53 protein-coding genes and 3 tRNA genes (2 of these 56 running past the window's edge) are annotated in these 57,671 nt (G+C 37.8%); 35 read left to right on the top strand and 21 right to left on the bottom strand.

The window, feature by feature from the left end; genetic code table 11:
• From ACTJKC_RS22815 to ACTJKC_RS22760, 12 genes are all read left to right on the top strand, one after another.
• Nucleotides 1-806, top strand: partial view of an ABC transporter permease gene (locus ACTJKC_RS22815; protein WP_440795619.1) — the end only. It extends 1,594 nt beyond the left edge of the window; 806 of the gene's 2,400 nt are visible here — the last part of the coding sequence; its start codon lies off the left edge, out of view; the stop codon is at nt 804-806.
• Between the two features lie 76 nt (nt 807-882).
• A complete protein-coding gene (locus tag ACTJKC_RS22810; RefSeq protein ID WP_440795617.1) occupies nt 883-1,563 on the top strand; it encodes an ABC transporter ATP-binding protein in 681 nt (226 codons plus the stop codon).
• Nucleotides 1,564-1,764: 201 nt separating this feature from the next.
• Nucleotides 1,765-2,928, top strand: a complete 1,164-nt coding sequence (locus tag ACTJKC_RS22805; RefSeq protein WP_440795615.1) for a hypothetical protein — start codon at nt 1,765-1,767, stop codon at nt 2,926-2,928.
• 149 nt (nt 2,929-3,077) lie between these two features.
• Nucleotides 3,078-3,875, top strand: coding sequence for an ABC transporter substrate-binding protein (locus tag ACTJKC_RS22800; RefSeq protein WP_440795613.1), 798 nt, complete (start codon nt 3,078-3,080; stop codon nt 3,873-3,875).
• A gap of 61 nt (nt 3,876-3,936) precedes the next feature.
• Nucleotides 3,937-4,239: a hypothetical protein gene (locus ACTJKC_RS22795; RefSeq protein ID WP_440795611.1), complete on the top strand. Its 303-nt coding sequence runs from the start codon at nt 3,937-3,939 to the stop codon at nt 4,237-4,239.
• 159 nt (nt 4,240-4,398) lie between these two features.
• A tRNA-Leu gene (locus ACTJKC_RS22790) sits at nt 4,399-4,480 on the top strand.
• Between the two features lie 511 nt (nt 4,481-4,991).
• A tRNA-Leu gene (locus ACTJKC_RS22785) sits at nt 4,992-5,073 on the top strand.
• A 136-nt stretch (nt 5,074-5,209) separates the two neighbouring features.
• Complete coding sequence (tig, locus tag ACTJKC_RS22780; RefSeq protein ID WP_344849785.1) at nt 5,210-6,565, top strand: trigger factor; 1,356 nt, start codon at nt 5,210-5,212, stop codon at nt 6,563-6,565.
• 52 nt (nt 6,566-6,617) lie between these two features.
• Entirely contained in the window at nt 6,618-6,974 is a 357-nt protein-coding gene (locus ACTJKC_RS22775; RefSeq protein WP_344849787.1) for a four helix bundle protein, read from the top strand.
• A gap of 157 nt (nt 6,975-7,131) precedes the next feature.
• A complete protein-coding gene (gene clpP / locus ACTJKC_RS22770; protein WP_138822840.1) occupies nt 7,132-7,839 on the top strand; it encodes an ATP-dependent Clp endopeptidase proteolytic subunit ClpP in 708 nt (235 codons plus the stop codon).
• Complete coding sequence (clpX, locus tag ACTJKC_RS22765) at nt 7,823-9,061, top strand: ATP-dependent Clp protease ATP-binding subunit ClpX (RefSeq protein WP_344849788.1); 1,239 nt, start codon at nt 7,823-7,825, stop codon at nt 9,059-9,061. The genes clpP and clpX overlap by 17 nt, the downstream gene beginning before the upstream one ends.
• A 93-nt stretch (nt 9,062-9,154) precedes the next feature.
• Nucleotides 9,155-10,018 carry an AMP nucleosidase gene (locus ACTJKC_RS22760; RefSeq protein WP_344849789.1) on the top strand — a complete coding sequence of 288 codons (864 nt, stop codon included), beginning with the start codon at nt 9,155-9,157 and terminating at the stop codon, nt 10,016-10,018.
• Between the two features lie 505 nt (nt 10,019-10,523).
• On the opposite strand, the gene ACTJKC_RS22755 is transcribed toward ACTJKC_RS22760, so the two are convergent.
• The gene (locus tag ACTJKC_RS22755; protein WP_010601359.1) at nt 10,524-11,384 is read right to left on the bottom strand and encodes a sigma-70 family RNA polymerase sigma factor; all 861 of its coding nucleotides are present in this window, start codon (nt 11,382-11,384) and stop codon (nt 10,524-10,526) included.
• Between the two features lie 454 nt (nt 11,385-11,838).
• Here ACTJKC_RS22755 and ACTJKC_RS22750 point away from each other — a divergent pair, with 454 nt between their 5' ends.
• The 3 genes from ACTJKC_RS22750 to ACTJKC_RS22740 are packed head-to-tail and all read left to right on the top strand — an operon-like array spanning nt 11,839 to nt 13,164.
• Entirely contained in the window at nt 11,839-12,429 is a 591-nt protein-coding gene (locus tag ACTJKC_RS22750) for a hypothetical protein (RefSeq protein ID WP_440795607.1), read from the top strand.
• A 1-nt stretch (nt 12,430) separates the two neighbouring features.
• Nucleotides 12,431-12,922 carry a DUF2975 domain-containing protein gene (locus ACTJKC_RS22745; protein WP_440795605.1) on the top strand — a complete coding sequence of 164 codons (492 nt, stop codon included), beginning with the start codon at nt 12,431-12,433 and terminating at the stop codon, nt 12,920-12,922.
• 35 nt (nt 12,923-12,957) lie between these two features.
• On the top strand, nt 12,958-13,164 hold the full coding sequence (locus ACTJKC_RS22740) for a helix-turn-helix domain-containing protein (protein WP_440795603.1): 207 nt from the start codon (nt 12,958-12,960) through the stop codon (nt 13,162-13,164).
• A gap of 422 nt (nt 13,165-13,586) precedes the next feature.
• On the opposite strand, the gene sucC is transcribed toward ACTJKC_RS22740, so the two are convergent.
• The 6 genes from sucC to ACTJKC_RS22710 all read right to left on the bottom strand — a co-directional run bounded on the left by sucC (nt 13,587) and on the right by ACTJKC_RS22710 (nt 19,376).
• Nucleotides 13,587-14,786: an ADP-forming succinate--CoA ligase subunit beta gene (gene sucC, locus ACTJKC_RS22735; RefSeq protein WP_113951366.1), complete on the bottom strand. Its 1,200-nt coding sequence runs from the start codon at nt 14,784-14,786 to the stop codon at nt 13,587-13,589.
• A 427-nt stretch (nt 14,787-15,213) separates the two neighbouring features.
• On the bottom strand, nt 15,214-15,522 hold the full coding sequence (locus tag ACTJKC_RS22730; protein ID WP_440795600.1) for a hypothetical protein: 309 nt from the start codon (nt 15,520-15,522) through the stop codon (nt 15,214-15,216).
• Nucleotides 15,523-15,626: 104 nt separating this feature from the next.
• Complete coding sequence (locus ACTJKC_RS22725) at nt 15,627-16,394, bottom strand: ferritin-like domain-containing protein (protein ID WP_440795598.1); 768 nt, start codon at nt 16,392-16,394, stop codon at nt 15,627-15,629.
• Nucleotides 16,395-16,532: 138 nt separating this feature from the next.
• The gene (locus tag ACTJKC_RS22720) at nt 16,533-18,092 is read right to left on the bottom strand and encodes a DUF4153 domain-containing protein (RefSeq protein WP_440795596.1); all 1,560 of its coding nucleotides are present in this window, start codon (nt 18,090-18,092) and stop codon (nt 16,533-16,535) included.
• A gap of 349 nt (nt 18,093-18,441) precedes the next feature.
• Nucleotides 18,442-18,738 carry a winged helix-turn-helix domain-containing protein gene (locus ACTJKC_RS22715; RefSeq protein WP_057932898.1) on the bottom strand — a complete coding sequence of 99 codons (297 nt, stop codon included), beginning with the start codon at nt 18,736-18,738 and terminating at the stop codon, nt 18,442-18,444.
• A gap of 2 nt (nt 18,739-18,740) precedes the next feature.
• Nucleotides 18,741-19,376, bottom strand: coding sequence for a hypothetical protein (locus ACTJKC_RS22710; protein ID WP_440795594.1), 636 nt, complete (start codon nt 19,374-19,376; stop codon nt 18,741-18,743).
• Nucleotides 19,377-19,567: 191 nt separating this feature from the next.
• Between ACTJKC_RS22710 and ACTJKC_RS22705 the strand changes: the two genes are divergently transcribed.
• The 7 genes from ACTJKC_RS22705 (at nt 19,568) to ACTJKC_RS22675 (ending at nt 26,050) form a co-directional block, all read left to right on the top strand.
• Nucleotides 19,568-20,218: an ABC transporter ATP-binding protein gene (locus ACTJKC_RS22705; RefSeq protein ID WP_344849801.1), complete on the top strand. Its 651-nt coding sequence runs from the start codon at nt 19,568-19,570 to the stop codon at nt 20,216-20,218.
• A gap of 110 nt (nt 20,219-20,328) precedes the next feature.
• Nucleotides 20,329-20,808: a hypothetical protein gene (locus ACTJKC_RS22700; RefSeq protein ID WP_440795592.1), complete on the top strand. Its 480-nt coding sequence runs from the start codon at nt 20,329-20,331 to the stop codon at nt 20,806-20,808.
• Nucleotide 20,809: 1 nt separating this feature from the next.
• Complete coding sequence (locus ACTJKC_RS22695) at nt 20,810-21,418, top strand: HAD family hydrolase (RefSeq protein WP_440795590.1); 609 nt, start codon at nt 20,810-20,812, stop codon at nt 21,416-21,418.
• 3 nt (nt 21,419-21,421) lie between these two features.
• Entirely contained in the window at nt 21,422-22,912 is a 1,491-nt protein-coding gene (locus ACTJKC_RS22690; RefSeq protein WP_440795588.1) for a S41 family peptidase, read from the top strand.
• A 149-nt stretch (nt 22,913-23,061) separates the two neighbouring features.
• Entirely contained in the window at nt 23,062-23,328 is a 267-nt protein-coding gene (locus ACTJKC_RS22685) for a hypothetical protein (RefSeq protein WP_344849806.1), read from the top strand.
• 50 nt (nt 23,329-23,378) lie between these two features.
• Nucleotides 23,379-24,473 carry a DNA-processing protein DprA gene (gene dprA, locus ACTJKC_RS22680; RefSeq protein WP_440795586.1) on the top strand — a complete coding sequence of 365 codons (1,095 nt, stop codon included), beginning with the start codon at nt 23,379-23,381 and terminating at the stop codon, nt 24,471-24,473.
• Nucleotides 24,474-24,688: 215 nt separating this feature from the next.
• A complete protein-coding gene (locus tag ACTJKC_RS22675; RefSeq protein ID WP_440795585.1) occupies nt 24,689-26,050 on the top strand; it encodes a pyridoxal-phosphate dependent enzyme in 1,362 nt (453 codons plus the stop codon).
• A gap of 489 nt (nt 26,051-26,539) precedes the next feature.
• Here the strand turns inward: ACTJKC_RS22675 and murA are convergent, their stop codons facing one another.
• From murA to ACTJKC_RS22645, 6 genes are all read right to left on the bottom strand, one after another.
• The gene (gene murA / locus ACTJKC_RS22670; RefSeq protein WP_440795583.1) at nt 26,540-27,865 is read right to left on the bottom strand and encodes a UDP-N-acetylglucosamine 1-carboxyvinyltransferase; all 1,326 of its coding nucleotides are present in this window, start codon (nt 27,863-27,865) and stop codon (nt 26,540-26,542) included.
• A gap of 101 nt (nt 27,866-27,966) precedes the next feature.
• Nucleotides 27,967-28,656 carry a DUF4290 domain-containing protein gene (locus tag ACTJKC_RS22665; protein WP_025142933.1) on the bottom strand — a complete coding sequence of 230 codons (690 nt, stop codon included), beginning with the start codon at nt 28,654-28,656 and terminating at the stop codon, nt 27,967-27,969.
• Between the two features lie 339 nt (nt 28,657-28,995).
• Complete coding sequence (locus tag ACTJKC_RS22660) at nt 28,996-29,493, bottom strand: SixA phosphatase family protein (protein ID WP_440795581.1); 498 nt, start codon at nt 29,491-29,493, stop codon at nt 28,996-28,998.
• Nucleotides 29,486-30,517: a glycosyltransferase family 9 protein gene (locus ACTJKC_RS22655; RefSeq protein ID WP_440795579.1), complete on the bottom strand. Its 1,032-nt coding sequence runs from the start codon at nt 30,515-30,517 to the stop codon at nt 29,486-29,488. The genes ACTJKC_RS22660 and ACTJKC_RS22655 overlap by 8 nt, the downstream gene beginning before the upstream one ends.
• Nucleotides 30,518-30,633: 116 nt before the next feature.
• Nucleotides 30,634-31,236, bottom strand: a complete 603-nt coding sequence (locus tag ACTJKC_RS22650) for a DUF4254 domain-containing protein (RefSeq protein WP_440795577.1) — start codon at nt 31,234-31,236, stop codon at nt 30,634-30,636.
• A gap of 85 nt (nt 31,237-31,321) precedes the next feature.
• Nucleotides 31,322-33,001: a helix-hairpin-helix domain-containing protein gene (locus ACTJKC_RS22645; protein WP_440795575.1), complete on the bottom strand. Its 1,680-nt coding sequence runs from the start codon at nt 32,999-33,001 to the stop codon at nt 31,322-31,324.
• Nucleotides 33,002-33,090: 89 nt separating this feature from the next.
• On the opposite strand from ACTJKC_RS22645, the gene ACTJKC_RS22640 reads away from it, so the two are divergent.
• Nucleotides 33,091-33,720 (top strand): hypothetical protein, encoded by a 630-nt coding sequence (locus ACTJKC_RS22640; RefSeq protein ID WP_440795573.1) that lies wholly within the window; start codon nt 33,091-33,093, stop codon nt 33,718-33,720.
• Between the two features lie 200 nt (nt 33,721-33,920).
• On the opposite strand, the gene sppA is transcribed toward ACTJKC_RS22640, so the two are convergent.
• Complete coding sequence (gene sppA / locus ACTJKC_RS22635; protein ID WP_440795571.1) at nt 33,921-35,687, bottom strand: signal peptide peptidase SppA; 1,767 nt, start codon at nt 35,685-35,687, stop codon at nt 33,921-33,923.
• 40 nt (nt 35,688-35,727) lie between these two features.
• On the opposite strand from sppA, the gene folK reads away from it, so the two are divergent.
• Together folK and ACTJKC_RS22625 are read left to right on the top strand one after the other, a co-directional pair.
• On the top strand, nt 35,728-36,240 hold the full coding sequence (folK, locus tag ACTJKC_RS22630) for a 2-amino-4-hydroxy-6-hydroxymethyldihydropteridine diphosphokinase (protein WP_440795569.1): 513 nt from the start codon (nt 35,728-35,730) through the stop codon (nt 36,238-36,240).
• Nucleotides 36,237-36,602, top strand: a complete 366-nt coding sequence (locus tag ACTJKC_RS22625; protein WP_440795567.1) for an Hpt domain-containing protein — start codon at nt 36,237-36,239, stop codon at nt 36,600-36,602. Before folK ends, ACTJKC_RS22625 begins: the two co-directional genes overlap by 4 nt.
• 45 nt (nt 36,603-36,647) lie before the next feature.
• Here the strand turns inward: ACTJKC_RS22625 and pssA are convergent, their stop codons facing one another.
• Entirely contained in the window at nt 36,648-37,340 is a 693-nt protein-coding gene (gene pssA / locus ACTJKC_RS22620; protein WP_440795565.1) for a CDP-diacylglycerol--serine O-phosphatidyltransferase, read from the bottom strand.
• Nucleotides 37,341-37,473: 133 nt separating this feature from the next.
• Complete coding sequence (gene rho / locus ACTJKC_RS22615; RefSeq protein ID WP_440795563.1) at nt 37,474-39,228, bottom strand: transcription termination factor Rho; 1,755 nt, start codon at nt 39,226-39,228, stop codon at nt 37,474-37,476.
• Nucleotides 39,229-39,653: 425 nt separating this feature from the next.
• On the opposite strand from rho, the gene pyrF reads away from it, so the two are divergent.
• The 4 genes from pyrF (at nt 39,654) to ACTJKC_RS22595 (ending at nt 42,536) form a co-directional block, all read left to right on the top strand.
• Nucleotides 39,654-40,484, top strand: coding sequence for an orotidine-5'-phosphate decarboxylase (pyrF, locus tag ACTJKC_RS22610; protein WP_440795561.1), 831 nt, complete (start codon nt 39,654-39,656; stop codon nt 40,482-40,484).
• Nucleotides 40,485-40,646: 162 nt separating this feature from the next.
• Nucleotides 40,647-41,930, top strand: coding sequence for a DUF2851 family protein (locus ACTJKC_RS22605; RefSeq protein WP_440795559.1), 1,284 nt, complete (start codon nt 40,647-40,649; stop codon nt 41,928-41,930).
• A gap of 55 nt (nt 41,931-41,985) precedes the next feature.
• Nucleotides 41,986-42,201: a hypothetical protein gene (locus ACTJKC_RS22600; protein WP_440795557.1), complete on the top strand. Its 216-nt coding sequence runs from the start codon at nt 41,986-41,988 to the stop codon at nt 42,199-42,201.
• Between the two features lie 116 nt (nt 42,202-42,317).
• Nucleotides 42,318-42,536, top strand: coding sequence for a PspC family transcriptional regulator (locus ACTJKC_RS22595; protein WP_086545426.1), 219 nt, complete (start codon nt 42,318-42,320; stop codon nt 42,534-42,536).
• 91 nt (nt 42,537-42,627) lie between these two features.
• Here the strand turns inward: ACTJKC_RS22595 and ACTJKC_RS22590 are convergent, their stop codons facing one another.
• On the bottom strand, nt 42,628-43,284 hold the full coding sequence (locus tag ACTJKC_RS22590; RefSeq protein WP_344849825.1) for an ankyrin repeat domain-containing protein: 657 nt from the start codon (nt 43,282-43,284) through the stop codon (nt 42,628-42,630).
• 760 nt (nt 43,285-44,044) lie between these two features.
• On the opposite strand from ACTJKC_RS22590, the gene ACTJKC_RS22585 reads away from it, so the two are divergent.
• On the top strand, nt 44,045-46,639 hold the full coding sequence (locus tag ACTJKC_RS22585) for a DNA translocase FtsK 4TM domain-containing protein (RefSeq protein WP_440795554.1): 2,595 nt from the start codon (nt 44,045-44,047) through the stop codon (nt 46,637-46,639).
• Nucleotides 46,640-46,699: 60 nt separating this feature from the next.
• A complete protein-coding gene (locus tag ACTJKC_RS22580; protein WP_025142915.1) occupies nt 46,700-47,350 on the top strand; it encodes a LolA family protein in 651 nt (216 codons plus the stop codon).
• A 285-nt stretch (nt 47,351-47,635) separates the two neighbouring features.
• Here ACTJKC_RS22580 and ACTJKC_RS22575 read toward each other — a convergent pair whose 3' ends face one another.
• On the bottom strand, nt 47,636-48,139 hold the full coding sequence (locus ACTJKC_RS22575; RefSeq protein WP_440795552.1) for a hypothetical protein: 504 nt from the start codon (nt 48,137-48,139) through the stop codon (nt 47,636-47,638).
• 56 nt (nt 48,140-48,195) lie between these two features.
• Between ACTJKC_RS22575 and ACTJKC_RS22570 the strand changes: the two genes are divergently transcribed.
• From ACTJKC_RS22570 to ACTJKC_RS22555, 4 genes are all read left to right on the top strand, one after another.
• Entirely contained in the window at nt 48,196-48,468 is a 273-nt protein-coding gene (locus ACTJKC_RS22570; protein ID WP_440795550.1) for a hypothetical protein, read from the top strand.
• Between the two features lie 49 nt (nt 48,469-48,517).
• Nucleotides 48,518-49,282: an MBL fold metallo-hydrolase gene (locus tag ACTJKC_RS22565; RefSeq protein WP_440795548.1), complete on the top strand. Its 765-nt coding sequence runs from the start codon at nt 48,518-48,520 to the stop codon at nt 49,280-49,282.
• Between the two features lie 42 nt (nt 49,283-49,324).
• Nucleotides 49,325-49,408 (top strand) — tRNA-Leu (locus ACTJKC_RS22560).
• Between the two features lie 370 nt (nt 49,409-49,778).
• A complete protein-coding gene (locus tag ACTJKC_RS22555) occupies nt 49,779-50,150 on the top strand; it encodes a DUF1016 N-terminal domain-containing protein (RefSeq protein WP_440795547.1) in 372 nt (123 codons plus the stop codon).
• 88 nt (nt 50,151-50,238) lie between these two features.
• Here the strand turns inward: ACTJKC_RS22555 and ACTJKC_RS22550 are convergent, their stop codons facing one another.
• The 3 genes from ACTJKC_RS22550 to ACTJKC_RS22540 all read right to left on the bottom strand — a co-directional run.
• Nucleotides 50,239-51,117, bottom strand: coding sequence for a glycerophosphodiester phosphodiesterase family protein (locus ACTJKC_RS22550; RefSeq protein WP_440795545.1), 879 nt, complete (start codon nt 51,115-51,117; stop codon nt 50,239-50,241).
• 336 nt (nt 51,118-51,453) lie between these two features.
• Nucleotides 51,454-54,549 carry a carboxypeptidase regulatory-like domain-containing protein gene (locus ACTJKC_RS22545; RefSeq protein WP_440795543.1) on the bottom strand — a complete coding sequence of 1,032 codons (3,096 nt, stop codon included), beginning with the start codon at nt 54,547-54,549 and terminating at the stop codon, nt 51,454-51,456.
• Between the two features lie 88 nt (nt 54,550-54,637).
• A protein-coding gene (locus tag ACTJKC_RS22540) for a carboxypeptidase regulatory-like domain-containing protein (protein ID WP_440795541.1) crosses the window boundary here: on the bottom strand, nt 54,638-57,671 show its 3' portion. 212 nt of this gene lie beyond the right edge of the window; only the last 3,034 of its 3,246 coding nucleotides appear in the window; the start codon falls outside the window, past its right edge — the gene reads right to left on this strand; the stop codon is at nt 54,638-54,640.

Raw genomic sequence — 57,671 nt, 5'->3', positions numbered from 1 at the left:
CCAAAACCGGCGACGAAAACTATTTTAAAACATTTGGTTTAGCAATTATTGCCGGAAAAGGTTTAACTAAAAGCGATACCGTTAAAAATTTTGTGGTAAACGAAACCCTGTTGAAAAAACTGAATGTAATTAATTATAACGAAGCGCTTGGTAAAACCATTAGGGTACATGGTAAAACCGGGACTATTGTTGGAGTGGTTAAAGATTTTAACAACAGAAGCCTGCATGAGCCAATTTCGCCTATTATTTTAAACAGCAATAAAGAATCCTATAACACTATTGCAATAAAACTGGATAGTAAAAGTATTTTGCCCGCTATGCAGGCCATCGAAAAAACCTGGAACAATGTGTTGCCGGAATATGTGTATGGCGCTAATTTTATGGATGATAAAATCAGCGAATATTACCAGACGGAAAAAATAATGGGTGCTCTTTTTAAAGTATTTGCAGGCGTAATTATCTTTATTTCCTTTATTGGCTTATTTGGGCTGATTTCTTTTGTAGCCACACAACGTACCCGCGAAGTAGCCATTAGAAAAGTACTGGGCGCATCAACCGTAGAACTGGTTAAAATGCTCAACGGCTCATTCCTGATGATGGTTTTTATTGCCAATTTAGTTGCATGGCCTTTGGCTTATTTATTTGTTTCCAAATGGCTGGCTACCTTTACCTACCGGATAGAGGTGAATGTATGGCCTTTTATTCTCGCAATGATTATCTCTATGACGATAACCCTGATTACCGTAAGCATCCGCTCGTACAAAGCTGCGGTTGCCAATACCATTGATGCTTTAAAATACGAATAACACCTGCGGACAGCGTTTGGCGTTCAGCGTTGATTTTCTGCTAACCGCCAAACGCTATTCGCCCAACGCTAAAAATATGATACAATTAACCAACATCGAAAAATACTACGCAAACAAAGGCGTTAAAAATTATGTGCTCCGCCTGGTCACCACAACCATTAAACAAGGGGAATTTGTTTCCATTATGGGGCCATCGGGTGCCGGAAAATCTACACTGCTCAATATTATCGGCATGCTCGAAGAACCCACTTACGGTACTTATGAGTTTCTGGGAGAAAATGTAACCTCGCTAAACGAACGTAAACGCATCGAACTTTACCGCAACCACATCGGCTTTGTGTTTCAGGCTTATCATTTGATCGATGAAATGACGGTTTATGAAAATATCGAAGCACCCTTATTATATAAAAAAGTAGGTAGCTCCGAAAGGGCGAGCAGAATTGCCGATCTGTTAGATCGTTTTAACATTGTGGCCAAAAAAGATTTATTCCCAAATCAACTTTCAGGCGGACAACAACAATTGGTGGGGATTGCCAGGGCATTGGCTGCACAACCATCAATAATCCTCGCCGATGAGCCAACAGGTAATCTGCAATCGGCACAGGCAGAAGAAATTATGGCCTTATTTAAAAAATTGAATCAGGAAGATGGCATTACCATTATCCAGGTTACCCATTCAGAAAAAAATGCACAATATGGCAACCGGATTTTACACATTGCCGATGGCGTGGTAAAAGAAGATGTGGCTATTGCTTAAATCTCAGGCAAAGAAAACATTGTTTAGTGGAAGATTAGGACTCATCCAATATAAAATCTGTGTTTATCTGTGTGCATCTGTGGTTTAAAAACAAACTAAATAAATATTCGGGTTGTAGCATAAAGCGCATCCCGAATAAAAACATTTTTTAATACCTAATGCTATAGTTAATTGTTAAATTCGTTTTATAAAACCATTTTAATGAAACAGATTCTGATTACCGCCCTTACTTGCCTTTCAATAACAACATTTGCACAAAAAAAGCTCCCGATTGTTAGAGCAAATGCCAAAACAGCCAAAATTTACGAAGAAGATGGTCTTACTAAAGGCTGGAATATCAATCTGAAGGCAAAACCCGATATTTTTACAACTTCAAAACTAATAAAAGCCAAAACGGTTAAATTTAAAACTGATATCGATTCAATCACCCTAAAAATCAAACCAGGTGAAAAAAAGGATTTCATTGTGCTGTTAAATGGAAAGGATAGTTGTTATACACAAATTGCAAGTCCTGATATTAAAAATTTTAGCAAAATAAAACCCGAAATCCACGACAGTATTCCACTGTTTATCAATAGCGAAAGTACCATCTATGTCAAATCTATTTTCAACCAGATAGACACGCTTAATTTAAATTTCGATAGCGGAACTACAGAACTGGTGTTTACCAGCGAAGTATTAAAAAGTAAAGTAAAATCTAAACCTCAGTTATACAATACTACTTATAACCTCAAATTAGGCAGCATTGATTATAAAACTAAGCTTTATCCGGCCGAGCTCACCGGTGCGGGTACCGATGGAAGGTTTGGCTGGGATTTGTTCGATGGAAAAATTGTCGAACTCAATTACGATCAAAACCTGATGGTTGTTCATTCCGTTATGCCTAAAAATGTGGCAAAGGATAAAAGCTTTACGAAATTAAACATTAAATATTTTGCGGAACTTCTTCTGGTAGAAAGCACTATTGAGCAGAGTGGAACAAAAAACACCGATTGGTTCCTTTTTGATACCGGCTACCATCGCACAGCCATGCTCGATAACGATCTGCTAAAAACAGGTAAATTTCCAATGGATAAAATGGAAGTGATAAAAAAAGTAATGATGCATGGTGCTACAGGAAACGAGATACCTGTAATTACTTCAAACCTGCAAGTACTTAAATTAGGCAAATACAACCTGAAAAATGTACCTGTACAACTCATAACGGGCAACAAACCATTAAGGGGCGCCAATATCCACATTTTAGGCAACGAAGTTTTAAAGCGGTTTAATACCTTTCTCGATTTCCAGAATAATGCAGTTTACCTTAAACCGAATCATTTTTATAACGATGCTTATGTAGAACAGAAAAAGAATGGTGCGTAGATCTTATTTATAATAGCGTCGTCATCTCGACCGAAAACGTCCTGAATGTTCGGAAGAGAGATCTATCTCGAGACAGATATCTCGGCTACGTTGCACTCCGCTCGAAGGACGACGTCTGTAGTTTCATCCCTAAACCTTACCTTTGCTTCATGCAAAAAACGTTTACCGATCAGATGGGAAGAGAAATCACCATCAATTTCCCTCCTAAACGAATTATTTCAATTGTGCCCTCACAAACAGAGCTTTTGTTCGATTTAGGCTTAGATCAGGAAATTATCGGATTAACCAAATTTTGCATCCATCCGATAGATAAGTTTGCAACGCGCACCAAAGTAGGAGGGACGAAAAAGCTCAATATCGATTTAATTAAAGATTTAAAGCCAGATCTCATTATCGGCAACAAAGAAGAAAATACTCAGGGTGATATAGAAGAACTTGCAGAATATTTTCCTGTTTGGATGAGCGATATTTTTACCCTTGACGATGCCACGAAAGCCATTGGCGCAATAGGGGCGCTGGTAGATCGTGAACCTGAAGCCAGTTACCTGAACCACCTGATTTCTGCCGGATTTAATGACCTGAAAACACTTGCATTACAGCACCATATTGATAAAAAGGTAGCTTACCTCATCTGGCGCAAACCCTATATGGCCGCCGGAAAAAATACCTTTATTGATGATATTTTGCTTACAAACGGCATGGTGAATGTAATTAAAGAAGATCGTTATCCTGTTGTAACATTAGAACAACTAAAAACTTCCAGCTGTGAGCTGATTTTACTCTCATCAGAGCCGTATCCTTTCAGAGAAAAACACATTGAAGAGATTCAATCAGCAATACCAGGAGTCAAAATTATATTGGTTGATGGTGAAATGTTCAGCTGGTATGGTAGCAGGCTGGTTAAAGCCGTTCAGTATTTTTTCGAATTCCAAAAACAACTTTATTAAGCATACCGTTTTAATTGTTGTAAATTGTAGCATAAAATTAAATCAACCCGTTTAAACTATCATGAAAAAAATATTAATATTATCCCTGTTTGTTGCTGTGATTTCTGGTTGTAGCCCTTTAAAAGATGCAAATCATACTGGTTCTGTTACCGCAAGCGGAACTATTCAAAAACTTGAAATGACAACCTTTCAATATGGTACACACCTGTTAAAAGCCGATAATAAAACTTATGCTTTAAAAAGTGGCTCTATAAATCTTGATACCTGTTTAGATAGAAAAGTTAAGATTAAAGGAAGAAAAGTTAAAGGCTACCCAATAGATGGTGGTCCGGAGCTGGTTGATGTAACATTGGTTGAGTTTTAGAGATGGGAAATATGTAAAATGGAAAATGTAAGATGGATGATGTGCGGCAGGTCAAGTTCATTCATCGATAAATAGTCAAATTTATGCTTAAACAAAACACCTTAAAAATTTGATTATTCAATTTAGTTTCTATCTTTGCAGTCCTTAAAACATCCTAATGCGGAAGTGGCGTAATTGGTAGCCGCACCAGACTTAGGATCTGGCGCTTCACGGCGTGGGGGTTCGAGTCCCTTCTTCCGCACAACACGATAAACCGTTCCGATTTAAAATCAGAACGGTTTTTTTATGCCCGAATTGCATGGTTTGTGTCCCCATGGTTTGTGTCTCCACAAACCATCTAAAAAAATCTAAACCGTCCCATAGGGACGACTGATAGGTAGCCAAATTGAAAAATTGGCGTTTTCGTTCCGTAGGAACGTTTCGTGTTTTATATAAGTATAGCATTTACCGGCCCTGCCACCTAAACCCGATGGAAGCGGTACCTCCCAATTTTAAATCGAGATAAAGCGTACAGCGGGAATGTATCATCCTAAGCGCTACTGAACCTGCTTTCCAAAAAATAAAGTCTGTCCCCATGGTTTGTGTCTCCACAAACCATCGCAAAAGCTCCAGAAAATCTTTTTTGGTAATTTTTTCTCCTTAAAAACTAAATAGTTATCGTTTTTTGATCAAAATAATCAATAAAATATTGCCGAGGCCTTTTGATTATTCAATCTTGTTTCTATCTTTGCAGTCCTTACAACATCCTAACTGCGGAAGTGGCGTAATTGGTAGCCGCACCAGACTTAGGATCTGGCGCTTCACGGCGTGGGGGTTCGAGTCCCTTCTTCCGCACAACAAGATAAAGGCCGTTTCGATTTAAACATCGAAACGGTTTTGTTTTTAAAAACATTGATTAATAAAAATTGATGTGGAATTAGAGCTTGGAAAAGGTCTCACATCTCACATCTTAATACTCAATCTCATAAAAATGAATATTACACAGGAAAAAACCGGCAACTTAAATGCTGTTGTAAAAATCAAGATCGCACCTGCTGATTACACTGCTAAAGTAGATAAAGCAATTAAAGATCAGGCCAAAAAAGCACAATTACCTGGTTTCCGTAAAGGAATGGTTCCTGCGGCTCACATTAAAAAAATGTACGGCAAAAGTATTTTGGTAGAAGAGGTGAATAATTTGTTAAACGATACCCTATCTAACTACATTGCTGAGCAAAAATTAGAAATATTAGGTCAGCCACTTCCTAAAATGGATGATGAGCGCGAATTTAAATGGGATAATACAGATGATTTCGAATTTGATTACGAGCTAGGTTTAGCACCTGCTTTTGATGTAAACGTTTCATCTAAAGATAAATTTACTGAGTACGTAGTTAAAGCTGATCAGGAAACTCTAGAAAGCCGCATCAAAAATATCCGTCGCAGCTATGGTAAAATGACAAATCCTGAGGTTTCGGCTGAAGATGATGTTTTATATACCGAATTAACCCAGGTAGATACTGATGGAACTGCGGTAGAAGGTGGCATTACCAGTACTGCTACAATCCGCTTGGATCAGGTTAAAGATAAGAAAATCCTTAAATCGTTAATCGGTTTAAAGAAAGATGATGAAGTGACCATCGATATTCAAAAAGCGCTTGAAGATGCTGCAGTAATTTCAAAAGCTTTAAATATTTCGGAGGAAGAAGCTGCTGAATTAAAGGCAAATTTCAAACTTCACGTTAAAAACGTTAACCGTTTAGAAGAATCAGACTTAAACCAGGAGTTTTTTGATAAATTATTTGGCGAAGGTGTAGTTACTGACGAAGCTGGTTTCAGAGCAAAAATTACCGAAGAAGTAGAAAGTATGTTTAAACAAGATGCTGAGCGTAAATTATCGAACGATATTTATGAAGCATTATTAGTTAAACACAACTTCGAATTACCTGACGAATTTTTACGCCGCTGGTTAAAAGCAACCAACGAAAAATTAACCGACGAAGAACTGGCAGAAGGTTATGATGATTTCGCTAAAAACCTGAAATGGACTTTAATCGAAAATAAAATCATTAAAGATAACAGCATCGAAATCAAATATGAAGATGTAGTTCAGGCAGCTAAGGCAAAATTAGATGCGCAGTTCAGAATGTACAGTCCTAGTCCGCTTCCTGAAGATCAGTTAGCTCAATATGCTGTTCAGTTTTTACAGGATAAAGAAAATGCAAACCGTGTTTTCGAAGAAGTAAAAGCATTAAAAACTTTCGAGCAAATCAAATCTGTTGTTACTTTGGAGCAAAAAGATATTGATTACGACAAGTTTGTGGCGCTGGTAGAGAAGAAAGCATAGGGCATAGCGCCAGATGATTTTAATATCATAATAAAAAATCTTATTTTGCTATATGGCAAAATTTAGATTTCAAGACTTGCTAATTTGGCAGAGAGCTATAACGGTAGGTAATAAATTAATTGATATTTCTGAAAAATTAGAAGAAATAAAAAAGTTTAGATTCGCAGAGCAGCTTCGAGGAGCTGCTCTTAGCGTATCTAATAATATTGCAGAAGGATCTGGCTCCAATTCTACGCCCGATTTTCGACGGTTCTTAAACTTTGCACATCGGTCTATTTTCGAAAATGCTAATATTCTTTTAGTATTAAATTTAAGATTACTAGTTTCTGACAAGGATTTGGCAGATTTGTTAGAAGATTTAGATATTTTAGCAAGGATGATTTCCAGCTTTTCTAAAAGTTTGAAATAGTGAGTGTGCTATATTGTCATAGATTCTGATATGGTATGCTCTTTGTCTAAACCAATATAATTGAAATATTATTTATATTTTGGTTTTTTATTATTCACGAAACTATGGGGAACTGGAGCTCAAAACTCTATGCCCTCTGCTAAAAAACTCATAACTCATGAACATAGATTCACAAGAATTCAGAAAATTTGCCGTTAAACATCAGGGGATTGGCGGTTTACACGTAGATAAATTTATTGCTCAGGCTAATTTGAACCCTAAGAGCATGACACCATATATCATCGAAGAACGCCAGTTGAACGTAGCTCAGATGGACGTTTTTTCAAGGTTGATGATGGACCGTATCATCTTTTTAGGTGACGCCATTTATGATCAGAATGCCAATATTATCCAGGCGCAGTTGTTGTTTTTACAGTCAGCAGATGCAGATCGTGACATTCAGATCTACATTAACTCGCCAGGTGGTTCGGTTTATGCAGGTTTAGGTATTTATGATACCATGCAGTATATCCAGCCAGATGTAGCAACGATCTGTACTGGTATGGCCGCTTCAATGGGTGCTGTTTTATTGGTTGCAGGTGCTAAAGGAAAACGTGCTGCTTTACCTCACTCAAGGGTAATGATCCACCAGCCATCAGGAGGTGCACAAGGTGTGGCATCTGATATGGAGATCAACTTGAGAGAGATGTTGAAATTGAAAAAGGAATTATACGATATTATTTCAGAGCACTCTGGCCAGACTTACGACTGGGTAGAGAAAGCTTCAGACCGCGATTACTGGATGACTGCCGATGAGGCAAAAGGATTTGGTATGGTTGACGAAGTATTATCGAGAAACGCAAAGAAAGATGGCGAAACAAAATAAAGAATCCCGTTGCTCATTCTGCCATTCTGGCAAGCATGAAACTTTAATGTTGATTGAAGGTATGGATGCATTTATCTGCGATAAATGCGTTACCCAGGCCAACCAGTTACTTGCGCAGGAATTAGGAACCAAAGGGACAAAAAATATTCAGGAGGCGATAAACTTATTAAAGCCTCTTGAAATTAAACAACACCTTGATCAGTATGTAATTGGTCAGGATGATGCTAAAAAGGTACTTTCCGTTGCCGTTTACAACCACTATAAACGTTTAAACCAAAAGGTTGATAAAGACGAGATCGAGATTGAAAAATCGAACATCATGTTGGTGGGTGAAACTGGTACAGGTAAAACACTTTTGGCGAAAACCATTGCTAAAATTTTACATGTGCCTTTCTGTATCTGCGATGCAACTGTATTAACAGAGGCAGGTTACGTAGGGGAGGATGTGGAGAGTATCTTAACGCGTTTGCTACAGGCGGCAGATTATGACGTAACAGCAGCAGAACGTGGTATTGTGTACATTGATGAGGTGGATAAGGTTGCGCGTAAAAGCGATAACCCGTCTATTACCCGTGATGTATCAGGAGAAGGTGTGCAACAGGCATTGTTAAAGATTTTAGAAGGTACTGTGGTTAACGTTCCACCTCAGGGCGGACGTAAGCACCCGGATCAGAAAATGATCCCGGTAAATACCAATAACATTTTGTTTATATGTGGTGGTGCATTTGATGGTATCGAACGCAAAATTGCCAACCGTTTACGTACGCAGGCTGTAGGTTACAGGGTAAAGAAAGATGAGACCGTATTGGATCTTAAAAATCTTTATAAGTATATTACCCCTCAGGATTTAAAATCTTTTGGATTAATTCCCGAATTAATTGGTCGTATTCCGGTTCTTTCGCATTTAAACCCATTGGATAAGGAATCTTTAAGAAACATTTTAACCGCTCCTAAAAACTCATTGATCAAGCAATACGTTAAGCTTTTTGCTTATGAAGATGTAAAGCTTGTTTTTGATGAAGACGTTTTGGATTTTATTGTAGATAAAGCAATGGAATATAAATTGGGGGCACGTGGTTTAAGATCGATCTGTGAAGCGATTATGCTCGATGCGATGTTTGATACGCCAACGCAGACGGATGTCAGGGAGTTGCATATCAATCTCGATTACGCGATAGAGAAATTTGAAAAGGCCGACTTTAAAAAGTTGCAGGCCGCCTAAAAAATCAAATCCTTCCCGTAATTCGGGAGGGATTTTTTGTAATATAGTATTGTTAACGCTGTGCGCCATGCGCCAGGCTCTAAACTAAATGATATGAACGAAGAAAAAGACGTAAAAAAAGACGAGGAAATTGTAGAAAAATCAAAAAAAATAAAAGAGGTAGAATCTCCTGTTAAATCTGGATTGAAATCCAAAGATGAAATTGTTAAAAACTGGTTGCCGCGTTATACCGGCCGGCCATTAGATCAATTTGGTGATTATATCCTGTTGACCAATTTCAGTAAGTATGTATCTATGTTTTCAGAGTGGAACGATAATGCACCAATTATGGGTTTAGATAAACCTATGCAGAGTGTTACTGCAAACGGGATCACCATCATCAACTTCGGTATGGGAAGTCCGCTGGCGGCTACTATGATGGATTTATTAACAGCGATAAAACCTAAAGCGGTGCTGTTTTTGGGTAAATGCGGTGGTTTAAAAAAGAAAAACCAGTTAGGCGATTTAATCCTGCCAATTGCGGCCATCAGGGGGGAAGGTACATCAAACGATTATCTTCCTGCAGAAGTGCCGGCATTGCCGGCGTTTGCTTTGCAGAAAGCGATTTCTACAACAATTCGTGACCATGGCAGGGATTACTGGACCGGAACCTGTTACACCACCAACCGCAGGGTTTGGGAACACGATAAAGAATTTAAAAAATATTTAAAAACTTTACGTGCAATGGCTGTTGATATGGAAACCGCAACGATTTTTACTACCGCATTTGCAAATAAAATTCCGGCAGGGGCATTGCTTCTGGTTTCTGATCAACCCATGATCCCTGAAGGTGTTAAAACTGCGGAAAGCGACAGCACTGTAACCGAAAGATATGTAGAAACACATTTACGTATTGGTATCGATTCGTTAAAACAATTGATCAATAACGGATTAACCGTGAAACACTTGTTGTTTTAATTTAGGTATATTATTTTAGAGTTCCGTCCCTCAAACATGTTCAAGGTCTATTAATAATTTGTTTTAGTAAATTAGAAGCTAAAATAAATTATTAATAAAGGGGTTTTAAGTAGCTAAGTCGTCATTGCTAGGCACGAAGCAATCTTAAAACTATTGCTATAAACAAGCACATTAAGATCGCTTCATTCAATGAAAAATTGGTTTCGCAATGACTGTTGCCGTAAGATTCGATATTGTTAATAATCATCTTGCTTCTAAACGTCCATTAGAAGTCCTATGTAGAGTTTTATCTTTCTGCCCTTTTTTAAGGCTTTTGCTTGTAAGTTGAGTACTAAGAGTTTCGTCATTTCGAGCGGAGTGCAACGCAGTCGAGAAATCTATCGAGGCAGATCTCTCCACTCCGCGATGCTCCGGTCGAGATGACGATCTTATTATTATATACCACTAGTAAACAAAAAAAGACCAGCGTTAGCCGATCTTTTAATATTTTTATAAATCTATTCCCTTATCCTAAATAAGATTTTAAGATTTTACTTCTTGAAGTATGACGTAAGCGTTGTAGCGCTTTATCTTTAATCTGACGAACACGCTCGCGTGTTAAGTTAAATTTCTCACCAATTTCCTCTAAAGAAAGTGGGTGGTTAGAACCTAATCCAAAGAATAAAACAATAATTTCTCTTTCTCTCTCTGTTAAGGTAGATAAAGAACGTTTAATTTCTTCTGATAACGATTCGTTGATTAATGAACTGTCTGTGTTTGGTTCGTGGTTTTCCAATACATCCAGTAATGTATTTTCTTCACCCTGAACAAAAGGAGCATCCATGGATACGTGACGGCCAGAGTTACTCAGTGTGTCTGAAATTTTGTCCACTGTAGTTTCTAAAATGTCAGCCAGTTCTTCCGGAGAAGGTTCACGCTCGTACTCTTGCTCTAATTTAGAGAAAGCTTTACTGATTTTGCTTAACGAACCTACCTGGTTTAATGGTAAACGCACAATACGGCTTTGCTCAGCAATTGCCTGCAAAATTGATTGACGGATCCACCAAACAGCATAAGAAATGAATTTGAAACCTTTGGTCTCGTCAAAACGTTTCGCCGCTTTAATTAAACCCAAGTTACCTTCGTTAATTAAGTCTCCTAAAGTTAAACCTTGATTTTGATATTGTTTTGCAACAGATACAACGAAACGTAAGTTGGTTTTAGTCAATCGCTCTAATGCAGCCTGATCGCCCTCACGAATCTTCCTTGCTAAAATTACTTCCTCTTCTGCTGTTATTAAATCTACTTTACCAATTTCGTGCAGATATTTATCCAGGGATTGACTTTCACGGTTGGTAATAGATTGCGTTATCTTGAGTTGTCTCATTTATACGAATTGTGTGCTCTTTAATTATTGAGTGTGCAAAGTTACGAAATTGTATGGCATTCTGAAAGGATAAAATGCTGAAAATGTTGCCGTTTGCACAATTTTTTTACAGTTTTACTTACAACAAAAATCATTCCAAATAAAATCCTGTCGCTATTTGCCAGCTTTTAAGGGTTATAGTTGATATTCAATTATTATTTATTGTAAATCAATAAATATATTTTGATTTGTAATAATTTATTTTCTATGTTTGTTCTATAAATAATTAAATAAATATGACGTTTCTCAAATTTCTATTTTTTAAGCTAAAAAATAATTCACCTAATCTCAGGAAGGTTTTGGAGTTAAGAATTTCTTTCAGATTTTGTTGTTTGCAGTGCTCATTCAATTTGAATTGTATGTTGAAATTATTTCTATCCCTATAAACAAAGAAAGCAGTTAAACCATTTAAAAAATGAGTAATACAGTGAAAATTTTGAAAGGATGCGCATACAGCCTTATTTTTTACGCCGTTGTGTCAGCAATATCGCATATTGTTTATGCCGTGATCGATTATAATAAGGGTACTTTGAGTTTTAATGTTTCCCGTACGCTGCCTGATGTAACCCGTAAAGTAAACGGTTTCACATTTACTGGACGAGAAATAGGCGTAATTAACATGAAACCCAGTCTATCACAGGCAATCGTGTTAGAAAATGGAGCCTTTAGTGATGGCGGTGCAAGTATGGTTTTTTATTTATTACTGGGTACGGCGATTATGCTGGTATTAAAGTTTAAAACTATCAATATTTATGCGATAGATGAATGGCTTATTTATCAGCTATTGGTTGCTGTAATGTTCCTGTTTTTTGCTGTCACCATCGGTGAGAAGTACATCATGGATAATTATGTAGAGACATTAACAAATGGTGCCTTTAAGTATCATGATGATTTAAACGGTTTTTCCAGTCTGTTCGGAATGGGGTTGATTATACTCACCAATACAGCTTATCGGTTTATTGTGTACACCCGAAAGCTCAAACAAGAAAATGATTTAACGATATAATATGAAAACGCAAAATCAAATCAGGCTGATTAAACTTGGTTACGTAGCTACGCTCGTAGCTGTATTGCTATTTTCGCTTAAAGATATGTCCCGTGGTTTTGAAGATGGTTATGCTGACGGGGGCAATGGAGGGATATTTGGTTTCGTACATGGCACGCTTATCTTAACAATTACTTTCTTCAGTGCGAGGGTACTAATATACCTGTACCGCTTTATCGATTCGGTTCAGGTAGGTAATGTTTTTAGTGAAGAAAATACAAACCGTTTAAAGCGGATGGGTTGGTATTGTACTGCTATTCCGTTTCTGCTGTTTATTTTTAATGCAATGGATTATGTTCATTCGTCAAAAAATAATGAAGGTTTAATATTTAAAATCGCTCAAAATGTAGACTTCCAGATCTGGTTGCTGATTTTTGGCTTAACGCTTTTAACAATAGCTTTTGTATTTAAAAAGGGAATTGAGCTTAAACAAGAAAATGATTTAACCATCTAGGTTAACTGAAAACATTCCTAACTTTACCGATCCAAATGCCTATAATAATTAACTTAGATGTAATGCTTGCCCGACGTAAAATGTCGCTAACCGAATTGAGTGAGCGGGTAGGGATTACGATGTCTAATTTATCGATACTAAAAACCGGTAAGGCAAAGGCCATCCGTTTAGAAACACTCGAGGCCATCTGCGCGGTTCTGGATTGCCAGCCGGGAGATATACTGGAATTTCGGGGAGAGTAATAAGATGAACCTGCGAGGTTTGATCTGCCTAAGCACCGCAAACCCTGGTTAAATAAACCTGATAGAACGAAAATACTTTTTAATTGCAGCAACTCTAAATTTTATTGTCATGCTGAGGTACGAAGCATCTGCAACCGATGAAACAGATGTTTAGTGCCTCAGCATAACGGCTGTTGTTTAAAAAGATTATAGTGATAGCAGGGCTTGCGGAACCGAAATGTGCAGAAACTTGCTTTTCAAAAGATAGCCACCTGATGCGCCTTAGTACATTTAAGTCGTATTACCATTAAATTGCTGGTATAGATAGTATTAAGGAACACTCCGTCCTGCGGACACCCTATGAAAGAGGGGGAATAAAAAAGCCTTCCAGTTTTCACTGAAAGGCTTCAAATATAATATCGCTTAAACTTTAGTCTTTAAAATTATGCTTGTTCTGCCAAAACTTTGGTTACTAAATCTGCTGCTTCTTTTAAAGCAATTGCAGAGTACACCTGTAAGCCAGACTCATCGATTAATTTTTTAGCTTCTTCGGCATTTGTACCTTGTAAACGGCAGATGATTGGCACCGGAATGTTACCGATTTCCTTATAAGCATCAATTACACCTTGGGCAACACGGTCGCAACGCACAATACCACCAAAAATATTAATTAAGATAGCTTTAACGTTAGGATCTTTTAGGATGATGTTGAAAGCTGCTTTAACGGTTTGAGCATTTGCAGTTCCGCCAACGTCTAAGAAGTTTGCAGGCTCGCCACCGGCAAGTTTGATGATATCCATGGTAGCCATTGCTAAACCGGCACCGTTAACCATACAACCTACGTTACCATCAAGGTTAACGAAGTTTAAGTTAGATGCACTTGCTTCAACTTCCATTGGATCTTCTTCAGTTACATCACGCATTGCGGCATAATCAGGGTGGCGGAATAAACCGTTTTCATCCAGGTTAACTTTAGCATCAACTGCAATTACTTTATCATCAGATGTTTTTAAAACCGGGTTGATTTCGAACATTGAAGAATCGGTTGCTTCGTAAGCTTTATACAATGCCGAAACGAATTTCACCATTTCTTTAAAAGCGTTACCGCTAACACCAAGGTTGAAAGCAATTTTACGTGCCTGGAAACCCTGTAAGCCAACTTTAGGATCAATTTCTTCTTTGAAGATCAGGTGTGGTGTATGCTCAGCAACTTCTTCGATGTCCATACCACCTTCGGTACTGTACATGATGATGTTGCGGCCTTTTGCACGGTCTAACAATACCGAAATATAAAATTCTTTAGTTTCAGAAGCACCCGGATAATAAACATCCTGAGCCACTAAAATTTTATTCACTTTTTTGCCTTCAGGACCGGTTTGAGGTGTAACCAATTGCATGCCAATAATATCGGTTGCACGTTGTTTAACTTCATCAAGGTTTTTGGCTAGTTTAACACCACCACCTTTACCGCGACCACCAGCGTGGATTTGCGCTTTAATTACAACCCAGTCAGAATTGTAATCTACTTTCAGTTGTTTAGCAGCCTCAACAGCTTGCTCAGGAGTATCGGCAACAATTCCTTCTTGAACGTTAACACCGAAACTTTTTAATATCTGTTTACCCTGGTATTCGTGAATATTCATCTGTTTATATTTTTATCTTTATCTGTCAGATGGAGCCTCATATAATCAAAATAATTATTTTAATCATATCGGGTTCATTTGCTACAAAATTTGCCCAAAGCTACAATTTCAAACCCTTTAAACAAATAGTAAATGCCGATTTTTTCAGAAAATGAACGTTTTATGTTAATCGGGAAATTAGTGCCTGTAATGGGCACTGCTTTGTGATGTCATGCTTGATTTCGCAGATATTTTTTATTTGAAAGTGAGGGACCGGTTCTTCGTGGCGGCTGGTAGTCCTGCTTTACGCTACAAGTCCTCACTACGCTCCGGGCTTACCGCTGCAATCAGGCTTAAAAACAATGTTTGTTACTGTCAGGTGCAAAAAAATATTTCCTCTACGCTAATCATCTTAAATCTGCGGCAACAGAATGGTTAATAGTGTCTGTTAACTACCTGCCAAGGGCGTTCCGAAGATTCCCACAGCAAGCTCTGCCCAAATTAAAAACAGCGCTAATAAAATAACAACCAGAATTACTGTTCTTAACGTACCTGTTTTTAAATTTCTGATTACCAGTTCGATGGCCAAACCTGTACTGAGCAATAGTGCGCCCGCAGTCGCAAAATCGGTTAATGTCCATTTTACCTCGTTGCTAAACTGCATAGCTATTAATGGAATAGCCAATAATGCGGCTGTTATTGTTAAAACAGCGATAATTCTTAGTTTACCAGAATTTAATGTTTCCTGAATTTTCATGATTTTATGTAATTTACTGATTAAAAATTAATTTTTAATTCTCCCGATACATTTTTGCATCAGGAGAAATCCAGCCGGAGCTGGAGTGGTGGAGCGGTTAATTATTAAAGAACTTCATTCATATTCATTGCTGGCTTAAAAACTTCTTCACGATCATATAGTACAACTTTACCCGTTACTTTTTTGAGTTTAAACCATATTTTAGTCATGTATCTGCTAAAACTTAATTTGCCTGCCTTGAATAACTTTTTGTGTGCAAACCAGATAATCAGATTGGTACAGATAAAAAAGCAGGAGTAGGCATGGTAAGAAACCCACTTTGAAAAGGCACTTTTTTGATTAAAAATAATGTACAGGCGTTCTTTTTGAAAAGTAATGTGCGAGGCTTCATCAATTAAAATATCCGTACAGATTTGTTTTAATAAAGCACAATTTGTTGCATCTTTTAATGCCTGATAGAATACCTGTGCAGCACTTTCAACTGTAATTACGGCAATTGTCCAAAGCTCCATGTTGGTATTAAAGTATCTTATTTTCCGGAATAAGCTGTCGCCCCAATCTTTTTTAATTCGCTTTTCACCAATTAAATCGAGGTATTTACCTAAGTTGTTACCATGTTTTTGCTCTTCTTTAATAAAAAGTTTAACAGCATCCAGGTATTCTTCATCATTTATAGCTTTTGCATATTTTTTTGAGGCGTTAATCAAATGTGTTCCTTCTGATGTTTCACCAAGCTGCCAGGCCTGCAGCGATTTTAGGATATTTTGTTTTTCCGGCGCCGAAATTTCAGGTTTAAGTGTCCAGTCAATCCTGTTAATTTTGCTGTTATTCGAGAATTGATTCACCCAATATGCCGAGGTTTGTATTTTCATGATATTGCAGATTAGCTTATACTTCAGTTGGTGTACAGGTTGAAAATTTTGTGAACAGCACGGTTCAAAACAAACCAGGCTAATGCAATTAATGCCGACGCCATTGCCATTACTTTATATCTTTTATCCATTTTGCTTTTATTTATTCAGTCCAAAATATTCTGCTGTATTCCAGTCCTGTAAATTCCACGATAACCAGCTCGATCCTTCGTAACGCGTTTTGAAATAGTCAATTCTGTTATCCAGTTTTCTCATTAATGCTTCTTCTGGCCTGTCTACCTTAGCAACTTCCGAGTCGTTATTGGTAGAAGGATGGATTTTTGCCCTGTTTTTATCCAGAAAAGGAAGAGTTTTTTCTGATAAGGATGTTAGATAATAAGGATCGATGGAAACAGCATCAACATGGTTTAAATTATATTTCACAATTAAAACATCCCAGTTGATGAGGCTAAAAGTTAACAATAATGCAAACCAGATATTTCCATTTACCTTGAAGAGATAGAAAATGGTTTTCTGTCTGGCTACCTTGAAATAAACCGTTGCCAGGCCAATGATACAAAGAAGGGCGAATACCAGTACACCGATTCTTTTATGGGTGAGGCCATGAAATTCGATGTAATAACCATCACGGATAAATACAGATATAATCAGGATGAAATTCTGAACCATCCAGGTATAGGCCAACAGCCTTAACGTTTTACTTTTATGGTAAAAGTTTAAGTTGCCCCTAAAATAATAGAGAATTACGGCCATGGCCATTACAATACTGAAAATTAAGGAATTTGTGCCCTGATGCAGTTCTCCGGAGAAATTGCCGGTAGGTTCGTAGCCAAACCAAAGTGTAGTAATATCAATGATATTTAGCAATAACAATAGCAGGTTAAGTGCAGCAAACAAAATAATACCAACAATGTATTCCGTTTTTAATGCCATTTTTCTTGTTAACAGGTTGCCTGTAAATGTTTCTATAATATTGTACCATAATGATTTATGTCCTAAACCTCGTCTAGTGCGCACCAATCGCTCCCCGCATTTCAATTCTGCTTTCTCCAGGCTTTTATTAAAAAATGCCAGCAATAAACCACTGGTTAAAATCAGGCCAAAAAAGAAGTGCATAATACGTCCGATACTTAAATCCTTGAAAAAGAAATGGAGCATATTTTCAAAGAAATTACCAATGCTGGTGAGCAGCGCCTCTGCATAATGAGCAAAAACATTGCTGGCTGCGGCATATAAGCAGGCAAAAATGGTTACAATGATTACCGGGATAAAAATGTATTTGATTAAGGTGAAAATAGGCTTCAGTTTAAAATTACCGATGCTGATTTTACTTAAGTTTTGAATCGCATTAAACGGAACAGTTACCATTTGTAAAATGGCCGCAAGAAAAGCGGTGAAAATTGTTCTGATTTGTTGATTATGACTAAAACCAATAAACAGCAACAGACTGATGTAGTAAGCTGCCACTGATAAATCGGAATTGTTGATTACCACCAGCACTGCGGCCAGTAAATGCGCTAAGCCATAAATTTTAAGTTTGGTGCTTTTTACCACATCTGGATTGATAAAAGTAACGATCAGCAGGTAGATGCTGTAAATGAGTAAGTTAAGGGCTAACCGCTCTTCCCAAAAAAGGAGCGTAAATAGCAAACCGCCAGATAGGGCAGAGAGGAGTAAAAGGTTCGATTTATTTTTCATTTTACAGTATGATTGTGGTTATAATTAAAAAATACATTATGGCAATAGGAATATTGATAAGCTGAAGACATATGGTAGATACGGAGGATGCTCTGTTTAATTTATAAATAAAACACGAAACAATCAGGGCAAGCATTACCAGTAAATTGACTAATACGGCAATAGAAATGTAAATCATGCCAAAACCAATTAAAGATCCGGTTCTGAAAAAGCAAAAACTGAGAAAAAGGATGGTTCCTCCAATAAAAGATACCAGTGTGGTTTTCTTTCCGGTTTTTATAAGTAAATCTTCTAATGATATCATTTTAAAAGTGCTTTGTATTTCAAAGTAATTAGTTAAAAAAATAGCTTATAATTTCTTTATCATTTTTTCTAGTGCATCCAGGTGCGCCTTAAAGGCTTGTTTGCCTAAAGCCGTGATAGAGTAGGTGGTACTGGTTTTTCTGCCGATAAAACCTTTGTGCACTTTAATAAATTCGGCCTGCTCTAAGGTGTTCAGGTGCGAAGCAAGGTTGCCGTCTGTTAACTCAAGCATTTGTTTCAGGTCGTTAAAACCAATTTCGTCGTTTACTACCAGTATCGACATTACGCCGAGCCTGATCCGGCTATCGAATATTTTATTTAAATCTGCTATCGGGTTTTTCATCCTTACTGACCTCTCTCATATTTAAAATACATTAAAAGACCATAAACGATGTGCAAAACACCAAAGCCAAATGCCCAGAAAATTAAGCCATAACCTATATAAAACATGCAGATTAAACCTAATATTACTTCGCAAAAGCCTAAATAACGGATATCACTATAAGTATATTTACTGGCATTGATCAGCGCTAAACCATAAAAAATAAGGCAACTTGGGGCAATAATGCTATAGGTATTCGGGTGGTTAATCAATAAAGCAATAATAAATAAGCCTCCTGCTGCTAAAGGAACAAATAAGTTGAATAAAAGTGATTTCGAAGTTTTATCCCAGATCGGCAGGTTATTTTTCTGACTTTTCCTGTAAGTAAACAAAATTCCGCCAGCCAAGGCGATAATCAACACGAAAATGCCCAGTTTAATCAGGTTAAATTCCAGGTCCATTTCTCCATCTACACCATACCCGTAGCCACGTTTGTTTATAAACTTATTAATTTCATCATTGGCAAAATAGGCACCGATTAATGCAATCACCCCCGCAAAAACACCAGACAAGCCACTTAAAGAGATAAATCTCGAAGACCTGTCCATCATTTGTCTGATATCTTTTAAGGCATTTAATTGTTCTTCCTGATTGCTCATTTTAAAAGTGCTTTGTTTTTCAAAGTTAAATAGAAAATTGATATCTGCAAATCTTTTTTTAATAAATATGATTACACAGATATTGGATTACGCAGATTTTATTAATGCTTTGCCCTTTATGCTTTAGTATTTGTATTTTGCCTTTAAGTCTTTGGTCTTTGCCCTTTAAGCTTTTTTACTAAATTTGAACCATGCTAAAAGCCACTGGAATAAGAAAATCGTACGGAAATCTGCAAATATTAAAAGGTGTAAATTTTGAAGTACAAAAAGGGGAGATTGTCAGTATAATTGGTCCATCTGGTGCCGGAAAAAGTACCTTGCTGCATATTTTAGGCACACTGGATAAACCTGATGATGGCGCGGTTGAGTTAAAAGGAACTGTAATCAATAAACTAAGCGGCGACCTTTTGAGTGCTTTCAGGAACCAGAATATTGGTTTTGTATTTCAGTTTCATCATTTATTGCCTGAATTTAGCGCCATCGAGAACATTTGCATTCCGGCATTTATTGCCAAAACGAATAAAAAGCAAGCCGAAACCAGGGCGTTAGAGCTTTTGGATCTTTTTGGGTTGAAAGACAGGGCACAGCATAAACCCAATCAGTTATCAGGCGGTGAGCAGCAGCGTGTTGCCATTGCACGGGCGCTGATCAATAATCCATCTATTATACTGGCCGATGAGCCTTCAGGAAATTTAGACTCCGAAAATGCTGCGGGATTGCATCAATTATTCGTAACCCTTCGCGATAATTTCAATCAGACCTTTGTAATTGTTACCCATAACGAACACCTTGCCAAAACCAGCGACAGGGTAGTAAGCATGAAGGATGGACTAATCGTATAAAAGCTAGGATTAAATGATGTATGATTTTTTGGAAATAAAAACAGACATTCAATCATTCAATTATTCACTAATTTATTCATTCACTAATTTATTCATTCAATAATTAAATCTTGAAAATACTCATTACCGGCGGAAACAATGCTAAAGCCTTAAAGCTGATGAAAGCATTCCCAAGCCATTTTGTTCTACTGGCCGATTACGGCGATGTGCCGGGTATCATTACCGAAAAATATGCCTTTTCATCTTTAGGTATCCTGAATAAAGACAGTATCGCCCATATTTTACTCAATTTCTGCATTACCGAAGCCATAGATTGCATCATTCCTCTGCATGATTATGAAATTGAGCCTCTGGCAAAATCAGCTGTACTTTTTGGAGAATATGGCATTCAGGTTTTGCTTCCTGATGCGGATAACATTACAGATTATATAGATAAAGATGACGCTGTTTTTCAGTATTTTGCTGTATTTATCCATGGCGACTGCATTTTCTCCAGTGAAGAAAATTCAGCGCTTAAAAAAGTTTCTCCTACATTTAATGGTGTATTTGGCTATAACAATGCTGATGACCTAAAACTTTTTACAATTTAATATGGACGCATATCAATACGTTGAAGATAAACAGCTTGTCATTTTTGAGTTAGACAATGTGCTTTTTCCAGAAAAAGACTATTTGTTGCAGGTTTATTACCTGTTTGCACAGTTTATAGAATATACGGAACAAAAAAATGCCCAGCCCATCATCAGCTTTATGCAGGCTGAATATGAAAATAACGGAACAGAAGGTCTTTTTGAAAAAACAGCTAAGCAATTCGGGATTGATGAGAAATATAAATACAATTTCGATCTCCTGCACTTAAATGCGCGTTTGCCATTAAAGTTACTGCTTTATAAAAACATACTTGAGTTTATGCAGGAACTTGTTGTAAACCGGAAACAGATTTTTATTGTAACGGCCGGTAATCCGGAACAACAACTCAATAAAATTAAGCAAACAGAGTGGAACGGATTGGAGCAACACCTCACCGTTTACTTTACCGAAGAACTTGGACAGTCAAAAGCAGAAATTTTTCAGAACATACTAAACAACAACAATTTATCGCCTGATCAGGCGTTAGTTGTTGGTGCAAATAATTTTGATGAGCAACAATCTAAATTAATTAATTTGCCGTATATTGTGTCACTAGAAATTTACAAATAAAATATGCTAAAAAGATTGACTTCGCAAAACGCATTTTTATACGCTTTGCTTGTTGTGGTTGGGTTTACGGTATCCTGTAAGAAATCTTCAAACAATCCTGATGCAAATGGAGTGTCGCAGGGTGCTTCGGGAACCAGGGATGAATTAACCAAAGATTCGATTTACCTGTATGCACAGCAAACTTACTTTTGGAACGTGGGGATGCCGAGCTACTCTTCTTTTAACCCAAGACAATATACGTCAAATAATGCTGTTTTAAATGCCATTAAAGCTTTGCCGAGTACAGGTGGAAAAGATAAATATTCTTTTATAGATGATGGCAGTGTTGCCAGTCAGCTTGGTGGGATAGGTGGCGATTATGGTTTCTCTGCCAATTTTGAAGGCAACACCGACACACTTCGCGTTAAATACGTATATGCTGGTTCTCCTGCAGCTGCAGCAGGTTTAACAAGGGGAGATAAAATTAAAAGAGTAAATGGAAGAGCAGTGTCAAGAGCCTCATCAGCAGAATTAGACTATCTGAACAATGCCATTTTCGGAGATAATGCCGCTGTTACTTTAACAATAGAGAAAAATAAAGTTTCAAGCGATGTTACTGTTACCCGGGGCACTTACAATATAAATCCTGTTTTATATACCAATACTTACACAGTTGGTGCGAAAAAGATAGGTTATATTGTATTTAACAGTTTTACCACGAATGCAGTTCCTGCTTTGGATGCTGCTTTTGCAAAATTTACAACAGATGGTGTAACCGAACTTGTTGTAGATTTAAGGTATAACGGCGGAGGTTCAGTAGCTACTTCTGAAACGTTTACAAATTTAATTGCACCTCCTTCGCAAAACGGAAAAGTGATGTACACTACCTACTGGACCAAAACCATGCAGGATGGAGCAGCAACCATTTTGCAAAACCAGAAATTTTATGCCAAAGGCAACGATGGTGTAACCAGACTATATTCTTATGCCGATTATTCATATAAACCAACATTGGCAGCCGGAAATCAGGAAAGTTTTGCTAAAAGAGGTACGTTAAATGGTTTAACAAGAGTTTATTTTCTGGTTACCGGTGGTACAGCTTCAGCAAGCGAATTATTAATCAATAACTTAAAGCCTGTTATAGATGTGAAACTAATTGGTAAAACCACCTATGGCAAACCTGTTGGTTTTTTCTCTATAAGAATTGATAAAAATGACCTTTATATTCCACAATTCCAGACTAAAAATCAATTAGATCAAGGCGATTATTTTTCAGGTATGACTGTTGATAAAGATGTAGCAGATGATTTATCTAAAGATTTCGGAGATCCATCTGAAAAAATGCTCGCACAGGCTTTATATTATTCTGCAAATAATAATTTTACCGCACTTGCAAGAGATAATAACTTAAGCAGCACTTCAGGAGCTACAAGAGGTCAGATAGATGCCGCAAACGAAAAGCTCGACCATGAGTTTAAAGGAATGGTTGAAACCAGGGCATTGAAATTTAAGTAGTTAACCTATTTTATAACATAAAAGGCCGGTTTTGTAGTTCAAAACCGGCCTTTTTTAATGTATTAATTTACAATAAATGAATAAATAAGAGTTGCATTTTTTCTAAAAAATTGATAAGCTTGTTTAACATTAATCGTTAAAGAGACACCATGCCAATAGAAATTGTAGAAAAGGAACACATCAGTTATTTAAACATCATCAATGCAAAAGAAGACCACACCGTTGAACTAAAATCAAAACTTGATGAAGCGCAGCGACTTGGTAACGAATTTAAATCTAAAGCTGTTATCACATTCAATACCACCATAGGTCCAAAACGCGTTGATACCACCGTTTGGTCTGTTACTGAAAAATATATACAACTCAAAAATAATATCCATATTCCACTGAAAAGTTTAATTGACATCGATTTTTAGGCTTGCTTTAAGGAAATAAATCATCCCGCATTTATTTAACCTTATAAAATATGAGCATGCTGCACAAAATTGCCTTAACTTTTATTAAATCAATTGGCCCTGTAACGGCCAAAAACCTTCTGGCCTACTGCGGAAGTGCAGAAAATATATTTTCGGCATCAAAAAAACAGCTATTGCAGATTCCTGGTGTAGGCGAGAAGACTATCGAAGCCATTCGTGGAACCGATGCTTTAACAAGGGCTCAGCAGGAGTTGGATTTTGTAGAAAAACACGGAATAGACGTATTGTTTTTCTCTGATGAAAAATACCCCAGGCGTTTAAAAAACTGTCACGATTCGCCTATTCTCCTCTATGCCAAAGGAACCGCCGATTTAAATCATAAACGTATCATCAGTATTGTTGGGACCAGAAATGCAACCGCTTACGGAAAGAACCTCTGTAAAGAACTCTGCGAAATCTTAGCACCTTATAATGTGCTCATTGTAAGCGGACTTGCTTACGGAATCGATGTAGCCACCCATAAAGAATGCTTGGCTAATAATATTCCTACGGTTGGGGTACTCGGACATGGTTTAGATCGTTTGTATCCGAAAATCCATATTGCAACTTCACAGCAAATGGTACTGAATGGAGGTTTATTAACCGAATTTCCGATTTTGACCAATCCAGACCGGCCAAATTTTCCACAACGTAACCGGATCATTGCAGGCATTGCCGATGCCACTATTGTGGTAGAAGCTTCGATAAAAGGCGGTGCATTAATCACTGCCGAAATTGCCAATTCTTATAATAAAGATGTTTATGCATTTCCGGGCAGAACAACCGACGTTTTTTCGGAAGGCTGTAATTTTCTGATAAAGACCAACAGGGCAGGCTTAATCAATAATGCGTACGATTTGATTTATTATCTCGGTTGGGATGATGAAATAAAGGAAAAGAAAAAGGATGCGCAAATTACGTTGCAGTTAAGTCTTACGCCCAACGAAGAAAAAGTGGTTAATGCTTTGCAAAATGGTCAGCTTTCTATTGATGAGCTTTGTATCCGGTTAAATATTCAGCAGAGTAAATTATCTATTGTAATCCTTACTTTAGAAATGCAGGGGATCATTGTTTCATTACCAGGGAAGATTTATAAACTGGTGTAATTTAGGTTGTCAGTTAGATTCTTCTATTTCGTTGCACTACAGTCGGAATGACGAACTCCTAATCTGAAATTGCGTTTTGCCCAATAATCAATCTATAATGTCCATCTTAATTATAGATTATGAAATTATATTCTATTAAATTTTAATTTTCGAAATTTTGTTTCAAATAAAATATAGTTTATAAAATACTTAATGCCTTTGCTTAATTTTGCATCATGTGGTACAATAATATTTTAGAAACCATTGGTAATACGCCATTGGTAAAATTGAATACGATTACAAAAGGTGTTCCGGGCACAATTCTGGCCAAAATAGAGACTACTAATCCGGGCAACTCGATTAAAGACCGTATGGCGGTTAAAATGATCGAAGATGCCGAGAAAAGCGGTAAGTTAAAACCAGGCGGAACCATTATTGAAGGAACATCAGGAAATACAGGTATGGGCCTGGCCATGGCGGCCATTATTAAAGGATATAAATGTATTTTCACCACAACTGATAAGCAATCGAAAGAAAAGGTTGATGCCTTGCGTGCATTCGGCGCTGAAGTAATTGTTTGTCCTACAAACGTTGAGCCGGAAGATCCGCGTTCGTACTATTCAGTTTCATCGCGTTTAGAGCGTGAAGTTCCAAATTCATGGAAACCTAACCAATACGATAACTTAGCAAATTCTCAGGCACATTACGAACAAACCGGTCCTGAAATCTGGGAGCAGACAGAAGGTAAAATCACGCATTTAGTGGTTGGTGTGGGTACTGGTGGTACCATCTCCGGAACCGGAAAATACTTAAAAGAGAAAAATCCGGATATTAAAATCTGGGGGATTGATACTTATGGTTCGGTTTTCAAGAAATATAAAGAAACCGGCATTTTTGATAAAGATGAGATTTATCCTTACATCACCGAAGGAATTGGCGAAGATTTTCTGCCTGCAAACGTAAACTTTGATGTGATTGATCTGTTCGAAAAAGTTACGGATAAAGATGCTGCTTTAATGACGCGTGATATCGCCCGTAAAGAAGGGATTTTTGTAGGTAACTCCGCTGGTGCTGCCATTGGCGGATTGATCCAGTTAAAAGATAAATTAAAACCCGAAGATGTAGTGGTGGTGATTTTTCACGATCATGGTAGCCGTTATATGGGTAAAATGTATAACGAAGACTGGTTACGTGAACGTGGATTTTTACAGGATGAGAAATTGACTGCAAAATCAATCCTCGCTAAGAAAGAAAATACTGAAATTGTGACCTTAGATACTCAAAAATCGGTATTGGAAGCGATAAATACGATTAAATCGATGAATATCTCGCAAATTCCGGTTACGCAACAGGGAATGATTGTTGGTAAAATTGCAGAAAGTGATATTTTAAGCGCCTTATTGGAAAATCCGGGTTTGAAATCTGCACCAATTTCGGAAATCATGACGGCTACCTTTCCGTTTGTTGATCTGAATACGTCGATTGACAAAATTTCTTCACTAATCAATAAGGAAAATTCGGCCGTATTGGTAGAAGATGAAACCGGTAAGATTGAAATTATCACGCAATATGATATTATTAATGCTATATCAGGCTAGGGGGATGTAAGAGGGAGGATGTGAGATGAACTACAGAAAGTTTCGATACTTAACATCTAATTTACCGTCATTTCGAGCGGAGTGCAACGAAGTCGAGAAATCTATCTCGAGGTAGATCTCTCCACTCCACTGCGTTTCGGTCGAGATGACGCCTCGCATTAGTCAGGATTTGTAATCTCGACCGCTGGGTTAATGAATTTTCAATTCATCTTAAGGATTAAAAATCCTTGGTTCAAAAGACGGGATTGCAAATCCCGACTAACGAAAATCTATTTAGATAGATCTCTCCGTTTCACTGTGTTCCAGTCGAGATGACGCTACGTTTTTAACTCTTTCAATGGGTAGCGTAGTGCAAGGCAGTCCGAGATTACGACATTTTAATCGAGTTTCAAAAAAACGCCCTGGTAAATTTTTACCGGGGCGTTTTTCGTTATGCTATTTTCGCTTTGGGTTTTACCTTAAGCCTTAAACCTTCTGCCTTCTATCTTATTAGTGGCTCGGCGCATCAGCATTTACACGCTTAATCTGCGCACCTAAGGCACGTAAACGGGTATCGATATCCTGATAGCCACGTTCAATCTGTTCGATGTTATAAATGGTCGATTTGCCTTCTGCAGATAAAGCTGCAATCAATAATGAGACTCCGGCCCTGATATCAGGAGAAGTCATGCTGATGCCCCGTAATTTGTATTTTTTGTCGATACCGTTAACCGTTGCACGGTGCGGATCGCAAAGGATAATCTGTGCACCCATATCGATCAGTTTATCCACGAAGAATAAACGGCTTTCGAACATTTTCTGGTGGATTAAAACATTTCCTTTTGCTTGTGTGGCCACAACCAAAACGATACTCAATAAATCAGGCGTAAAACCTGGCCATGGAGAATCGGCAATAGTTAAAATCGATCCATCTATAAAAGTATCAATTTCATAATGTTTTTGGGAAGGAACATAAATATCGTCGCCACGGCGCTCCAATTTAATACCCAGTTTTTTGAAAACTTCCGGAATTACGCCAAGCTCATCATAACAAACATTTTTAATGGTAATTTCCGACTCTGTCATTGCCGCCATACCGATGAAAGAACCAATTTCGATCATATCAGGCAACATCCTGTGCTCGGTTCCACCTAAAACGGTAACCCCTTCGATGGTTAATAAATTAGAACCAATGCCCGAAATTTTTGCGCCCATGCGGTTAAGCATTTTGCAAAGCTGCTGCAAATAAGGTTCGCAGGCTGCATTATAAATGGTGGTGGTACCTTTAGCTAAAACAGCGGCCATTACAATATTTGCGGTTCCTGTTACCGATGCTTCATCTAACAGGATATAAGCGCCCTGTAAATTGGTGGCATCAACGTTAAAGAATGCTTTTTTGCTATCATACACGAATTTTGCACCTAATTTTTCGAAACCGATAAAGTGGGTATCCAACCTTCTCCTGCCGATTTTATCACCTCCGGGTTTAGGGATGGCTGCTTTACCAAAACGTGCCAGCAATGGTCCCACAATCATAATCGAGCCACGTAAACCACCGCCTTTAGCTTTAAAAGTATCAGACTCAAAGAAATTTAAATCGATGTTTTTAGCTTCAAAGGTATAAGTGTCTTTATTAATACGCTCAACGGCAACACCTAAATCGCCCAATAATTCGATCAGCTTATTTACATCTTTAATATCAGGGATATTGCTGATGGTTACTTTTTCTTTGGTAAGCAATACAGCAGATAAAATCTGTAAAGCCTCATTTTTGGCACCTTGTGGAGTGATTTCGCCTTTTAATTTAATTCCGCCTGTTATTTCAAATGCGTTCATATATTTTTCTTTTGCTAACCCTTTAGTCATGCTGTCCCGAAACTTCGGGATCAGCATCTGTCTTAAAGATTCTGAATCAAGTTCAGAATGACGTATGGTTATTAATATTTAGGTTTGTTGTTATTACGCTGACGATTATTGTTGTTATTGTTATTCTGACGGTTTTTTCCGTTGTTGTTATTGTTGTTGCTTCTGCCGCGGTTATTATTGTTATTATTATTTTGACGCGGATTTTGAGCCCTGAATTCAACTTTTGCAAGGTTAACACCTTCATCAAGCGACAATAATCCGCCAGAAAGATATTTTAAATCTTTGATAATGGTATCATCACTTACATTGTCCTTATTCCAGGTAACGTAGGCCATTTTCATAAAGTTTGCAATGCTCTGCACCATTGCCTTTTTAATTTCGGCATCTTCCTCACGCATTGCTTTTTCAATCAGGTTTTCAACCGTTTTACCATAATGTTTATAGGTAATGCGTTGTTGAGGGTAGGCCAGAGGCTCTGGTTTGATATATGCATTCTCGATCAATGGCTTTGGATAAGGGCTATCCACATCAATCTGGTAACCCGAAATAATATGCAGGTGATCCCAGAGTTTGTGTTTAAAATCGGCAACATCACGTAAATGTGGTTGCAAAAATCCCATCAGGTCAATTACCGCCTGGGCATATTTATTACGTTCTTCTATGGTTGGCAATTCGCAGATATACTTCACCATGTTTTGTACGTTACGGCCATATTCAGATAAAATTAAATGGCTACGCGTAGTATTATAATCAAAATTCATGTACAGATAAATTAATGGATAAATTTTCTGGCGATACGAATTATGAAATAACCAGAAGAGTTTAGGTTATGAATTCACCGAAATGTCTATTGCCAGATTTTCGTGTTATATGTTCAAAGTTAATAAAGTTATTTGATTTGTGATGTTTTTTAAAAGTTAACAATCAGTTGACTGAAGTCAACTGTAAAGAATTAACAAGTAAATTTAAGTAGTTTCCGTTGTTAATCTGTGAATCCATGGCTGATAGGTTGATCGGTTAATTGTTTAAATCGGTTAATTGAGAATTGATCCATTGAATATTAGTGATTAAAAAAGAATCTTTAATATTTAGCGATAACTCTAAATCTCATCACTATTTTTCGGGTAATCAAAAAACACCAGGTCGCCCGTGCCCTTACTTACCATCTGCCACGAATCAAAAGGGAAGGAAATTAAAACCATACCCGCAGTTGGGATATTGTAAATATCGGCTCCGCTTAGCTCATTAGCGAAATCGGTAAAGCCTGGGTTATGGCCAAACATTATCACTTGATCGGCAGCATCATTTAAACCATTAACTACTTTGAGCAGAGCGGTTGTATTGGCTTCGTAAATAGATTCTTCGAATTGAATCTGATCGATTTGGTAAGCTTCGGCGAAATATTTTGCAGTAGATTTTGCCCTTTTTGCAGGGCTACTCACAATCTGATCGATTTTAAAGCGGCGGTTAATCAATCTTTCGGCCATTTCCGGTGCATTTTCTTTACCGCGTTTATTTAACGGGCGGTCGAAATCTCTTAAATCCAGATTTCCCCAATCCGATTTTCCGTGGCGAACTAAAAGTAATTGTTTAGCCATTTAGTTTCTCTTTAATTTTATTTACAATGGTTTCAGGCTTAATTAAGTCTATACAACTTTCAACACCACAAAGGCAGGGTTTGTTTCCGTAAATGGAATTTGGTCGCGATGGATGATCGATCTGGATGCAATCGCTTTCCGATTGTCCGTAGCCTAAAAAGCCGGCATAAGGATGCGTTGGCCCCCAAATAGAAACCACCGATACTCCAACCAGCGAAGCCATATGCATGCCTGAAGAATCCATGCTCAGCATTACATCCAGATTTGATATCATAGCCAGTTCTTCAGTCAGGTTAAAATTGCCGATTAAATTGTAGGTGTTTGCATGTTTTTGTGCCCAATCTTCAGCAATATCCTGCTCGGTCTTACCACCTCCAAAAATGAAAAGTTCGTAGCCCAAATTGCTTAGCGAGGCAATTACCATTTCCATTTTTGTTAAATCGTAAACTTTATAAATATGCTGTGCAAAAGGAGAAATCCCTATTTTTTTAGTGGTTTTATCTGTGAATAAATCTTTCGCCTTTGCAGGAATAGCTTGCGGAGATTTATTTATTTTATGACTTAGTTTAAGATTAAAACCCAGCTCGCGAAAAACATCTGCATAACGTTCTACGGTCTGTTTTAAAGGCTTAAAAACTTTATTATTAGTACGCGTTAATGCTTTTTTCTCTGCTCTGCCTTTATCAATCCGCCTGATTTTGATACCTGTTAACCTAAAGAAAGTAGAAATGGCCCTGCTGCGCAAATTATCATGCAAATCGGCAATCGCATCTGGCTGATAGCTTCGGAGTTCTTTGTATAATTTATACAGCCCATCTATCCCTTTATGTGTGGTTTTGGGATGGATAGGATGGAAGATAAGATTAGGGATCTGATCAAAAAATGGCTTAAAAGCAGGCCGGCTTACCATAATGAGCTCAACCGATGGGTTTTGCTCCGAAAACTCTTGTAAAACGGAAGCCACCATGGCTACATCGCCCATGGCCGAAAAACGTAAAACGATAATCTTTTGGGTTGCAGCCATATTTATCAAGTGATTCGTCATGGAGGTACGAAGCAATCTTAAGGCTATGGGTTTTTGAAATAGCGAAAGTTGTAGGATTGCTTCGTACCTCGCAATAACGATTTAGCGAGTGAGTATTATGCTTTATTATACAACACCGGGTTTAAACTCGGATCGTTATACATTTTCATCTGTTTGTACACTTTCATATATTTTTTGCCTGCTTCTATATCAGCTAATAATTCATCAATACTGGTTGAAAGATCCTCGCGTTGTGATAACAGCACATTTAATTTAGTCTGGCATTGCTCGCGGTGCTCAGGCGATGCGGTTTCGCGTTCCGCCTCTTCGCGCATGTGGTAAATTTTCAGTGCAAGAATAGAAAGCCTGTCGATCGCCCATGCCGGACTTTCGGTATTGATTTTCGCCTCCGGTAAAGCAGAAATTCCCTGATAAAGGTTTAAGAAATAACCATCAATAAACTCTACCATATCAGTACGTACCTGGTTTTGAGCATCAATGCGTCTTTTCCAGCTCAAACCTTCAACAGGATCAATCTGTGGATTGCGCACCACATCTTCCATGTGCCATTGGGCAGTATCGATCCAGTTTTTGATGTAAAAAAGATGCTCTAAACTTTCAGCATCGTAAGGGTTTTCAACCGGATGGTCAATATCATCAAACTTGTGATAGTCTGTAATAACCTGATTAAATATGCGGTTGGCAATTTCACTTATCATGGGGCAAAGTTATGTTTTTTTACCACAGATTTTCACAGATCAACACAGATTTAAACTTATCTGTGTTTATCCTTTTTTTCTGTGGTTAATTTGGCTTTTTGCTATTAAAATACGCAGTTATTTCTTCCAAAGAGAAAGCATTTAAACACTTACCGGCGCTCAATCCTCCTTTACGGGCCACTAAAATACCATAATGCATATCGTGGAATCCTTCGGTGCGGTGTGCATCGGGGTTTACAGAAAGTAAAACGCCTTTTTCTAAAGCGTAGCGGTGCCAGCGCCAGTCGAGATCTAAACGTAAAGGATTGGCATTGATTTCGATTACTACTTTATTGGCAGCACAAGCATCTATAATTTTTTTATAATCAATCGGATATCCGGCCCTGCTTAACAATAAACGGCCGGTTGGGTGACCTAAAATAGTAGTATATGGATTTTCGATAGCTTTTAACAAGCGTGCTGTCGCTTTGGCTTCATCCATGCGGAGGTTGCTGTGTACAGACGCCACCACAAAATCGAATGTTTTAAGGATATCGTCAGCATAATCGAGCGAACCATCACTTAAAATGTCACTTTCAATACCTTTGAAAATTTTAAAAGGTGCCAGTTTTTTGTTCAGTTCGTCAATTTCCTGGTGCTGACCAAAAACACGTTGTTCGTTTAATCCTTTGGCGTAAACGGCCGTTTTAGAGTGATCGCAAATGCCTAAATACTGAAGGTTTAAATTTTCTTTGCAATATACCGCCATCTGTTCTAAAGTATGCACCCCATCACTCCAGGTTGAGTGGTTATGCAAACTGCCCTTTAAATCTTCATATTGGATCAGGGTTGGAAGTTTATTTGCCTTTGCCAGTTCAATTTCATCGAAATCTTCGCGGAGTTCGGGTTCGATGAATGCTAAACCTGCCTTGGTGTATATTTCTTCTTCACTTGCAAAAGGTCCATCACCAGCTGAAGTCAGCACTTTTTCTACATGTTCGGTATTTCCGGTTAGCTTAAACCACTGCAAATAGAAAGCCGATTTTTCAACTACATAGATTTTTATCCTAAAACCTGCTTCAGTAGTACAGATGAAAGAATTTTCGGCTTCAATAAGCGAAAGTGGTTCGAAAGCCGGTAAGTTTTGTTTTAAGGTTTCGATATTCTCTGTGCCGATTACAATCTCCAATTCATCAATAATTTCACATGCACGGCGGTACTGACCAGCGAAGCCTAAAATCGCACTGCTATCAATATTTGCAGTCCATTCAGATAGCTGCGTAAACAAAATTTTGGCAAAACCTTCTACCTGTGCATATAAGAAACGGCCATTGGCGGCAAGTTTAAATTCGATGGCATTTTTAATTTCTTCCTGTGTTTTGAAACCGAAACCTTTTGCCTCGATTAAGCGGTTTTCGTTACAGGCGTAATACAATTCACCAATGCTTTCTATACCGAGGGTACGCCAGATAATGAAAATCTTTTTAGGTCCGATGCCTTTTATAGCCAGCATTTCTACCACGCCTTCTGGTGTTCTATCAAGGATTTCTTTAAGCTCCTGTAATTCTCCGGTTTGAAGGAGTTCTACTATTTTGGAAGCCAGTCCTTTACCAATGCCCTCAATTTTATCCAGTTCATCTAAAGGCTTATCTTTTAATGCAAAAGGCAGTTTATCAACCTTAAAATAGGCGTTTGCAACAGACTTAATCTTGAAAGGATTTTCCTCATGCAGTTCCATAAGCTGCGATAACAGGCGTAAGGTGCGGGCGATGGTCTTATTTTCCATAAGGGGTAAAATTAGGAAATAATGCCCCAAATTTTTCTCCGGCTTATCAATTTATAAACACAATTTTATTAAAATGTTGTTTTACACTCATGAAAAATATAAAATTTGCCCTTTTGGGATTAAGCATAAGTTTGGTTGCATGTCAATCTGCCAATAACAAAAGTCAGGATAAAACAGATTCGGCAAGCAATTTAACACCAGCCACAACGCAGGTTGTTGATGAACGATTCCTGATTATTGCAGGTAAATCAATTGGAGAAATTGCCTTGGGAGAGGATATGGAGCAGGTTGGTAAAAAACTGGGCAGACCAGATGCCGGTGATGCCGCAATGGGAAAAGCCTGGGGAATCTGGTACAGCAATGATTCTACCGCTAAGCATCCTAATGAAATTGCTGTTTATTCTTCTTACCGGGATACGAGCATGCGGGTTAAAGATGTAAAACAGATCAGGATTACTTCAGATCAGTTTAAAACAAAAGATGGTTTGGCAACAGGCAGTACGCTGGAGGCAACAAAATCGAAATTTCCGGGTATCGAGAAACTTTCGGCCTATTTAAATGAAGAAAAAGACACCGTAACGGTTTACGATGCCAAAAAAGATGGAATTGGTTTTGAATTTTTAAAAGGGAAAAGTATTTCTTTAACGGTACATCCGGTAAATATTCCGGTTAATGCAACTTATTTAACGCTGCACCCGGAATGGAAACTGGTGCAATAGGATGGATAATGTAAGAGGTAAGATGGATGATGGGATGTAAGAGGTAAGATGGAAAATGGAAGATGGGTTTTTAACTTATGGTTTGATGGTTCATAATTGATAGCTCGGATTATTAGTACTACAACTATTAACTATTTAACAATGAACCATCAACCTTTTATATAAATCCAATTATTCCATCATCCATTTTCCATCTTCCATTATTTAATTACTGCTTCAAACGGCATTCTTGCCTGGATCCCCGAGCTGGCAATCACTTTTTTCATCTGTTGATATAAGAAGTAATTGTCGCCAAGTTCCTGTTTGGTGTAATAGGTTTTTATCTTGTCTGTACCTTCATCCATTAACGATTTCCATGGATCAATTACATCCGGGTATTCTACTACCTTATATTTTTTCAGTTTTGCTTTTTTTGCGGCTGCTTTAATGGCATCGTTAAAACTTCCGATCCTATCGGCTAAACCAATCTGAACAGCATCGGTACCGATCCAAACGTGGCCACCGCCAATGCTGTCGATATAAGCTTTGCTTTTCTTTCTGCCATCGGCCACACGACTCACAAAACCGCTATAAATCCGGTTTAGTTCGTTCTGGATGATAAATCTTTCACCTTCCGTCATAGGGCGGTTAGTAGCCATGATATCGGCATATTTACCGGTTTTAACACCATCGAATGTGATGCCCAGTTTATTGGTCATTAAATTCTGGAAGTTCGGAATAATGCCAAATACGCCAATTGAGCCAGTAATGGTATTGGGTTGAACGAAAATACTATCAGCCGCACAACCAATGTAATAACCGCCCGATGCGGCCACATCACCAAAAGATGCTATAACCGGTTTTTCTTTTTTAGTCAACACAATTTCCCTCCAGATTACATCCGAAGCTAAAGCACTACCACCCGGTGAGTTTACACGTAGTACAACTGCTTTAATATCATCATCCAAGCGGGCTTTTCTGATGGCTCTGGAAATACGTTCCGAACCGATCTGGTTATCAGAGCCTTCGCCACCACTAATCTCTCCATTGGCATAAATTACGGCCACTTTATCTTTTCCTTCACCCGTGTCAGTATTGTTTTTGGCGTAATCGTTAATGGAAACCGAACGGATATTTTCGCCCCTCGTTCTTCCTGATAAGCCTTTTAATTCTTCTAAAATCTGATCTTTATATTTTAAAGCATCAATCATTTTAAAGTTTACGGCATCTTGTGGCTGTTGTACCTTATAGTTATCAGCAATTGCGTATAAACTGTCTTTCTGGATATTTCTGCTCAGCGCAATGTCTGCCAGGAATGTATTATACAAACCACCAACATAAGCGGTAACCTGTTTACGGTTATAATCGCTCATTTTATCTAAAATAAATGGTTCTACAGCGCTTTTATAGTTTCCTACACGGATAACCTGCATTTCTACGCCAACTTTTTCTAAAGTTCCTTTAAAAAATGTTAATTCGGAGCTGAAACCTTTAAATTCTAAAGCACCTTCCGGATTTAGATATACTTTATCAGCTACCGAAGCCAGATAATATGCACCTTGGGTGTAAACTTCGCTGTAGGCAATAATTTTTTTGTGCGATTTTTTAAAATCGATCAAAGCATTTCTAACTTCACGCAAAGTAGCATAACCCGCATTAGGACTGCTTACATTTAAGTAGATACATTTAATGTTATCGTCTGTTTTTGCCTTTTGTACCGCTTTAATAAAATCATTTAAACCAATGCCGTCTTTTTCTTCGCTGCCAACAATCGGCAGGCTTCCGAACGGATTTTTTGGAGTACGCTCGGTAATGGCCTGGTCTAAATTCAGGAACAGAACCGAATTGTTAGTTACTACAACTGTTTTATCACTATCAATGGATGATATTGCACCTACAATAATTACAAAGCAGATAATAAATATAATTACCATCGATAAGAAAAAGCCCAACATAGAGGCAAATAAATACTTAAAGAATTCTCTCATTTAAATGTTTTAATTTTGTGCTGTAAAGATATAAAAATACATGATGCTTAATAAGGCTTTAGAGTGCAGCACTGCTTATTTGTTACTGGGTGGAAATTTGGGCGATAGGGGAGGGAATTTAAAGAGGGCCATTGCGTTATTGGAAGAAAAAACGGGCAAAGTAATATCAGTTTCATCACTGTACGAAACGGCAGCCTGGGGTAAGACGGATCAGCCCGCTTTTTTAAACCAGGCCATAGCTTTAGAAACCAGTTTAAGTGCTTTGCAAGTTTTGGATCATGCATTAAATATTGAGCAGGAGCTGGGCAGGGTAAGGAAAGATAAATGGGGCGAACGGTTGATTGATATAGATCTGATTCTTTTTGGTGATGAAATTATTAATATTCCTGATAAACTTCAGGTACCGCACCCGCACATGCAATACAGAAAATTTGTAATGGAACCTTTGGCTGAAATAGCGCCTGATGTTTTACATCCGGTATTGGGCGAAACCATTTTAGCAATCAGCAGAAATATTGAAGACCCGCTTAAGGTAAAGAAATTAATAATATGAAGAAGAGCCGGCAACTTGATTTTTCCTATCTGATCGAAATGGTTGGAGATGACCCTGTATTTTTAGCTGATTTTTTTAAAACCTTTATTGAGCATACCTCAGTTTATTTAGCAGAGATGGACCATGCTCTGGCCAATAAGAACTGGAGTAAAGTAGCCAATTATGCGCATAAGATAAAACCCACATTCACTTATGTTGGGCGGAATGATGCGAAACAGCTGGTAGAGGCAATTGAGTATCATGCGAGAAATAAAATCGCACTTGAAAAAATCCCTTCAGATGTGGAGGAGCTAAAATTAATGTGTGCTGATATCTGTAAACAGCTTGAGCAAGAACAAATAAAACTTACTTCTAAACGGTAAGAAAGCTTGTGTTCTAATCTACGGGTTCATTTCTTCGAAATGAATTTAAATTTTTTTATTGGCGGTTGCACCCCTAAAATGTAGTACTGATAATGCAATATACAGCACAAGTACAAAAGGTATTGCAGCAAATTTTAGAAAAGCGATTAATACAAAAGATAAAATAAGGAAAATAAATTTAATCTTATTTTTTGCCCAGCTTAAATCACTGAATTTTAGAGAAAATATTTTGATTTCGCTCACCAGCAAGAAACTGGTGATGGCCGTTATCGCTATTAATAAAATGCTGGATCCTGTTACCTGAGGATAATCAACCGAAATAAAGGGTAATGAGCAGATAAAGAGGGTGTTCATTGGTGTATTTAAGCCAATAAAATCTTCCGTTTGCCTTTCATCATTATTAAATTTAGCCAACCTGAGCGCCGAAAAAATAGTGATGATAAAGCCTAAATAAGGCAGGTATTCGGATGAATAATCGCTCGCCTTTAACAAATGAAACATGATTACTCCTGGTAAAAAACCAAAGCTCACCATATCAGCTAAAGAATCAAGATCTTTACCAATAGCCGATTTTACATTTAACAAACGGGCAACCATACCATCAAAAAAGTCGAAAATTCCGGAGAAGATTACAAAATAAGCTGCGGTTTCTAAATGGCCTTTAAATGCAAAAACGATTCCGATACAACTAGAAAAAAGGTTTGCACAAGTAATCGCATTAGGGAGATGCCTTTTCATAAGGTTTAAGGTATATGGTTTGAGGTGTAAGGTTTTGGTTGCAAATGTAAGTGTAAAACCTTTAAAATTGTAAGGCTTAAAGCACCAAATCTAGAAACCTTAAGCCTTACGCCTTTTACCTTTCAGCCTTAATCTAGCTGTTCATCGAAATTAAGAACTCTTCGTTACTTTTTGTTCCTTTTATTTGTGATTGAACAAATTCCATTGCCTCCTGGCTGTTCATGTCAGCAAGGTGGTTACGTAAAATCCATACACGTTGTAAAATATCTCTGTCAAGCAATAAATCATCGCGACGGGTACTTGAAGCCGTAATATCAATAGCAGGGAAAATACGTTTGTTAGATAATTTACGGTCTAACTGAAGCTCCATATTACCTGTTCCTTTAAATTCTTCGAAGATTACCTCATCCATTTTAGAACCTGTATCAGTTAATGCGGTAGCCAAAATGGTTAATGAACCACCATTTTCGATGTTACGTGCCGCACCAAAGAAACGTTTTGGCTTGTGTAATGCGTTTGCATCAACACCACCTGATAATATTTTACCTGATGCCGGTGCAGTTGTATTGTAAGCTCTCGCCAAACGTGTAATCGAATCTAAAAGAATCACTACATCGTGCCCGCTTTCAACCAAACGTTTAGATTTCTCTAAAACAATGTTGGCAATTTTAACATGGCGCTCAGCTGGTTCATCAAAAGTAGAAGCAATTACCTCAGCCCTTACACTACGTGCCATATCGGTAACCTCTTCAGGGCGTTCATCAATTAATAAAATGATCAGGTACACTTCCGGGTGGTTTTTGGCAATTGCGTTGGCAACCTCTTTTAATAAATTGGTTTTACCTGTTTTCGGTTGTGCTACAATTAAACCACGCTGCCCTTTACCAATTGGGGTAAATAAATCCATAATACGGGTAGAGTAATTGCTGTTATCCGTAAATAAATTTAATTTTTCGGTTGGGAAAAGTGGCGTTAAATAATCGAAGGGAACACGGTCGCGGACCTCAGCAGGAATTCTGCCGTTAATGGTTTCTACACGAACTAGCGGGAAATATTTTTCGCCTTCTTTTGGCGGACGGATGCTACCTTTAACAGTATCACCTGTTTTTAAACCAAAAAGTTTTATTTGCGACTGAGATACATAAATATCATCAGGAGAAGTTAAATAGTTGTAATCTGCAGAGCGTAAGAAACCGTAACCATCAGGCATAATTTCTAAAACACCCTCATTTGTAATTACGTTATCGAAATCTAGGTTAGAATAACTGTTTTCGTTTTTGTGGTGGTTGCCACCGCCCGGTTGTTTTTGCTGGCGGTTTTCATCACGTTGTGGTTTTTCCTGTTTTTCTTTTGGCTCTTGTTTTTGTTTCTGAACTGCAGGAAGCACTTCTGCACTTTCTTCAATTAAAGCAGAAATTGGTTTTACACTTTCCTCAGATTCAGAGATTCTGTCTGGTTGCCTTTCAGGTTGCTGGTGGTGCTGCGGTTCGTCGAATAATGTTACCGAATCTCTTCTTCTTTCAACTGGGGCTGCTGTTTCGTCTTTCGTTAACCTGGCTCTTTTTTTAACTGGTTTTTCAGTCGCAACAGCTTTTTCGGCTGCAACCGGCTTATCGGCAACCACTGTAGAAGCAGCGGCAGCGGCTGCTGCAGCAACTTTAGTAGTTTTAGCAGCTTTGGTTTTTGGTGCAGGGGCAGCTGCAACTGGTTCTATTTCGCTGTAAGGATCTGCACCAGCCTTCGCGGCATTTATAATTTCCTGTTGGTGTAAAAGTACTTCAACAAGGTCGATTTTTCTTAGGGAGTCGGCACCTTCAATGCCATAGCTTTTTGCCAGCTCACGTAATTCAGTTGTGAGCTTATCATTTAATTCTGTTTTACTAAACATTCTAGATATATATGTTTCAAGAAATTTTTCATTTGTTTATAACGGATGTTTTCTGTTATAAATCTACACAGGCCTAATAATATTTATGTTAGCGTAAGCCCGGCAGTTTCATTGTGTATAAATTCTTAAGGTTATAAAACATGAATTGAGTTCATTATGGAAAATGCCCAAATTGTTTCATAATTGTTTACAAGCTGAATAACAAGCAAATTTTGCTTTTAAAAAAGGATAACAAAAAACAAGTCTTGATAAATTTTTCTGGGATATTCAGATAAACGGTTGAGAAATTATGTTGCAATTGTATGTATTTGAAACGTAATCTGCAAGCAAAAGTTTAAAATGTTTATAAAAATAATTCAAATGGGTATTATTTTCTCGCTCAAAAAACTTAAAAATCTTCATATTTGCAGCAAATAAGCCCATATATGACAAAGCAACAACTTTTTGAGCAGATACAAAAAAAACGTTCATTTTTATGTGTAGGATTGGATTCTTCGTTAGATAAAATCCCAAAACACCTGTTAAAGTATGAAAATCCGATCCTGGAATTCAATAAACAGATTATTGATGCCACTAAAGATCTTTGTGTAGCTTATAAGCCAAATACCGCTTTTTATGAGTGTTACGGTAAAAAAGGATGGGAAACTTTGATCGAAACCTGGAAATACATCCCGGAGGATATTTTTTCTATTGCTGATGCCAAACGTGGTGATATTGGCAATACTTCAGCCATGTATGCCGAAACATTTTTTAATGCAGCATCATCAGAAATGAGTTTCGATTCGGTTACCGTAGCGCCTTATATGGGAAGCGATTCGGTTACGCCCTTTTTAACTTTTAAAGATAAATGGGTTATTCTTCTGGCTTTAACCTCCAACAGCGGCCATGCTGATTTTCAATTACAGCAGGTTGGGGAGGATAAACTTTTCGAAAAAGTGATTAAAACATCTCAAACCTGGGCAACCGACGAGCAGATGATGTATGTAGTAGGCGCAACCCGTGGATCAGCTTTTGGCGATGTACGTAAACTGGCACCGGATCATTTTCTATTAGTTCCTGGTGTTGGTGCACAGGGTGGCGATTTAAATGAAGTTTGTAAATACGGCTTAAATTCGCAATGCGGATTATTGATCAACTCATCCAGGGGTATTATTTATGCCAGCCAGGGCGAAGATTTTGCAGAAAAAGCCAGGGAAGAAGCACTGAAACTCCAAAAAGAAATGGAGCAGATATTGGAGAAAGCAGGGTTGGTGTAGTTATTCTATTATAATCTCTCTCCCAAATATTCGGGATGTTCTGGCAGAGATAATGTTCCTTTTTACTAAAGTTTAAGTATATTATTGCAGTAAAAGTGATATATTCTTTTACATATCAATAGTTTTTAATATACAAGCTTCAGGAATTCCTTATCTTGAAGCATGAATTTTCCTGAAGATTTTCTTCATTATGTATGGCAGTTCAGGTCGTTTAATTATGGCGACTTGCATACCGCTGCCGGGGAAAATCTGAAAATTATCAATCCGGGTTTACTCAATAAAAATGCCGGACCTGATTTTTTTCATGCGAAAATCGAAATAGGCGATACCACTTGGGCTGGCAATGTAGAAATCCACCTTAAATCATCAGACTGGTTAAAACATAACCATCAAAAAGATTCTGCATACGAAAATGTGATTTTGCATGTGGTTTACGAACATGATGCGGAAATTAAAAGAATAGATAACACGGTTTTGCCCGTGCTCGAGTTAAAACAACGTATTTCTACCGATCTGATTAAAAAATATGAGAAGCTGTTTCTTACCCTTACCGATTTTCCCTGCATTGCCCAGATCGGCACCATTGAGCCATTGATTATAGATTCTTTTTTATCAAGAACTTTGATAGAACGTTTTGAGCAAAAAACAGCAGCTGTTACCGAAACCTTAAACGAACTGAATGGAAATTGGGATGAAACTTTTTATCGTTTCCTGGCCCGTAATTTTGGTTTTAAAATAAATGCTTTGCCTTTTGAACTGCTTGCAAAAGCGGTTCTGCAAAATATTTACGCCAGGAATAAAAATAATCCCCATCAAATTGAAGCGCTGGTTTTTGGCGCATCTGGCTTTTTAAATGATCAGTTTGAAGAAGAATATCCTCAAAAGCTAAAGGCAGAATTTGATTTTTTAAGAAAGAAATATAAGATTAAACCTGTAGAAATTTCAGTCTGGAAGTTTATGCGGATGCGCCCGCAAAATTTTCCAACCATCCGTTTGGCTCAGTTTGCAGCATTAATTGTAAAAGCCAATCATCTTTTTTCGAAGGTAATGGAAATAAAAGATATAGTCCTGTTACGGGCCTTATTCGAAAACCTGCCCGTTAACGATTATTGGAAAACACATTATCATTTTAAAAAAGAAACTACAGGTGTAAACCTGCAGATCGGTAAAGCTTCTGTAGATAATATCCTCTTAAATACTGTTGCTTTGTTTTTATTTGCTTATGGCAAACACACGGCAACACAGTTTTACATCAACAGAGCTGTAAAATTGTTAGAAAGCCTTCCTGCCGAAGAAAATGCAATTATTGATAAATTTAAAGGGGCAGGAGTGAAAATCCAGCATGCATTTGCTTCGCAAGGGATTTTACAGTTGAAAAAGCAATACTGTGATGAGAAAAAATGCCTATCTTGTGGTATTGGAATTAAAATTCTAAAACAAGCCTGATCAGATTAATTTTTCCAGTAGAAAACTTTCTAACCAATAATCCGTTTTAACAATTATGGAATTCCCACACGAACTAAAAGAACTTTATCCTGATCAGATTATCGAAGTTAGAGGTAATGCAGATGCCTTAACTGTTATATTGAAAAAAGAGGCTGACATTCATAAATTTAAAGCTGAATTAATTAAGAAATTTTCAGGTTTGGAGGAGCAGCAGATTCTTTTTATCAAACACGAGGATAAACAGGATTTTGAAAAGCTTGTTCTTGTATAATATGCAGATTTAACCGATTAATTTTGCTAAATTAGGGTTTGAAAACAAAATCATAACCTGGTTTGCAATAATTTATATTGAGTTACCGTTAAAATGATTTTTAAAATAAGGTTGAAATGTTCCAGAGAATTATAACTTATTTTGAGCAGCAGAGTTTTGGTGTCTCTACTTATTTAGCCAGCAAGTTGAATATGAGTACGGCAAAAGTCCGCTTGTTTTTTATTTATTCGTCGTTTTTAGCGGTAGGCTTTCCAATCTTATTCTATTTTCTGGCCGCAGTGGTACTGGATATCAGAACTTATATGAAAAGAATGCGGCTGAGGATATGGGAATAAGTGTGTAAGATAGATAATGTAAGATGGATAATGGGAAATGGTTGCTAAGATCTGTTGGACTCAAGACCCATGACTTTAGACTCAGGACTGACTAATCATCGTCTCTTAAAATTTCTGCAATTTCGTTAAATCCTTTTTCTGCGGCTAAATCTGCCGGTAATTTTCCGCCTTCCATGCGTAAAGATACTTCGGCACCATGCTCTAAAAGTAAAATAATCATTTCTATATTTCCAAGCTGCGCTGCAGTATGTAATGGTGCTAAACCTGCCTTCTGGCAAACATTGGGGTATGCACCGGCATCCAACAGCATTTTGGTAATGTTAAAATTATTGGCCGCAACAGCCGAGTGGATGGGGAATACATTAAATCCGTTTTTTGAAGCCAGGTTAACATCGGCACCTTTTAAAACCAAAAAACGGGCTAAATCTTCATGTCCGAAATAGCAGGCTAAACCTAAAGGTGTAAAACCATCTTCAGAAAATTCGTTTATACTGCCGGGATTTTGAAAAATCAATAGGGTAGCAGCATCAAATTTACCAACTGCACAGGCTTCGAATAAGGTTAAATCATCAACAAATTCGGCAATTAAATCGGCTATTTCCTGCTTTTTATAATAACAGGCCAATAATAATGGCGAAATATGATGGGAGGTATCAACATTTGCCAATTTTGGGTTCTCTACCAAAATTTTTTTTACGGCTTGTAAATTTCCTGCCTCAATTTGTTCTTCGAGCTGCGCTATACCCATAATATTATTTAAAAATCGACTTAAATTACCAAAAATTAAGGAATTGTAAACTTTATTGTCTAAATATATATAGTGTACAGCAAATTATCAAGATTAGTCCACGCAGGTTTTTAAAATGGCCATCTGCAAAAAAAAAATCAATAACTAATTGATGTGGGCGTTCCCCAATTCCGATGAAAAATCGGGAAAGGGTCCGGGCTTTTCAGGGCTTCGCTTCGCTCCGGTACCGATGAAGGATCGGTACTGAACCCATACAATCCCTAACGCAAAACCTGCGAGGTCTTGATCAGGAGTCTAAAATCCTAAGAAAGACAGACCCTGGTAAATAAACCTGATAAAACGAAAAGCCCGGAGCGGGGTACGAGTGAGGACTTTTAGTGATAGCAGGACTATCGCGGCCAAAATGAACTAAACCTTGCTTTTCAAAATAATTTTAGGGCATTTATTTTTTTTTCAGACCTCGCAGATTTGCGAAACATGCGAGGTTTATTAATAAAAAATCCCGTTTAACCTCTCCAGGTAAAACGGGATAAAACCTAAAACAAAATCCGTTTCATTTTACAAAAACGTAACAACTTGTGCGTTGTTAAAATAATAGACGATAATTTCTGTTTAAGGTTTAATGCCCGATGGATATTTTTATTTAATTTAAGGCAGATTATTTAAAATTATTTACAGAGGCGATTTGTGATTATTTTTTTTATTAATGCTGCGCAGTTTTATCTAAGTTTGTTCAATATTAAATTATTTAGGAAAGAAAATGTCGGTACGGGGTAACCAGTTTAAAACCAATACATTCAGAGATAAAGGTGCAGAAAGCGCACCAGGCAGATCTTCATCGGGTCGGCAGCCAAAAGAAAAAAGAGAATTTTTACCAAGGTTCGATCTGGCAGATGGACGTGCAATTAAAATTGCAGGTCTGTTTTTTGTGATCTTATCCTTATACTTTCTAATTGCCTTTACTTCGTACCTTTTTACCTGGCAGGATGACCAGAGTTATGTAATTGACGCAAATGGTGGCTGGGGGAATCTGTTTAAAACATCCGAAGAATTAAAAAATGCAGGCGTTACTACACCGGTTGTTCAAAACTGGCTGGGTAAGTTTGGCGCTTTATTGTCACATCAGTTTATTTATGAATGGTTCGGTATTGCCTCATTCTTATTTGTTTTAGCCTTTTTTATTATCGGTTACCGTTTATTATTTAAAGTTAAAATCCTTTCTATTTCTAAAACACTGGGTTATAGCTTTTTCTTTTTACTCTTTATATCTTTAACATTAGGTTTTGCGCATGGTTTCTGGTCAGAATCGCCACATTACCTGGAAGGCGAATTTGGTTACTGGAGCAATAAATTATTAGGTGCCCAGATTGGCGCGGCTGGTGTCGCGGGTTTGATCGCATTTGCCGGATTAACCATTTTGATTATTGCATATAACATCGATTTTAAATTTCCCGAGCGTAAAGCAAAAGAAGTTTATCTGGATAATGAAACTCCTGATTATGTGAATGATATCAGAGAGCAATCAACCAAAAATAAAATTGTTGAAGAAACTCCTGAACCGATTGAATTTCCGGTACGAGATAAGCCGCCGGTAAGCAGCGAGCGCAAACAACAAAATGTGGTATTACAACCAAGCCGTTACGAAGAAAAGGAAGAGGAAGAAGTTGCTCCACCAGTTGTATTATCTCCTTTAGCTACTAATTTACCTCTGGCAACTGCTGCGGCTACTACAATGCCTTTAACGGTAGAACCGCCAGTTGAAGCCGAAAAAGAACCTGCATTTACCATCGAAAAAACTGAAGAAGAAAAAAAATCAGAAGATTTGGTTGAGCAGTTTGGTAATTACGACGAAAAGCTGGATTTGGCAGGTTATAAGTACCCAACCATTGATTTATTGGAAAATTACGGTACCAATAAAATTTCGGTTAATGCAGAAGAACTAGAGGCCAACAAAAATAAAATTGTTGAAACGCTTAACCACTATAACATCGAAATTGATAAGATTAAGGCAACAATTGGCCCTACGGTTACCCTTTATGAAATTATTCCAGCTCCTGGTGTAAGGATTTCGAAAATTAAAAATTTAGAGGACGATATCGCGCTTTCATTAGCGGCGTTAGGGATCCGTATTATTGCGCCAATGCCTGGTAAAGGTACAATTGGTATTGAGGTACCTAACCAACACCCTGAAATGGTGCCGATGCGCAGCATTTTAAATACCGAAAAATGGAGCCAAACGACGATGGATCTGCCTATTGCATTAGGTAAAACCATTAGTAACGAGGTTTTTATTGCGGATTTGGCCAAAATGCCCCATTTATTAGTGGCAGGTGCCACAGGTCAGGGTAAATCGGTGGGTATTAATGCCATTTTGGTATCACTATTATTTAAAAAACACCCTGCACAGCTGAAATTTGTGTTGGTAGATCCAAAAAAGGTAGAATTAACCTTATTTAATCGGATTGAGAGGCACTTTTTGGCTAAACTCCCGGGAGAAGCTGATGCCATTATTACCGACACTAAAAAAGTGGTAAATACCTTAAACTCGCTTTGTATTGAAATGGATCAGCGTTATGATTTATTGAAAGATGCACAGGTGAGGAACCTTAAAGAATACAATGATAAATTTATTAAACGTAAGCTGAACCCGAATAATGGACACCGCTTTTTGCCTTTTATTGTTTTAGTGGTGGATGAGTTTGCCGATTTAATGATGACTGCGGGTAAGGAGGTTGAAGCGCCTATTGCACGTTTGGCACAGCTGGCAAGGGCTATCGGAATCCACCTGGTACTGGCCACGCAGCGTCCGTCAGTAAATATTATTACGGGTACTATTAAAGCGAACTTCCCGGCCAGGTTAGCTTTTAGGGTTTTATCGAAAATCGATTCACGGACTATTTTAGATAGTGGTGGTGCCGATCAGTTAATTGGTCGCGGGGATATGCTTTTATCTACCGGTAGCGACTTAATCAGGCTACAGTGTGCTTTCGTTGATACACCCGAGGTAGACCGGATTTCTGAATACATCGGTAATCAGCGCGGTTATGCAGATGCATATCAACTGCCCGAGTATATAGATGAAGCAGGAGAGGGAAGCAAGGCTGATTTTGATCCTAACGAACGTGATAAGTTCTTTGAAGATGCTGCCAGGCTGATTGTGATGCATCAGCAGGGTTCTACCTCATTAATACAGCGTAAACTGAAGCTGGGTTATAACCGGGCAGGGCGGATTATTGATCAATTGGAGGCCGCCGGTATTGTTGGTCCGTTTGAAGGGAGTAAAGCAAGAGAAGTTTTATATCCTGACGAATATTCTTTGGAACAATTCTTGAACAGTATGGATGACAAAGGTTAGATTAAACTATTTAATGAAAATCTACTCTAACGTTTCAAAGAAAAACTTAAAAAAGAAAAGATGAAGAAATTAATTTCAGCATTAATGGTTGTAGTTGCTTTTACAACTTCAACTTATGCTCAAACTGATGCGAAGGCTAAAGCAATTTTAGCTGATGTGAGTAAAAAATACAAATCGTACAATATTGTAAAAACAGACTTTACCTTTACTTTGGATAATCCAAAAGCTAAAGTAAAAGAAACCCAGCAAGGTACTTTATATGTTAAGGCTAACTCTAATAAATATAAAGTGGCCATGACGAATCAGGAATTGTTTAGTGATGGTAAAAGCCAGTGGACTTACCTGAAAAAAGATAAAGAGGTGCAGGTAAGCAATGTAGATAACAGTGGTGACGCCATTAATCCTGCTAAAATTTTTACCGTTTACGAAAAAGGATTTAAATACGTTTACACCGGCGATGAGAAAGTAGGTGGTAAAACCTATGAAATGATTGATTTAACACCTGTTGATGCTAAAAAATCGATCTTTAAAGTTCGTTTAAGCATTGATAAAGCGGCTAAGCAGATTGCAAACGTGGTATTGTTTGATAAAAACGGAAATAAATATACCTATAACGTGAAAACTTTTTCTCCTAATGTAAATGTACCGGAAACTACTTTTGCTTTTGACGCTAAAAAATATCCTGGTGTTGAAGTGGTAGATTTAAGATAATAGTGAGTTTCGCAAATGCGGAATGAAACCTGAAAGGTTCGGTTGGAAACAGCTGAACCTTTTTTGTTTAATAGACTTAATAACGTTCATTAGTCATTAGTTTATTGGTGATTGCAAATTGCCAACTGAAAACTGATTAATTGTTATTGCTTTTCAATTTGACCATGCTGAGGATTTATAAACTAAAATGGTCTCAGAATTAGTGGTGGAAAAACCACAATAGTAAAAAATAACCGCCTGATATTAAATAAGTTAAATGGTAAATCAATCAAATTTATCCGCTATTTATTTACGTTTTAAAATCTTTTTATCAAACAATAAACTTTGAAGAAATTTAAATTCATCTTCGTTTATTTCGTTTCTATCAATAACTAATGTGTTTTTATTCGTTATATCTTTCGCAATAATAATCAACGTGCCATTTAATCGGTAAAATTTAAAATACGGCCATAGAAATTTTAGTTCATGCGTTTCTGCGCGGTAGGTAATTGCTTCATTACTTATAGTAATATGAACATTTTCAGATTTTAATTTGCTGGCTTGCTTATATTGTTTGTATAAGCCTTGCATCCGCAATGCAGCTATCATAACAATGCCCATGGCAAATGCACTAAATGGATTCCAGAAAGGTAACGTTTTATTCATTACATCTAATTTCATGAACATGAGAAGCAAAGCAATAATAAAAAGCCCAAATGCAATTGCAAATTGTTTGTAATAGAATTGTTTTTGGATGGTTTTGATTAGGGCCGTTTGTTGCTGAGCGTTTCTGTTGATGACGATTTCCATGGGCTAAAATTATAAAAATTTGCCTAATTAAATCTGTATTGTTTACATTTGTTCCAATGTCTTTGCCACTAACAAACCATACTTTAGAGAAATTAGAGGCCTTGCTTTTTGCAATGGGCTATAAGGTACGCTACGAAAAAGGGAACTTTAAAACAGGCTCTTGTTTATTGGAACATAATAAAGTGATTGTGGTAAATAAATTTTCTAACCTGGAAGGAAAAATTGCGGCATTGGTTACCCTGGTAAAACTGACCAACGCTGATGAAAATCAGTTGGATGAAAAACAACGCCAGTTTTATCAATCTTTACAACAAACCGAATTATTTTAATGGAGATACACGACAGAAATTATAGGCATAGAAAGGAAAGTTTAAGCAGATGAAAGTTACTTTTTTAGGTACGGGTACATCGCAGGGCGTTCCGGTAATTGCTTGTGGTTGTGAAGTTTGTGTTTCACCTGATAAAAAAGATAAGCGTTTAAGAACTTCTATCTTAATTGAAACCGCCGATAAAACCATCGTAGTAGATAGCGGACCGGATTTTCGTTATCAATTGCTGCGCGAAAACGTAAAAGACCTGGATGCTGTTTTATTTACACATGAGCATAAAGATCACATTGCTGGTTTAGATGACATCAGGCCGTTTAATTATCTTTTGCATAAGGTAATTGATGTGTATGCCACAGAAAGGGTTCAAACGGCATTAAAAAGAGAGTTTTATTACATTTTTGCAGAAACCAAATACCATGGATTGCCGCAAATTAACCTGCACACGGTTACCAATGGTGACGATTTTAAAATCGGAGAGAGCACCATTATTCCTTTCGAAGTAATGCACCACCTGTTACCCATTACGGGATACAGGATTGGTGATTTTACTTATATCACTGATGCTAAAACCATCCCGGAAGAAAGTTTTGATAAAATAAAAGGATCAAAAATACTGGTGATTAATGCTTTGCAGAAAGAACCACATATTTCGCATTTTACTTTGAGCGAAGCCATTGCTTTTGCGGAAAAAGTTGGTGCAGAAACCACTTATCTCACGCACATCAGCCATAATTTAGGTAAACATGAGGATATAGAAAAAGACTTGCCTGCGAATATTAGATTGGCATACGATAGTTTGAAAATAGAAATTTAAACGCTTTTTAAAATCCAAAATTAAATTATATTTGCAGCACAAACCCAGGTGGCGAAATTGGTAGACGCACCAGCTTGAGGGGCTGGCGCCGGCAACGGTGTGGGAGTTCGAATCTCCTCTTGGGTACTAAGCGGACTTTGAACACTTCAAAGTCCGGTTTTTTTAGGAAAAATCATTGTTAGCTAACTAGGTATTGTTCAAAGTATTCCTGCCGATAGTCAGTCTGGTAAAGGGGGAAGAGTAGATTAGCTTAGAACTATTTTAATTCCAGTTGTCCACATATCATTTTTCTTTCGAAACATCATGCTTCATAGCAACCGTAGGCGGTTATTTTCCGTTTGTATCATCCATACATTTCATATAATGTATTAAAATTTATAATCAAATATAGATGTATAAATATATGTAATTCACTATTAACTACAAGTTTCATTATACATTTTGGATTCTTCTTTAATGTTAACGTTGCATCGATTGTTTTCTTTAAATTTGGAGTATGAGCACCTATATTGAAGAAATCAGAGGTATCTTAGCTACAGCCAGACAAAACGCTTACACTGCTGTGAATGCAGCAATGGTTGAGGCATATTGGCTTATCGGAAAACGTATTGTTGAGCAAGAACAGCATGGTGAAGAAAGAGCCGTTTATGGAGAAGGTATATTGAAGGAACTCTCTAAAGCACTGACAGCTGAATTTGGCAAAGGTTTTTCTTACTCTAATTTATATAATTTCAGACAGTTTTACCTTACTTACCCTGAGCAAAATAAATTCTACACACTGTGTAGAAAATTGACATGGAGCCATAATCGGTTAATAATGAGGGTGGAAAATGAAGGGGCTAGGAATTTAGTTCTAAATGAGCCTTAATTCTGTACAAGATTATCTTTGAACAAACATCTACATAAAATATTCTTTTGGGCAACGTTTCAATTTTTATAAAGCAGATAACCTCTTCTTATCTAAAAGCTTTAAAAACGTTGCTAAGGCTATCGGTACAGATAATATCACCACCACGGGCAAATACGTTTTGATAAGCTTTGCGCGTGTTATTGGGGTAAACATCAACGCCACCTTGTGCACCAAATGAAACCATAATGCCCATGCTGTGTATTTTATCGTAAAATGATTTTTCTTGTAATTGGGCTGGGGTTAATGCAATTAAATTCTTAAACGGAAGTCCGGATTGTTCAATGGCTTTAATGTTCTCCCAGCTGTTAAATCCCAGCGCCATCATTAAAGTGGGATATTTTTTATTCAGTAATTGCGCATCCTTAATGGTATAGCAAATAATGATCACCTGGTTTAATGTTTGTAAAGAAATAACTTCTGCCATTAATTTTTTAGGGTCGGTACCGGGTTTCATATCCAAAGCAACAATCATTTTATTTTTTTTAACAAAGTGGAGGACATCCATCAGTTTAGGAATCCGCTCTCCTTTTATCAAAGTGCCATTGATGTCTTTGAGTTGATATTGTGCAATTTCTTTAAGGGTAAATTTATTTAAACTGTCTTTTCCGGTTGTTGTCCTGTCCAGTGTTGCATCGTGCAACATTACCAGAGCGCTATCTTTGGTCATGCGTACATCCATTTCCTGGATTACGCAGGGGGCTAGCTGGTGTGTAAATTTCAATGTTTTCAGGCCATTATCCGGGTATCCGGTTTCGGGAGACATTCTATGCGCCATAATCAATGGCATTTTTCGGCCTGCCCTCCATTTAAAATAATCCTGAAGGGTTTGACCGGGTTTAGGACATGCTGATGGCTGAATTTTAAACGCGAGCAAAAGAAATACCGGGCAAATTAAAATAAGGGAATAATATTTTATGCTTTTCATTTGTTGTTTTATAAAAATGAGGGGGATTATAAAGATCATCATTGCGAGGAGGAACGACAGCCTGTCCAGACTTTTTGGGGAAGCAATCTTTCCTGCCAGCAATCCTTGTTAGAGAGATTGCCTGCCAGTTGCAGGCAGGCTTCGTCGGCTGAAAAAGCCTTCTCGCAATGACGAATTTGACTAACCTTACATCAATTTATTTAAATGAATACCTTACGCCAAATTGTATCCTGTAGCGAGAACTTGATGCGGGATTAATTACCGAGCTTAATCCATTATCTTGTATAAATTCTCCTTTTTGCAATAATGCCGGGTTTACCTGGAAAGTATTAGCGCTTACTGCTGTAATTGGCGCAGGGTTGGCCATGGTATTGAGTACGCCCAGTTTTTATTGATGAGGTTGGTAACGTTCAAAATATCAACTGTTAACTGCAAAGTATTTTTGCTTTTAAATAATAAGCCCGAAAAATCTTGTGCAAATTTTAAATCAGCCTGAAAATACCAGGGTAAAATAAGCCCATTGCGTTCGGCAAATTGTCCTCTCCGGCTATTTAGGTATTTAGAGTTTGAGATAAAGGTGTTTAATGCATCCCATTGTTGTTGTACGGTTGCAGTTGCTGATGGCACTAAATTAATCTGAGCTAAATCTTTAGGTACAAAAATCAAATCGTTACCGGCTACGGCATCCTGGTTTACATCGCCACTGCCACCATAAATATATGAGCCCCTGCCTTGTTGTGCGCCTTCAAAAAACAGCCCTAGTGTGGTGGCCATCTTTTCTTTTGCATAAGCTATTTTGTAATTAACACTTCCCACAATTCTATGTCTTAAATCGAAATCGGTATAGGCATTTACCGGGATATTCGGATTGCCAACTACCTGAATAGCATTAAATGCGGTGTTGGGCGTGGTACTTTTAAACGAATAGGCATCTTTTGATGAACCGTAAGTATAAGATATTGATGTGCTAAAAGCTTTGTTAAACTGCTTGCTGATTGATTCTGTTAAGAAAAATTGGTGGCCCTGGTTAATATTATCCAAAACATATGCGCCATTGATATTCTGGTTAATTTTATTTGACGTATATTTTAACCTGCCATCTGGAGCGGTTGTAGCGGTGTTATAATCAAAATTCACGTTTCGGTAATAAGGCGCATTAATATCTTTACTGTAAATGGCTTCTATTGAGCCGATAATACCACCGGGCAGTTTTGCATCCAGCCCTAAAGTAGTACGCCAGCTTTGTGGCATTTTAAAATTGGGCGAAACTAAATCTACTTCGTATTTTTGGGCGAGGGCACCGTTGGCCGGAATGTAAGCCCTGGGATCGGGGTTAAAAGGGTAAGGAGCAGTAACATTTGGGTTTGTCTGGGTGTTTGTAGATGCTAAGCTACCTTCATTTAAACCGTTAATAGAATAGGCTTTTTCTATAAAAACAAAGGGAATATTGCCGGCAAATAAACCAGAACCGCCTCTTAATTGTAACGTACGGTCGCCCATTATATCCCAATTAAAACCTACCCTGGGCGAAAATAAAACTTTTGTACCGGGTGTATTTGTGGTACTGTAATTTTCGGCACCGCCGGTAGCATTTTGAAATTGATAGCTAGCTACGGCAGGGTTATTTTGCGGTGTATTTAAAAAAGTTGTAAAATCGGCCCTTAAACCCGCTGTTACTTTTAAGGTGGTTACAGGGAAAAACTCATCTTGAACATATAAGCCTGTTTGTGCAAATTTTGGGTTATCGATGGTAACGGTACGGCCGGGTTGTAAGGTATAATTTAAAGCATAACTCTCTGGCCGGCCTTCTCCGTTACTTACACCTACAGGCGTTTGTGTACCTGCCGGAGAACTGTTATAAAAGTTAGCCAGAGAACTGAAATTAAACATACCCTGTGGATTATAGGTAAACTGGTTTTGCAGGTTGATGTACTGGTAACTGATGCCTGTAGAAATTTTATGCTTATCTAAACTGATGGTGATATCGTCTTGTATTTGCAATATTTTTTGGTCAACACGATTATCGCGACCGGCGGGGTTGGTACCAAAAATATAGGTATTTCCATTATCGCTAATTGAAACCTGGGGAAACAAATCTCCAAAATACTTACGGTAATCTGGCATGGAGTTGTAAGATGCGAAAATACGGTTACTTATCTTATTGTTAAAGGTGGTATTCAATTCGCCGGTAATGGAGTAAATATCGTTGTTACGGGAAAAACCATTATTACTGAAGCCCATGGTTGTTAAATTGTTGGTAGCGCCAAAGCTGGTACTTGCATTGAGCTGGTTATAGCGCACGCTCATCTTATTTTTATCATTGATGTTCCAATCCAACTTTACAAGGAATTTTTTATTCTCGGTTGGTAGCGTATAATTCTGGTAACTGCCTGCATCATATTTATAAACAGTGTTGAGGTAATTGCTCAAAGCATCTAAATCTGTGGCTTTAACGTTGGAGATATTTCCGCCCGAAAGCCCTGTATTGGCTTGAAATGAAGCGCCGGGCTGAGTATTTTTAAACTGTTCGTAATTTGCGAAAAAGAACAGTTTATTTTTGATAATGGGGCCACCAAAACGGAAACCAAATGTGTTTTCGTTGAATTTTGAGCGTGTAATTTCAGCATCTTTTACCTTATTGCCAACTAAACTCTGGTTACGGTAAAAATTATAGACAGAGCCTCTAAACTCGTTATCGCCACTTCTGGTAACTGCATTTACGCTGGCGCCTGTAAAGCCACCAACTTTAACATTGTAGGGCGATAACTCTACCGATACCTGGTCAATTGCATCTAAACTTATGGGCTGGGCATTCGCATTTGCGCCCGGAGTACCTGCCTGTTCGCTCCCTAAGCCGAAAGCGTTGTTAAAACTAGCCCCATCTACCGAAACGTTGTTGCTTTTGCCCCCTTTGCCCAGCATGCCTTGCGAACCAGCTTGTGGCACCAGCCGGGTAAAATCGTTTAAGCCTCTGGAGATGGTTGGCAAAGCATCCAATGTAGTCCTGTCTAACGATAAACCAGCGCCATTTTTATTGCTGTTCATCACTTTGTTGCTTCTGCTTCCTTTTACGGCAACTTCTTGTAATTGAGATGATTGATCTTTCATTGCAATGTTTATCGATAGGTTTTCTCCCAGTCCAACTTTTGCATCGGTAATGGTTTCTGTGGTAAAGCCGATAGAGCTTACGCTGATGGTGTAAGGCCCGCCTATGCGTACGCTTGGCAGGTTAAACCGGCCATCTTTTTGTGTACTGGTGGCGTATTTGGTGCCCGATGGCTGGTGGATGGCTATAATGGTTGCGCCCGGAAGCCCCAATGCCTTATTGTCGGTAATTTTTCCAGAAATACTCCCGGTAGTTAAGCCTTGCGCCAACAGCTGTTGTGTAAACAGCATCATCACGACAAATAAGAGTAAAAATCCTTTTTTCATAATTTGGTTATTTTGTTTACTCCTTAATTGCAAACAAATCGCCATAATACTCATCAGGAAAATAAATTTAGGGCTAAATCATTTCTCTTTAATTCCCAAAACGGTACCTTAGCCCAAGTTGTATTTGCCAAACCGATAGCAAAGCGTTATCAGGTGTAAAGGCCTTGTTCAAATGATCGGGATATACCCGAAAGCTATCGTAAGTAACGGCTTCAATGGGTTGGGTATTGGCTGGAAGGTACTTCACTCCCCAACTCGAATGAATTAAATTGGGTAAATTGATACAATCTAAACTCAACTGAAAGCTATGTTTATTTACTTTTAATTCGTGCGAAATTTTAATATCCACCTGTGTGGCAAAGGGTAAAATGCTACCGTTACGCTCTGCAAAACTTCCTTTTTTACTATTGAGATAGGGCGATGATTGTATAAATTTTTCTAATGATTGCCACTGCATGGCTTCGGTTACCAAAATGCCCTTGTTGTTGGTATAGGGAATTAAGTTGATTTGTTTGCTATTGGCCGGTACAAAAATCAAATCGTTTCCAGGTGCTCCATCGCCATTTACGTCGCCAGTGCCGGCGTAGGTATAAGAAAACCGGCCAGTTTGGTTAAATTCGGTAATTACAGAAAAAGTAGTGGTAGATTTTGCCGTAAAATGATAAGATTTAGTTAAAAAAGCGAAAATACGATGCCTTTGGTCGTAAGCGCTATACGCTAATTCAGGCTGATTTGGATTTCCGTTTACGGGTGCCGAAATAAATTCGGATGCAGGCTCGGTACCCGTAAAACTGCCCCTGTCTTTTGCATTTCCATAGGTATAATTTAAAAAAAGGTAAAAGTCATCCTTAAAAGATTTTTTTGCGTTTACGCTGATTGCATATTGTCTTCCGCCTTTGGTATTGGCCAATATGTAGGCGTGTTGAATGATTGGTGCGTTAATGGCATTGTTTAATAAACGCTCCCTGCCATCGGCATTAATGGTGTAACTGGTATTGTCTATATTGGCATTACGTGCATAAAAGCCAGAAATATCGTGGTTATACAAACCTTCTATTGATATGATCCAGTTTTGTTTTGCATAAAAATTAAAGGACAAATTGTTTTTAAGCGCCTGGGGATATTTAAAGTTCTTATCTAACAAAACAATATCGTAGCTGGTGTGGGCTGTATTTGTTGGTGTGTAAGCATCGGGCGAAAATAAAAAAGGATTGTTTTGAGTGTTTTGTGTAAAGAAAGTGGCGCTTCCAAGTCCGTTGTTCCTAAACTGTTCGCCCAATAAAACCATGGGTAACCGGCCACTGAAAACACCTATGCCACCATGGATTTTTAAAAAATCGATTTGTTTTAGCTGAAGTGTAAAACCCATGCGGGGCGAAAACCTAAATTGGTTAGGGGGCAACTGCCCGGTATTTAGCTGTTCGGTATTACCATCAGGATTTTGGAAAGTTAAACCACTAACGTATGCATTGTTGCCGGGCTTGCCAATAAAATAATTTCTATCGAGCCTTATACCAGGCGTTATGGTAAATTGGTTGCTAATTTGCCAGCTATCCTGAAGGTAAATACCGGTTTCGGCATAACCAAAATTAAAAGTGGGGATTTGCCCGTTTGGTAACAGTGAATACCCTTTTTGGAACATTGCCGGCCGGGCTAAACCCGAACTGATGCCTAACGGTGTAGCTGTACCAGCGGGCGTGCTGTTATAAAAATCGTTTAATGAATTAAATTGGTAATAGCCTTGCATTACAGGTACAAAAGTATTTTTTACGCTTACCAGGTTTGCATCTGCACCGGCAATAAAATTATGGTTAAGTATATGAAAATTAATATGCTCTTGCAGTTGATAAATATTTGTTTTTAAATTATTCTGCGGAGCAAAAATGTCTGTACCGAAAGAGATGTAGTTTTTTTCGCCATCTAAAATATCAACAAGCGGTTTTAAATCTCCTGCAGGTTGCCTGTAATCTGGCAGGTTGGCATAACTAACGGTAAATTGTTGGGCTATATTTTTGTTTATTTTGCTGGTATAGGCCAACCTAACCGATAAGGCATTCGAAAACCTAACGAAATTACTGCGCTGGTAACTCATGGCATAGGGGTTATTGTTCCGGTTTCCCAAGCCCACAAAATTATCGTTGCTTAAAGTTTTATCCTGATAAGAATTGAGGTAAAGTACTCTTAGGCCCAACGCACTGTTTTCGCTTACGTTCCAATCTAATTGGGCCACTAATTTATCATTATTGCTATGCAGGTTGTAATTTTGATAGGGGCCTGTTTCATATTGGTAATTTTTTATCAAAAACGCGCTCAAATTATTTAAATCGGTGGCTAAAACCCTGGTGCTATTTTCTTCGGCAGTACTACCTGTATTGGCAATATAACTGCTTGCCGAACTGATATTGTTCCTTTTTTCGTAGTTGAGCTGATAGAAAAGCTTGTTTTTTACAATGGCACCCCCTAAATTAAAGCCTGTTTGGTTTTCTTGATAATTTTGCCCTTTAATATCGGTATGGTTTATTTTAGTGCCTTTTAAATTAGCGCCATTAAAAAAATTGAATGCTGATAAACGAAAATTATTATCGCCTTTTTTGGTGATGACATTAATACCGGCAGAGGTAAAGCCCGATTGACGTACATCGAAAGGAGCTACATTTACCTGCAGTTCTTCAATAGCATCAAGTCCGATGGGGTCGGTGCCAGTGGTGTTACCAACAATTACTGTTTTGCCCAATCCGTAAGTAATCAACAGCGAACCATCAATGGTAAAATTATTCATTCGCGGATTAACGCCCATTATTCCGCCACCTGATGCAAAGGGCGAGAGGCGCATGATATCCTGTATGTTTCTGTTTATTGATGGTATTTTACTGATTAAAGATTGGCTGATGGAAAACACAGTGCCATCATTCTTTAAAACCTGTTTCTTAACTTCGGTTACGGTTACTTCTTCTAAATTGGTAACATTGCTGTTTAGCCTGATGTTGTAGCCCGGATAATCTTGTGGAGATAATTGGTTGATATAAGAAACAGCTTCGGGATAGCCAATTAGCCTGGCGGTGATTTTGTATGGCCCGCCGATGCGCAAATTGGGGAGTACATATTTTCCATTTCCAAAACTA

Origin of the sequence: Pedobacter sp. 22226 (assembly GCF_052045455.1) — a bacterium.
Lineage (GTDB): Bacteria > Bacteroidota > Bacteroidia > Sphingobacteriales > Sphingobacteriaceae > Pedobacter > Pedobacter jeongneungensis.
Note: the sequence above shows the minus strand (reverse complement) of the source record. Positions and strands in the feature narration are given on the sequence as shown.

What these genes read in the sequence shown, in the direction of transcription:
- ACTJKC_RS22810 (WP_440795617.1), top strand. Translation starts at nt 883, where the DNA reads ATGATACAATTAACCAACATCGAAAAATACTACGCAAACAAAGGCGTT.
- ACTJKC_RS22805 (WP_440795615.1), top strand. Translation starts at nt 1,765, where the DNA reads ATGAAACAGATTCTGATTACCGCCCTTACTTGCCTTTCAATAACAACA.
- ACTJKC_RS22800 (WP_440795613.1), top strand. Translation starts at nt 3,078, where the DNA reads ATGCAAAAAACGTTTACCGATCAGATGGGAAGAGAAATCACCATCAAT.
- ACTJKC_RS22795 (WP_440795611.1), top strand. Translation starts at nt 3,937, where the DNA reads ATGAAAAAAATATTAATATTATCCCTGTTTGTTGCTGTGATTTCTGGT.
- tig (WP_344849785.1), top strand. Translation starts at nt 5,210, where the DNA reads ATGAATATTACACAGGAAAAAACCGGCAACTTAAATGCTGTTGTAAAA.
- ACTJKC_RS22775 (WP_344849787.1), top strand. Translation starts at nt 6,618, where the DNA reads ATGGCAAAATTTAGATTTCAAGACTTGCTAATTTGGCAGAGAGCTATA.
- clpP (WP_138822840.1), top strand. Translation starts at nt 7,132, where the DNA reads ATGAACATAGATTCACAAGAATTCAGAAAATTTGCCGTTAAACATCAG.
- clpX (WP_344849788.1), top strand. Translation starts at nt 7,823, where the DNA reads ATGGCGAAACAAAATAAAGAATCCCGTTGCTCATTCTGCCATTCTGGC.
- ACTJKC_RS22760 (WP_344849789.1), top strand. Translation starts at nt 9,155, where the DNA reads ATGAACGAAGAAAAAGACGTAAAAAAAGACGAGGAAATTGTAGAAAAA.
- ACTJKC_RS22755 (WP_010601359.1), bottom strand. Translation starts at nt 11,384, where the DNA reads ATGAGACAACTCAAGATAACGCAATCTATTACCAACCGTGAAAGTCAA.
- ACTJKC_RS22750 (WP_440795607.1), top strand. Translation starts at nt 11,839, where the DNA reads ATGAGTAATACAGTGAAAATTTTGAAAGGATGCGCATACAGCCTTATT.
- ACTJKC_RS22745 (WP_440795605.1), top strand. Translation starts at nt 12,431, where the DNA reads ATGAAAACGCAAAATCAAATCAGGCTGATTAAACTTGGTTACGTAGCT.
- ACTJKC_RS22740 (WP_440795603.1), top strand. Translation starts at nt 12,958, where the DNA reads ATGCCTATAATAATTAACTTAGATGTAATGCTTGCCCGACGTAAAATG.
- sucC (WP_113951366.1), bottom strand. Translation starts at nt 14,786, where the DNA reads ATGAATATTCACGAATACCAGGGTAAACAGATATTAAAAAGTTTCGGT.
- ACTJKC_RS22730 (WP_440795600.1), bottom strand. Translation starts at nt 15,522, where the DNA reads ATGAAAATTCAGGAAACATTAAATTCTGGTAAACTAAGAATTATCGCT.
- ACTJKC_RS22725 (WP_440795598.1), bottom strand. Translation starts at nt 16,394, where the DNA reads ATGAAAATACAAACCTCGGCATATTGGGTGAATCAATTCTCGAATAAC.
- ACTJKC_RS22720 (WP_440795596.1), bottom strand. Translation starts at nt 18,092, where the DNA reads ATGAAAAATAAATCGAACCTTTTACTCCTCTCTGCCCTATCTGGCGGT.
- ACTJKC_RS22715 (WP_057932898.1), bottom strand. Translation starts at nt 18,738, where the DNA reads ATGAAAAACCCGATAGCAGATTTAAATAAAATATTCGATAGCCGGATC.
- ACTJKC_RS22710 (WP_440795594.1), bottom strand. Translation starts at nt 19,376, where the DNA reads ATGAGCAATCAGGAAGAACAATTAAATGCCTTAAAAGATATCAGACAA.
- ACTJKC_RS22705 (WP_344849801.1), top strand. Translation starts at nt 19,568, where the DNA reads ATGCTAAAAGCCACTGGAATAAGAAAATCGTACGGAAATCTGCAAATA.
- ACTJKC_RS22695 (WP_440795590.1), top strand. Translation starts at nt 20,810, where the DNA reads ATGGACGCATATCAATACGTTGAAGATAAACAGCTTGTCATTTTTGAG.
- ACTJKC_RS22690 (WP_440795588.1), top strand. Translation starts at nt 21,422, where the DNA reads ATGCTAAAAAGATTGACTTCGCAAAACGCATTTTTATACGCTTTGCTT.
- ACTJKC_RS22685 (WP_344849806.1), top strand. Translation starts at nt 23,062, where the DNA reads ATGCCAATAGAAATTGTAGAAAAGGAACACATCAGTTATTTAAACATC.
- dprA (WP_440795586.1), top strand. Translation starts at nt 23,379, where the DNA reads ATGAGCATGCTGCACAAAATTGCCTTAACTTTTATTAAATCAATTGGC.
- ACTJKC_RS22675 (WP_440795585.1), top strand. Translation starts at nt 24,689, where the DNA reads ATGTGGTACAATAATATTTTAGAAACCATTGGTAATACGCCATTGGTA.
- murA (WP_440795583.1), bottom strand. Translation starts at nt 27,865, where the DNA reads ATGAACGCATTTGAAATAACAGGCGGAATTAAATTAAAAGGCGAAATC.
- ACTJKC_RS22665 (WP_025142933.1), bottom strand. Translation starts at nt 28,656, where the DNA reads ATGAATTTTGATTATAATACTACGCGTAGCCATTTAATTTTATCTGAA.
- ACTJKC_RS22660 (WP_440795581.1), bottom strand. Translation starts at nt 29,493, where the DNA reads ATGGCTAAACAATTACTTTTAGTTCGCCACGGAAAATCGGATTGGGGA.
- ACTJKC_RS22655 (WP_440795579.1), bottom strand. Translation starts at nt 30,517, where the DNA reads ATGGCTGCAACCCAAAAGATTATCGTTTTACGTTTTTCGGCCATGGGC.
- ACTJKC_RS22650 (WP_440795577.1), bottom strand. Translation starts at nt 31,236, where the DNA reads ATGATAAGTGAAATTGCCAACCGCATATTTAATCAGGTTATTACAGAC.
- ACTJKC_RS22645 (WP_440795575.1), bottom strand. Translation starts at nt 33,001, where the DNA reads ATGGAAAATAAGACCATCGCCCGCACCTTACGCCTGTTATCGCAGCTT.
- ACTJKC_RS22640 (WP_440795573.1), top strand. Translation starts at nt 33,091, where the DNA reads ATGAAAAATATAAAATTTGCCCTTTTGGGATTAAGCATAAGTTTGGTT.
- sppA (WP_440795571.1), bottom strand. Translation starts at nt 35,687, where the DNA reads ATGAGAGAATTCTTTAAGTATTTATTTGCCTCTATGTTGGGCTTTTTC.
- folK (WP_440795569.1), top strand. Translation starts at nt 35,728, where the DNA reads ATGATGCTTAATAAGGCTTTAGAGTGCAGCACTGCTTATTTGTTACTG.
- ACTJKC_RS22625 (WP_440795567.1), top strand. Translation starts at nt 36,237, where the DNA reads ATGAAGAAGAGCCGGCAACTTGATTTTTCCTATCTGATCGAAATGGTT.
- pssA (WP_440795565.1), bottom strand. Translation starts at nt 37,340, where the DNA reads ATGAAAAGGCATCTCCCTAATGCGATTACTTGTGCAAACCTTTTTTCT.
- rho (WP_440795563.1), bottom strand. Translation starts at nt 39,228, where the DNA reads ATGTTTAGTAAAACAGAATTAAATGATAAGCTCACAACTGAATTACGT.
- pyrF (WP_440795561.1), top strand. Translation starts at nt 39,654, where the DNA reads ATGACAAAGCAACAACTTTTTGAGCAGATACAAAAAAAACGTTCATTT.
- ACTJKC_RS22605 (WP_440795559.1), top strand. Translation starts at nt 40,647, where the DNA reads ATGAATTTTCCTGAAGATTTTCTTCATTATGTATGGCAGTTCAGGTCG.
- ACTJKC_RS22600 (WP_440795557.1), top strand. Translation starts at nt 41,986, where the DNA reads ATGGAATTCCCACACGAACTAAAAGAACTTTATCCTGATCAGATTATC.
- ACTJKC_RS22595 (WP_086545426.1), top strand. Translation starts at nt 42,318, where the DNA reads ATGTTCCAGAGAATTATAACTTATTTTGAGCAGCAGAGTTTTGGTGTC.
- ACTJKC_RS22590 (WP_344849825.1), bottom strand. Translation starts at nt 43,284, where the DNA reads ATGGGTATAGCGCAGCTCGAAGAACAAATTGAGGCAGGAAATTTACAA.
- ACTJKC_RS22585 (WP_440795554.1), top strand. Translation starts at nt 44,045, where the DNA reads ATGTCGGTACGGGGTAACCAGTTTAAAACCAATACATTCAGAGATAAA.
- ACTJKC_RS22580 (WP_025142915.1), top strand. Translation starts at nt 46,700, where the DNA reads ATGAAGAAATTAATTTCAGCATTAATGGTTGTAGTTGCTTTTACAACT.
- ACTJKC_RS22575 (WP_440795552.1), bottom strand. Translation starts at nt 48,139, where the DNA reads ATGGAAATCGTCATCAACAGAAACGCTCAGCAACAAACGGCCCTAATC.
- ACTJKC_RS22570 (WP_440795550.1), top strand. Translation starts at nt 48,196, where the DNA reads ATGTCTTTGCCACTAACAAACCATACTTTAGAGAAATTAGAGGCCTTG.
- ACTJKC_RS22565 (WP_440795548.1), top strand. Translation starts at nt 48,518, where the DNA reads ATGAAAGTTACTTTTTTAGGTACGGGTACATCGCAGGGCGTTCCGGTA.
- ACTJKC_RS22555 (WP_440795547.1), top strand. Translation starts at nt 49,779, where the DNA reads ATGAGCACCTATATTGAAGAAATCAGAGGTATCTTAGCTACAGCCAGA.
- ACTJKC_RS22550 (WP_440795545.1), bottom strand. Translation starts at nt 51,117, where the DNA reads ATGAAAAGCATAAAATATTATTCCCTTATTTTAATTTGCCCGGTATTT.
- ACTJKC_RS22545 (WP_440795543.1), bottom strand. Translation starts at nt 54,549, where the DNA reads ATGAAAAAAGGATTTTTACTCTTATTTGTCGTGATGATGCTGTTTACA.